This window comes from Nocardiopsis endophytica (genome assembly GCF_027706725.1).
GTDB classification, from domain to species: domain Bacteria; phylum Actinomycetota; class Actinomycetes; order Streptosporangiales; family Streptosporangiaceae; genus Nocardiopsis_A; species Nocardiopsis_A endophytica.
Window position 1 is genome coordinate 1 of sequence record NZ_JAQFWQ010000055.1, and the last position, 45011, is coordinate 45011.

The 45011-nt window shown below is 73.9% G+C and carries 41 protein-coding genes; 14 read left to right on the plus strand and 27 right to left on the minus strand.

All coding sequences use genetic code 11. The annotated features are described in order from the left end of the window. Window positions 1–338 precede the first annotated feature (338 nt). Window positions 339–1073, plus strand: coding sequence for an AAA family ATPase (locus tag O4J56_RS18430; RefSeq protein ID WP_270687232.1), 735 nt, complete (start codon window positions 339–341; stop codon window positions 1071–1073). A 295-nt stretch (window positions 1074–1368) separates the two neighbouring features. Here the strand turns inward: O4J56_RS18430 and O4J56_RS18435 are convergent, their stop codons facing one another. Beyond that, on the minus strand, window positions 1369–2367 hold the full coding sequence (locus tag O4J56_RS18435) for a LacI family DNA-binding transcriptional regulator (RefSeq protein ID WP_270687233.1): 999 nt from the start codon (window positions 2365–2367) through the stop codon (window positions 1369–1371). Between the two features lie 282 nt (window positions 2368–2649). Here O4J56_RS18435 and O4J56_RS18440 point away from each other — a divergent pair, with 282 nt between their 5' ends. Together O4J56_RS18440 and O4J56_RS18445 are read left to right on the plus strand one after the other, a co-directional pair. Then, window positions 2650–4032 (plus strand): NupC/NupG family nucleoside CNT transporter, encoded by a 1383-nt coding sequence (locus tag O4J56_RS18440; protein WP_270687235.1) that lies wholly within the window; start codon window positions 2650–2652, stop codon window positions 4030–4032. Between the two features lie 97 nt (window positions 4033–4129). Next, a complete protein-coding gene (locus O4J56_RS18445; protein WP_270687236.1) occupies window positions 4130–5257 on the plus strand; it encodes an adenosine deaminase in 1128 nt (375 codons plus the stop codon). 112 nt (window positions 5258–5369) lie between these two features. Here O4J56_RS18445 and O4J56_RS18450 read toward each other — a convergent pair whose 3' ends face one another. Further along, complete coding sequence (locus tag O4J56_RS18450) at window positions 5370–6155, minus strand: ABC transporter permease (protein ID WP_270687238.1); 786 nt, start codon at window positions 6153–6155, stop codon at window positions 5370–5372. A gap of 88 nt (window positions 6156–6243) precedes the next feature. After that, on the minus strand, window positions 6244–6990 hold the full coding sequence (locus O4J56_RS18455; RefSeq protein ID WP_270687239.1) for an ABC transporter ATP-binding protein: 747 nt from the start codon (window positions 6988–6990) through the stop codon (window positions 6244–6246). Between the two features lie 111 nt (window positions 6991–7101). Between O4J56_RS18455 and O4J56_RS18460 the strand changes: the two genes are divergently transcribed. Together O4J56_RS18460 and O4J56_RS18465 are read left to right on the plus strand one after the other, a co-directional pair. Continuing rightward, on the plus strand, window positions 7102–8229 hold the full coding sequence (locus tag O4J56_RS18460; protein ID WP_270687241.1) for a sensor histidine kinase: 1128 nt from the start codon (window positions 7102–7104) through the stop codon (window positions 8227–8229). Continuing rightward, on the plus strand, window positions 8226–8870 hold the full coding sequence (locus O4J56_RS18465) for a response regulator (protein ID WP_270687296.1): 645 nt from the start codon (window positions 8226–8228) through the stop codon (window positions 8868–8870). Before O4J56_RS18460 ends, O4J56_RS18465 begins: the two co-directional genes overlap by 4 nt. Window positions 8871–9085: 215 nt before the next feature. On the opposite strand, the gene O4J56_RS18470 is transcribed toward O4J56_RS18465, so the two are convergent. From O4J56_RS18470 to O4J56_RS18480, 3 genes are all read right to left on the minus strand, one after another. Then, entirely contained in the window at window positions 9086–9541 is a 456-nt protein-coding gene (locus O4J56_RS18470) for a pyridoxamine 5'-phosphate oxidase family protein (protein ID WP_270687243.1), read from the minus strand. Between the two features lie 201 nt (window positions 9542–9742). Next, window positions 9743–10153 carry a VOC family protein gene (locus O4J56_RS18475; protein ID WP_270687244.1) on the minus strand — a complete coding sequence of 137 codons (411 nt, stop codon included), beginning with the start codon at window positions 10151–10153 and terminating at the stop codon, window positions 9743–9745. Between the two features lie 128 nt (window positions 10154–10281). Continuing rightward, complete coding sequence (locus O4J56_RS18480) at window positions 10282–10908, minus strand: VOC family protein (protein WP_270687246.1); 627 nt, start codon at window positions 10906–10908, stop codon at window positions 10282–10284. Between the two features lie 300 nt (window positions 10909–11208). Between O4J56_RS18480 and O4J56_RS18485 the strand changes: the two genes are divergently transcribed. Further along, window positions 11209–11616 (plus strand): hypothetical protein, encoded by a 408-nt coding sequence (locus O4J56_RS18485; protein WP_270687248.1) that lies wholly within the window; start codon window positions 11209–11211, stop codon window positions 11614–11616. 29 nt (window positions 11617–11645) lie between these two features. On the opposite strand, the gene O4J56_RS18490 is transcribed toward O4J56_RS18485, so the two are convergent. The 11 genes from O4J56_RS18490 to O4J56_RS18540 form a co-directional block, all read right to left on the minus strand. Then, on the minus strand, window positions 11646–12521 hold the full coding sequence (locus O4J56_RS18490; protein WP_270687297.1) for an amidohydrolase family protein: 876 nt from the start codon (window positions 12519–12521) through the stop codon (window positions 11646–11648). A 76-nt stretch (window positions 12522–12597) separates the two neighbouring features. Beyond that, window positions 12598–13581, minus strand: coding sequence for a 3-hydroxyacyl-CoA dehydrogenase NAD-binding domain-containing protein (locus tag O4J56_RS18495; RefSeq protein WP_270687250.1), 984 nt, complete (start codon window positions 13579–13581; stop codon window positions 12598–12600). After that, window positions 13578–15620, minus strand: coding sequence for an acetoacetate--CoA ligase (locus O4J56_RS18500; RefSeq protein ID WP_270687252.1), 2043 nt, complete (start codon window positions 15618–15620; stop codon window positions 13578–13580). Before O4J56_RS18500 ends, O4J56_RS18495 begins: the two co-directional genes overlap by 4 nt. After that, window positions 15617–18055 (minus strand): crotonase/enoyl-CoA hydratase family protein, encoded by a 2439-nt coding sequence (locus tag O4J56_RS18505; RefSeq protein ID WP_270687254.1) that lies wholly within the window; start codon window positions 18053–18055, stop codon window positions 15617–15619. Before O4J56_RS18505 ends, O4J56_RS18500 begins: the two co-directional genes overlap by 4 nt. Window positions 18056–18175: 120 nt before the next feature. Then, a complete protein-coding gene (locus O4J56_RS18510) occupies window positions 18176–19807 on the minus strand; it encodes an ABC transporter substrate-binding protein (RefSeq protein WP_270687256.1) in 1632 nt (543 codons plus the stop codon). Then, window positions 19804–21495 carry a CocE/NonD family hydrolase gene (locus O4J56_RS18515; RefSeq protein WP_270687258.1) on the minus strand — a complete coding sequence of 564 codons (1692 nt, stop codon included), beginning with the start codon at window positions 21493–21495 and terminating at the stop codon, window positions 19804–19806. The genes O4J56_RS18510 and O4J56_RS18515 overlap by 4 nt, the downstream gene beginning before the upstream one ends. Before the next feature lie 136 nt (window positions 21496–21631). Then, window positions 21632–22102 carry a DUF3237 domain-containing protein gene (locus O4J56_RS18520; protein ID WP_270687260.1) on the minus strand — a complete coding sequence of 157 codons (471 nt, stop codon included), beginning with the start codon at window positions 22100–22102 and terminating at the stop codon, window positions 21632–21634. Further along, window positions 22099–23049, minus strand: coding sequence for an ABC transporter ATP-binding protein (locus tag O4J56_RS18525; RefSeq protein WP_270687262.1), 951 nt, complete (start codon window positions 23047–23049; stop codon window positions 22099–22101). The genes O4J56_RS18520 and O4J56_RS18525 overlap by 4 nt, the downstream gene beginning before the upstream one ends. Next, window positions 23042–24091: an ABC transporter ATP-binding protein gene (locus O4J56_RS18530; RefSeq protein WP_270687263.1), complete on the minus strand. Its 1050-nt coding sequence runs from the start codon at window positions 24089–24091 to the stop codon at window positions 23042–23044. Before O4J56_RS18530 ends, O4J56_RS18525 begins: the two co-directional genes overlap by 8 nt. Next, window positions 24091–24957 (minus strand): ABC transporter permease, encoded by an 867-nt coding sequence (locus O4J56_RS18535; RefSeq protein WP_270687265.1) that lies wholly within the window; start codon window positions 24955–24957, stop codon window positions 24091–24093. Before O4J56_RS18535 ends, O4J56_RS18530 begins: the two co-directional genes overlap by 1 nt. Window positions 24958–24961: 4 nt before the next feature. Next, the gene (locus tag O4J56_RS18540; protein ID WP_270687266.1) at window positions 24962–25906 is read right to left on the minus strand and encodes an ABC transporter permease; all 945 of its coding nucleotides are present in this window, start codon (window positions 25904–25906) and stop codon (window positions 24962–24964) included. 129 nt (window positions 25907–26035) lie between these two features. On the opposite strand from O4J56_RS18540, the gene O4J56_RS18545 reads away from it, so the two are divergent. The 3 genes from O4J56_RS18545 (at window position 26036) to O4J56_RS18555 (ending at window position 28825) form a co-directional block, all read left to right on the plus strand. Next, complete coding sequence (locus O4J56_RS18545) at window positions 26036–26521, plus strand: MarR family winged helix-turn-helix transcriptional regulator (protein ID WP_270687267.1); 486 nt, start codon at window positions 26036–26038, stop codon at window positions 26519–26521. 247 nt (window positions 26522–26768) lie between these two features. Then, window positions 26769–27629, plus strand: a complete 861-nt coding sequence (locus O4J56_RS18550) for a hypothetical protein (protein ID WP_270687269.1) — start codon at window positions 26769–26771, stop codon at window positions 27627–27629. A 290-nt stretch (window positions 27630–27919) separates the two neighbouring features. Then, window positions 27920–28825 (plus strand): SGNH/GDSL hydrolase family protein, encoded by a 906-nt coding sequence (locus O4J56_RS18555; protein ID WP_270687270.1) that lies wholly within the window; start codon window positions 27920–27922, stop codon window positions 28823–28825. A 13-nt stretch (window positions 28826–28838) separates the two neighbouring features. Here O4J56_RS18555 and O4J56_RS18560 read toward each other — a convergent pair whose 3' ends face one another. From O4J56_RS18560 to O4J56_RS18585, 6 genes are all read right to left on the minus strand, one after another. Further along, window positions 28839–29432: a hypothetical protein gene (locus O4J56_RS18560; protein ID WP_270687272.1), complete on the minus strand. Its 594-nt coding sequence runs from the start codon at window positions 29430–29432 to the stop codon at window positions 28839–28841. A gap of 134 nt (window positions 29433–29566) precedes the next feature. Next, window positions 29567–30673 carry a FecCD family ABC transporter permease gene (locus tag O4J56_RS18565; RefSeq protein ID WP_270687274.1) on the minus strand — a complete coding sequence of 369 codons (1107 nt, stop codon included), beginning with the start codon at window positions 30671–30673 and terminating at the stop codon, window positions 29567–29569. Next, window positions 30670–31665 (minus strand): FecCD family ABC transporter permease, encoded by a 996-nt coding sequence (locus O4J56_RS18570; protein ID WP_270687276.1) that lies wholly within the window; start codon window positions 31663–31665, stop codon window positions 30670–30672. The genes O4J56_RS18565 and O4J56_RS18570 overlap by 4 nt, the downstream gene beginning before the upstream one ends. A 118-nt stretch (window positions 31666–31783) precedes the next feature. After that, entirely contained in the window at window positions 31784–32749 is a 966-nt protein-coding gene (locus O4J56_RS18575) for an ABC transporter substrate-binding protein (RefSeq protein ID WP_270687277.1), read from the minus strand. A 180-nt stretch (window positions 32750–32929) separates the two neighbouring features. Further along, the gene (locus O4J56_RS18580; RefSeq protein ID WP_270687279.1) at window positions 32930–33889 is read right to left on the minus strand and encodes a siderophore-interacting protein; all 960 of its coding nucleotides are present in this window, start codon (window positions 33887–33889) and stop codon (window positions 32930–32932) included. An 805-nt stretch (window positions 33890–34694) separates the two neighbouring features. Further along, window positions 34695–35153, minus strand: a complete 459-nt coding sequence (locus O4J56_RS18585) for a MarR family winged helix-turn-helix transcriptional regulator (protein WP_270687281.1) — start codon at window positions 35151–35153, stop codon at window positions 34695–34697. A gap of 259 nt (window positions 35154–35412) precedes the next feature. On the opposite strand from O4J56_RS18585, the gene O4J56_RS18590 reads away from it, so the two are divergent. Beyond that, window positions 35413–36498 (plus strand): NAD(P)/FAD-dependent oxidoreductase, encoded by a 1086-nt coding sequence (locus O4J56_RS18590; RefSeq protein ID WP_270687283.1) that lies wholly within the window; start codon window positions 35413–35415, stop codon window positions 36496–36498. Between the two features lie 68 nt (window positions 36499–36566). Here the strand turns inward: O4J56_RS18590 and O4J56_RS18595 are convergent, their stop codons facing one another. Continuing rightward, a complete protein-coding gene (locus O4J56_RS18595; RefSeq protein WP_270687284.1) occupies window positions 36567–37286 on the minus strand; it encodes an adenosylcobinamide amidohydrolase in 720 nt (239 codons plus the stop codon). Window positions 37287–37295: 9 nt separating this feature from the next. Beyond that, window positions 37296–37838, minus strand: a complete 543-nt coding sequence (locus O4J56_RS18600) for a hypothetical protein (RefSeq protein WP_270687285.1) — start codon at window positions 37836–37838, stop codon at window positions 37296–37298. A gap of 167 nt (window positions 37839–38005) precedes the next feature. Between O4J56_RS18600 and O4J56_RS18605 the strand changes: the two genes are divergently transcribed. Next, entirely contained in the window at window positions 38006–39484 is a 1479-nt protein-coding gene (locus O4J56_RS18605; RefSeq protein WP_408639139.1) for a cellulase family glycosylhydrolase, read from the plus strand. A 264-nt stretch (window positions 39485–39748) separates the two neighbouring features. Here O4J56_RS18605 and O4J56_RS18610 read toward each other — a convergent pair whose 3' ends face one another. Beyond that, complete coding sequence (locus O4J56_RS18610) at window positions 39749–40960, minus strand: MFS transporter (RefSeq protein ID WP_270687289.1); 1212 nt, start codon at window positions 40958–40960, stop codon at window positions 39749–39751. Window positions 40961–41040: 80 nt separating this feature from the next. Between O4J56_RS18610 and O4J56_RS18615 the strand changes: the two genes are divergently transcribed. The 3 genes from O4J56_RS18615 (at window position 41041) to O4J56_RS18625 (ending at window position 43537) form a co-directional block, all read left to right on the plus strand. Beyond that, on the plus strand, window positions 41041–41445 hold the full coding sequence (locus O4J56_RS18615; protein WP_270687290.1) for a MerR family transcriptional regulator: 405 nt from the start codon (window positions 41041–41043) through the stop codon (window positions 41443–41445). A gap of 78 nt (window positions 41446–41523) precedes the next feature. Further along, window positions 41524–42126, plus strand: coding sequence for a TetR/AcrR family transcriptional regulator (locus tag O4J56_RS18620; protein ID WP_270687292.1), 603 nt, complete (start codon window positions 41524–41526; stop codon window positions 42124–42126). 118 nt (window positions 42127–42244) lie between these two features. Next, on the plus strand, window positions 42245–43537 hold the full coding sequence (locus tag O4J56_RS18625; RefSeq protein WP_333563810.1) for an MFS transporter: 1293 nt from the start codon (window positions 42245–42247) through the stop codon (window positions 43535–43537). Window positions 43538–43615: 78 nt separating this feature from the next. Here O4J56_RS18625 and O4J56_RS18630 read toward each other — a convergent pair whose 3' ends face one another. Further along, window positions 43616–44443, minus strand: a complete 828-nt coding sequence (locus O4J56_RS18630) for a DUF4253 domain-containing protein (RefSeq protein WP_270687294.1) — start codon at window positions 44441–44443, stop codon at window positions 43616–43618. Between the last annotated feature and the right edge of the window lie 568 nt (window positions 44444–45011).

A 45011-nucleotide genomic window follows, 5' to 3' on the forward strand; every position in this document is an offset into this window, starting at 1 on the left:
CCCCCCCGCCGGAGGCGCCCCACCCGGGCGGGGCGGCCGCCAAGGAGCCTTCCTCGCAGCGCCCGGCCCCGCCGAGACCTCCCCGCCCCGGAATGCCGCGTGCTAGCGGACACCGCGTCCCCCCGGACCACACCGGCCTATCCGAACGCCCGCTTCCGCCCCGGCATCTGGCCGACCGCCCCGCCCGACAAGCCCCGGCCCCGCCGCCGGCGCCCTCGCCCCGGCCCTCTGCCCAGACCCCGCCCCAGCCGCTGTGGACCCCGCCGGGCACCCCGTCGCTGCGCCCACAGGCCCCTGCCGGGCCCGCGCGCCCCGAGCCCCAGCAGGACGCCCGGAGCGTGTGGCGCGAGGCCATCGCCGAGCACAACCAGTCCCTCTCGCGCACCATCGCGGTGATCAGCCTCAAGGGGGGCGTGGGCAAGACCACCACCGCCGTCGGCCTGGGCACCGCCCTGGCCGTGCGCCACACCGAGCACGTCATCGCCGTGGACGCCAACCACTTCGGCACCCTGGCCTCGCGCATGCCCCAGCAGGCCGAACTGGACGCCGCCGACCTGGCCGCCGCCGGCGGCCGCGTCCAGGGCTGGGCGGGCCTGCGCCGCTTCCTGGCCTCCAACCCCCAGCGCCTGCACGCCCTGGCCGGGGGCGGCGGCGCCGAGGCCTACGAAGCCGCCGCCGCAATGGTGGCCGACCACACCGACACGGTGGTCACCGATTGCCGGACCGACCTGGACGACACCGTCACCAAGGCGGTGCTGGAGCGAGCCACGCAGTGCCTGATCGTGCTGGAGCCCAGCGCCGACGGGCTGGCCGCCGCCCAGGCCACCCTGAGCCACCTGGCCGGTGCGCACCCGGCCCTGGCGCACACCTGCGTGTTCGTCATCTGCCAGCGCAGCCGCCGCGCCCCGCAGCTGCGCCAGGCCGAAAAGGCCTTTGCCGCTCAGGCCCACCCCGTGGTGGCCATCCCCTACGACCGGCACCTAGACCAGGGCGGGGTGATCGTGCGCGACAAGCTTAGGCGCGCCACCCGCGACGCCTACGACCGCCTGGCCAACATCATCACCAGCCTTTAGCGCCTTCTGAGCAAAGGCGGAGAGACGCCGCGCTACCAGCCATCAAGTTCCTTTTCGTCTGTCCCATTACCTTCTAGAACAGTCCCGCAATGGGACCCCGGCCTCCGTGCCCGGCTTGGCTTCTTGCCCCCTGTCGCCCATGATCCGGGGGTGGTGCCACCGGGCGCCGTACGACCGCTGATGGAAGCACGGGCCGCCGCTGAGCAGGCCCCACAAATGTGGATGCTGGCACACGGCGCCCTGGCGAGGCCGGGAGGACACCGATCAGGACAGGAGCGCCCGTGGCCGACACCCCCTATGCCCTAGTCGACCCTCGCACCACTAGCTCTGGGGCGATGGCGACGCGGCGGTGGGGTTCCTCGCCGCCTCCTAGGCGGGTGGCCAGGGTGCGCACGGCCTCGGCGGCCAGCTGTTCCAGTGGCTGGCGCACCGTCGTCAGCGGCGGCTCGGCCAGTTCCGCGAACGGGATGTCGTCGAAGCCGGTCACCATCACCCGGCCCGGCACGTCCACGCCGTTGCGGGCCAGTTCCCGCAGCACCCCCAGGGCTATCGTGTCGTTCCCGCAGACGATCCCCTCCGGCAGCTCGCGGCGGTTCTCCAGCAGGCGCCGTGCCGCCCGGTGCCCCCACTCCAGGCTGAAGTCGCCCAGGAGCACCCGGTCGGTTCCGCCCGGGCACAGCGGCGCCGCGCCCCGGTACCCGTCGAGCCGCGCCTGCGCCGAGGAGTCGGTCGGCTCCGACCCGACGTAGGCCAGCGTCCGCGCCCCCGCGCCCACCAGGTGTTCGACGGCCGACAGGATGCCCGCCTCGCTGTCCACGCCGACCCAGCTCCCGCCTCCCCCGTCCAGGCACAGGTCGAGCTGGACCGTGGGCACCCGCTGCCCCGCCGCCTCGATCGCCGCGCGGCTCCGCTCGCTGTGGCAGGGCACCGCGATCAGCGCGTCGACCCTCCGGTCCAGCAGCGACTTGAGCTGCCCCGCCTCCACCTCCGGGTCGTACCGCGAGGTGGACAGCAGCAGCCCCCGCCCGCCGCGCGCCGCCTCGCGCTCCACCGCCTCGACCAGGGTCGCGAAGAACGGGTTGGAGATGCGCGGCACGACGATGCCCACGCTGTTGGTGGTGCGGCTGCGCAGCGCGGCGGCCACCGCGTTGGGCTCGTACTCCAGCTCCCGGGCGGCGCGCAGCACGCGCTCCCTGTTGGCCGGGCGCACCCCGCGGCCGCCGGACAGCGCGCGCGACGCGGTGGCGACGGACACCCCGGCACGCTCGGCGACCTCCTTGATGGTGACGGACATCACTTCACTCCTCGGAACCGAGCGGGGACGGGGGGTCGAGAAATCGTTTTCTCATGAGCCGGAACCCCTGACAGGACACGCCTCCCGGCTTGCGATCAAGGACTCACCAGCTCATTTACGATGTTCTGTGACAACTCTGAAGGGTTGACAAAAGATGTAACACACTTGCAGTGTGCGACATCACGGTAATCGTTTACATCCCCGGCGGGCTCCCCCGCCGCGACGGCCCGGCGGACCCCCGCGGCCCGGCCCGGTCGCAGATCCACCAAGAAGGGAGGGGGCATGGACGTGCTCAACGTGCTGTGGGGCATCGGCGGGATGCTGGTGATCCTCGCGATCGCGTTCGCCTTCTCGACCAACCGCCGTGCGATCCGTCCGCGCACCGTGCTCGGCGCGCTCGCGGTCCAGGTCGTCTTCGGCGTGCTCGTGCTCTACACGCCCTGGGGCAAGTCGGCGCTGCAGGCCATCGCGCTCGGCTTCCAGTCCCTCATCGACGCCTCCGGCGAGGGCATCGACTTCCTGTTCGGGGCGATCCTGCCGGAGGAGGGCACGGTCTTCGCCTTCCAGGTGCTGCCGGTCGTCATCTTCGTGTCCTCCCTGACGGCGGTGCTCTACTACCTGAACATCCTGCAGTGGGTCGTCCGCATCATCGGCGGCGGCCTGCAGAAGGTGCTCGGCACCGGCAAGGCCGAGTCGATGAACGCCACCGCCAACATCTTCCTCGGCCTGACCGAGGCGCCCCTGGTGATCCGGCCGTACCTGACCCGGCTCACCCGCTCGGAGCTGTTCGCCGTCATGGTGGGCGGCCTGGCCACGGTCGCCGGCAGCGTGCTCGTCGGCTACTACCTGCTCGGCGCGAGCATGGAGTACCTGATCGCCGCCGCCTTCATGGCCGCCCCGGCCGGCCTGATGATGGCCAAGATCATCATCCCGGAGACCGAGAAGGAGGTCTCCGACCTCGCGGTCGAGGGCAAGCTGCCGGTCGCCGAGGTCCCCGGTGACGGCGGTGTCGCCGCCGGCGGCGAGAGCGCCGGCTCGGCCGACGAGGCCGTCGCCGAGGGCCACGCGCACGGCACCGGCACCTCCACCGGCGCGGGCGACGCCGAGCCGGGCGCCACCGGCGCGCTGGAGAGCGAGGAGGACTCCAAGCCGCACAACCTCATCGACGCCGCCGCCCGCGGCGCCACCGAGGGCCTGAAGCTCGCGCTGAACATCGGCGCCATGCTGCTCGCCTTCATCTCCCTGGTGGCCCTGCTCAACATGGGCCTGGGCGCCCTGGGCGGGCTGTTCGGCATGGACGACCTGAGCTTCCAGAAGATCCTCGGCTGGGTCTTCTCCCCGCTGATGTTCGTCATCGGCGTCCCGTGGAGCGAGGCGGTCACCGCCGGCGGCTTCCTCGGCCAGAAGCTCATCCTCAACGAGTTCGTGGCCTTCCTGGACTTCACGCCGCAGATGGCCGAGCTGTCCGACAAGACGGTCGCCATCGTCACCTTCACCATCACCGGCTTCGCCAACGTCGGCTCGCTGGCCGTGCTGCTGGGCGGCCTGGGCAACCTGGCCCCCAACCAGCGCAAGCGCATCGCCAAGCTGGGCGTGCGCGCCATCATCGCGGGCACGCTGGCCAACCTGATGAGCGCCGCCATCGCGGGCATCCTCATCGGCTAGCCGCCGCACCGTGCGGCCCGTCCCCTCGCCGGGGCGGGCCGCACACGTATACGACAGACCCGAACCACGCAACGACCCCGACCCCGGAGGAGTCCCGATGCCCGGTCAGACCGAACGGCCCACCCCCGCCCAGATCCGCCGGGCGCCCAAGGTGCTGCTGCACGACCACCTCGACGGCGGGCTGCGCCCGGCCACGGTGGCCGAGCTGGCGGCGGAGTCCGGCTACGACCGGCTGCCCACGACCGACACGGCCGAGCTGGGCCGCTGGTTCCGCGACGCGGCCGACTCCGGCTCGCTGGAGCGCTACCTGGAGACGTTCTCGCACACGGTCGGCGTGATGCAGACCCGCGAGGCCCTGGTGCGGGTCGCCGCCGAGGCCGCCGAGGACCTGGCCGCCGACGGCGTCGTCTACGCCGAGGTGCGCTACGCCCCCGAGCTGTTCCAGGAGCGCGGGCTCGGCCTGGACGAGATCGTCGAGGCGGTCCAGGAGGGCTTCACCGAGGGGGAGCGCCGCGCCGCCGCGGCGGGGGACCGCATCATCGTGCGCACGCTGCTGTGCGCGATGCGGCAGAACGCCCGCGCCACCGAGATCGCCGAGCTGGCGGTGCGCCACCGCGACGCCGGTGTGGCCGGGTTCGACATCGCCGGGCCCGAGGCCGGGTTCCCGCCCACCCGCAACCTGGACGCCTTCGAGTACCTGCGCCGCCAGAACGCCCACTTCACGATCCACGCGGGCGAGGCCTTCGGCCTCCCGTCGATCTGGGAGGCCATCCAGCACTGCGGCGCCGAGCGGCTCGGGCACGGGGTGCGCATCGTCGACGACATCAAGGTGCACGACGACGGGTCGGCCGAGCTGGGCCGCCTGGCGCAGTACGTGCGGGACCGGCGGATGCCGCTGGAGATGTGCCCGAGCTCGAACGTTCAGACCGGGGCGGCCGAGTCGATCGCCGCGCACCCGATCAGCCTGCTGCGGCGGCTGCGCTTCCGGGTGACGGTCAACACCGACAACCGGCTGATGAGCGGCACGTCGATGTCGGAGGAGTTCGAGAAGCTGTCCGAGGCGTTCGGGTACACCCTGGACGACATGCAGTGGTTCACGCTGAACGCGATGAAGTCGGCGTTCCTGCCGTTCGACGAGCGCATCGTGCTGATCGACGACGTCATCAAGCCGGGGTACGCCGCCCTGCGCTCCGAGCACCTGTTCCGCACCCCCGGCCGCGTCTGAGGCGGCGCCGTCCGGGTCCCGCGCCGACGGGAACCGGTGCCGAGAGCACCGATAGGGGCCGCGCATGGCGCGGCCCCTTCGCCGTGTCCGCCGTATCCCTTCCGGCGGCGGATCACTCCCAGCGGAAGAACACGGCCGCGACGACGGCGGCGGCCACGGCCGTGGCCGCCAGGACCGCCGCGTGGGGACCCGCGACGCCCTCCCCGGCCCAGGCGGAGGAGAGCGCGTCGACCGCCGCGCCGAACGGGAGCCACTCGCCCACGCGCGCGACCCCCTCCGGCAGCGACTCCTTGCCGCCGAACATCCCGCCGAGCGCCCCGAGCCCCAGGTAGGCGACGAGGCCCATCGCGACGGCGGAGTTGGGGGTGGGGGCCACCGCCGCCACCACCATGCCCAGGGCGAACATCACGGCGACGGTCAGCACCAGCGCGCCGAGCGCCGCGGGCACGTCGATCGGGGGCCTTGCTCCGAAGAAGGCGACGGCCACGCCGAACGCGACCGCGATGCCCAGCAGCGACTGGGCCACCCCCACCGCGACCTGGGCGACCAGGACCATCACCGGTGAGGCCGGGGTGGCGCCGAGCCTGCGCAGCACCCCGGTCCTGCGGTAGGCGGACAGGAAGCTCGGCGTGTTCACGATGCCGATCAGTCCGATGACCATCGTGAAGACGAGCGGGATGACGTAGATGTCCAGGGCCGTCCGGCCGCCGGTGACCACCGCCTCCGAGGCGGAGGAGGCGCTCATGACGAGGATGAGGAGCGGCAGGCCGAAGGGGACGATGAGGCCCGCGGTGTCCCGGATGACCATCTTGGCCTCGCACACCGCGAGGAGCAGCCAGGACCGGACTCCGGGGCGGGCGGGGGAACGTACGGGCGTCGCCGCCGTATGCGCGGTCACTGCGCCCTCCTTTCCTCGTTCGCTTCCTCGTTCGCTTCTTCCGGTGCTCCGGGAAGGGGTGCGGGGGCGGGAACGGTCCGCGGGGGCATCAGGCGGCCTCCTCGTCCTCGTCGTCGGGTTCGCCGAGCCGTTCGCCGGTGAGCACGAGGAAGGCCTCGTCGAGGTCGGCGGCCCCGGCTCGGCGAACCAGCTCCGCCGGGGTGCCCAGGGCGGCCACGCGTCCGGCGCGCACCAGGGCGACCCGGTCGCACAACCGCTCGACCTCGTCCATGGCGTGGCTGACCAGCACCACGGTCTCCTCGGTCAGCTGCTCGACCGTGGCCCACATGCGCCGACGCGCCCGCGGATCGAGGCCGGTGGTCAGCTCATCGAGGATCACCACCCGCGGCCGTCCGGCGAGCGCGAGCGCGATCGAGAGCCGCTGCGCCTGCCCGCCGGAGAGCCGGGAGAAGCGGGTGTCCCGCTGCTTGGCCAGCTCCACCAGCTCCAGCAGTTCATCGCGCGGGCGCGGAGAAGGGTAGAAGCTCCGGTAGAGGTCGACGAGTTCGGCGACGGTGAGGGCGTCGTGGAGCTGGGACTCCTGGAGCTGGACCCCGAGGATCCGGCGCACGGCCGCCCGGTCCCGCCACGGGTCGAGCCCCATCACGGTGACGCGGCCGCCGTCCGGCGCGCGGAGTCCGGCGATGAGCTCCACGGTGGTCGTCTTTCCGGCGCCGTTGGTGCCCAGGATGCCCAGCACCTCGCCCTGTTCGACGCGCAGGCTCAGGTCGTCGACGGCGACGGTGTCACCGTAGCGTTTGCGGAGGTTCTCCGCGCGGATGGCAGGTCGGTTCATGGCCCCGACGCTAGATTCGGCCCGGTGGCGGCCGCCTGTGCCGGATGTCAGGGATGGCGGCCATGACTTTCGGCACCCGTGGGCCCCACCCGCCACCCGTACGGTTGTGCCATGCGCCGTGTCCCCCTGGAGGCCTGGTCGGGCTTCGCGATGCTCGCCGTGTGCGTGGCCATCGGCGTCTTCGTGGTGATCGGCTCGGCCGGGCTCCGCGTCCCGACGGCCGCGTGGGTCCTGCTCTTCACCATGACCATCGCGGCGGTGCTCACCACGGCCCTGGTCGAGGACTCCCGGCCCGCCCTGCAGCGCTACACCTACGCCGCCGCCGTCGTGCTCGGCTGGTGCGTCCTGCTGACCGCGCCGGAGGCGGAGTCGCTGGCCATCGTCCTGGTCGTGATCGCGGCCTTCGGGTCCGGTGTCCTGCCGCTCCGGGCGGTCCTCGGCGTCGCCGCCCTGAACACCGCCGTGATCGGCATCGCCTGGAGCGACCGGGGCGGCGACCCGTCGTCCTGGGCGTTCGCCGTCGGGATGTACCTGCTGATCCACGTCTCCGCGGTGCTGAGTGTGACCGCGATCCTCCGGGAACAGCGCATGCGCCGCGAGCTGACCGAGGCGCACGTGGAGCTCCAGGCGGCGGGGGTGCTGCTGGAGGAGTCCGCGCGCACCGCCGAGCGCCTGCGCATCTCCCGCGACCTGCACGACCTGATCGGGCACCAGCTCACCGTGCTCACCCTGGAGCTGGAGGCGGCCCGCCACCGGGAGGGGGAGCGGGCGCGGGAGCACGTCGAACAGGCCGGCCGGGTGGCCCGGGACCTGCTGGCCGACGTGCGGTCCACGGTGGACGCCCTGCGCTCGGACCCGCGCGAGGGGCTGGCCGCGTCCTTGAAACGGATCGGCGCCGACGCGCCCGGGCTCGACGTGGCGGTGGAGGTCGCCGACGGTGTCCGGCCCGACGAGGAGCAGGCGGAGGCGCTGGTGCGGGCGGTGAAGGAGATCGTGACGAACACGCTGCGCCACGCGGACGCCCGCGAACTGTGGATCGATGTGGGCCTGGACGGCGGCACGATCCGGCTGACGGCGGCCGACGACGGCCGCGGGGCCGCCGCGCCGGTGCCCGGCAACGGGCTGACCGGGATGCGCGAGCGGTTCGAGGCGCTCGGGGGCGGTGCCGCCTTCGACGGTGGCGGCGGGAGCGACGGGAACGGCGGGTTCCGGGTGTCGGCGTGGACACCGGTGCGATGACGCGGGTGGTGGTGGTCGACGACCAGACGCTGGTGCGGCACGGCATCCGCGGGCTGCTGGACCTGGCGGGGATCGACGTGGTGGGGGAGGCCGGCGACGGGGCCGCCGCACTGGAGGTGATCGCCGGGGCCGAGCCCGACGTGGTCCTCCTCGACCTGCGGATGCCGCGCCACGACGGGATCTGGGTTCTGAAGCGGCTGCGCGAGGCGGAGTCCCGGGTCCCGGTGCTGGTGCTGACCACGTTCAACGACGACGAGCTGGTGCTGGAGGCGCTCCGGGCGGGTGCGCGCGGGTACCTCCTCAAGGACGTGACGCTGGAGCAGCTCACCCGGGCCGTGCACACCCTCGCGGACGGGGGGACGCTCGTCGCGCCGTCCATCACCGACCGGCTGCTCCGCGCCGTCCAGGAGGGGCCGCCTCCCGCCGCGGAGGGCCCCGTCAGGATCGAGGACCTGACGGGGCGCGAGGTGGAGGTGCTGCGGCTGGTCGCGGAGGGGTACAGCAACCGGGAGATCGCCGGGGTCCTGCACCTGGCCGAGGGGACGGTGAAGAACCACGTCTCCGCGATCCTGCTGAAGCTCGGCGCCCGCGACCGCACGAACGCGGTCCTGCGCGCCCTGCACGAGGGGGTGCTGCCGTAAAGGAGTTGTCCACACCCTGTGGATGAGTCGCGCACTCCCGAGAAGTGCGGGACGGCGGGTGCCCCCTCTCGCGATGATCTCGACAAGAGTGCTGCCAAATCCGCTGGAATGGCAGCACTCTTGTCGAGATCATCGCCGAGGAAGCGTCCCGCGCCCGATACGCCTGGCGTGGCCCGGCGAGCGGGGCACCGGCCGGGCCGTCGACGCTCCGCCGGTCAGCCGAGCCAGGCGCCGTCGCGCATCAGGTGGCGGCCCTCCATCTCGTCGACCTCGCGCCAGGCCTGGATGCGCTCGGGGCGGATGCGGAAGTACTGGTACGGCTCCGCGCTCTCGCGCGGGTCGAAGCCCGTCGCCTCCGCGAACGCGTCGCCCGTCCCCTCCGGGAGTTCGGCGAGGTCCACCGGCTCGGCGTGGCCGTCGATGAGGACCACGTCCCGGGTCGGGCCCAGCGCGAGCCGGACCCGGCCGTCGGCGAGCAGGTTGCGGCCCGTCACCGAGGCGGCGGCCGTCGAGACCAGGAGCGTGCTCCCGTCCCACATGTAGGAGAGCGGGACGAGGTAGGCGCCCTTCGAGGCGCCCGCGCTCGCGACCCACAGGTCGACCTCGCGCTCCAGCACGGCCCGGGTGTCCCGGATCCGCTCCTCAAGCGTGCGCGGCGGGGCGGCGGTCATGCGCGTCTCCTGTCGGTTCCTGAGGACCCGGAGCGGGTGGGTCGCATCGGTCGTCGGAGGGGTCAGGGTACGGACGGCTCACCGCAACGGCCGGAGCCGGGGCCGGTGTCCCGGTGCCCGGCCGGAGCGCGCGCTCCCGGACGCCGCGCTCGCGCGACCGGTGGTCGGCGGCGAGCGCGGCTCCCCATGCGGGGTGGCACATCAGTCGGCCTGCCGGATGCGGACCAGGTTGCCCGCCGGGTCGCGGAAGGCGCAGTCGCGGATGCCGTAGGGCTGGTCGGTCGGCTCCTGGACGACCTCGGCGCCCCGGGCCTCCACCTTCTCGAAGACGGCGTCCACGTCGCGGGAGGCCAGCAGGATCCACCCGTAGGTGCCCTTGGCCATCATCTCGTGGATCATGCGGCGCTCGTCCTCGGTGAGGCCCGGGTCGACCGTCGGCGGCGCCAGCAGGATGTTGGTGCCCGGCTGCTCGGCCGGGCCGACGGTGATCCAGCGCATGTTCCCCTGGCCGACGTCGGTGCGGACCTCGAAGCCGAGGACGTCGCGGTAGAAGGCCAGCGACTCCTCCGGGTCGGTGTGCGGGAGCGGCGTGGTGTGAATCGTGATGTCCATGCAGATCACCCTAGGTACGGCCGGTCGTCGGCGCTTCTCGATTCCTGACCGGGTCGGGCGCGTGTCGCGGGACCCGGGGTGCGGCGTGCTGGGCGCGCCGGCGGCGGCCGTCGTGGCGCCGGCGGTGGTCACTCGGCGGCGGCCGATGCCGTCGCCTCCCATGCGAACCCGTCCGGGTCTGTGAACGCGCCCAGGTCCCCGCTGATCGACAGGCGGTGGGACCCCGTCCCTTCCGGAGCCACGCCCGCGTTCTTGGCCAGGGCGCGCCGCTTGTTCAGCCCGAACTTGATCGGGCTCTGCCCGGTGTCGAACTCGACGTACGCGCCGCCGAAGCTCTTCGCGACGGCGAGCCCGTGCTCGACGTAGAACCGCTTGCTCGCGGGCACGTCGTCCGGCCCCAGCAGCAGGACGATGTCGTCGAACCGCCGGGCCGCCGGGGCCTTGTCCTTCTTGGAGGACGTCGCGATCGTCCAGACGGCCCCGTCCGGCGCCCGGAGGGCGCCGCCGTAGCCCCAGAGCGACTTCGCCGCGGGCTTGATCTCCTCCGCGCCGGCGTCGAGCGCCGCGGCGACGAGGAGGTCCACGTCGCCCGGCTGCGCCGCCGTCAGCGAGAGCGTGTCCCCGCGGACGCCTTCGGTGGGCTCCTGCGACTCCCGGACGCGGACCTGTCCGTCGAGCCCGAAGGCCGTGGAGTAGAACTCTTCGGCGGCCGCGGGGTCCGCCGCACCAAGGGTGATGAAGTCGATGTTCGCCATGCCCACAACGCTAGGCGCGCACCCATGACCTGCGCTTCTCGATTCCTGACCGACTCGCGGGGGGGTGGTGGGGGACGGCGCCCGGGGGACGGCCGCCCGGGGCGCGGCGGCGGACGCCGCACGCGCCGCGGAGGGTGGAAACGCACCCTCCGGGCATCACGAGAAACGGCCGCGGAAATTCACCATCGCCGCGTGAAACACCGTGCACGCTGCACGTTTAGAGCGACGTCGAAGTAGTTGTCCGCCGACACCCCCTTCGCTAGCATCACCGCTGCCCGCTCTGAAAAAGGAGAATGAAAAATGTCCTTCAAGGGGAAATTCGCGTCCGTTTTCATTGGAACGGCCGCGGCCCTCACCCTGCTCACCCCGGCGACGAGCGCCGCCGCCGACGAGGCATCGGCCGCGAGCGGTGACGTGTCGGCCAATGCCGTCTGCAGGGGCGGGTACACGAAGCGGATTCTGGGCGAGGGCTATCTGAAGTACAGCGTCTGCACGAAGACCAACTCATCTGGAACCAAGTTCCAGATGGTCGAGGGCAGACTCGTCGACACCAAGAACAACAACATCTACCTGCGGGCGACCGTGGATTACACCCAGTCCACTGCGGGATACTTCTACTACGTCGGCTCCAAGAGCGGAACCAAAATCTTCAAGAGCCCCTGGCGCGCGGGAAATGTCGTGGTCAGCCTGAGCTCGCACAAGGACTAGAGATGTGACCTCGGGCCCCGACAGGAACATCACTCCCCGCCGTCGAGGCCCAGAAGGCGCGCCGCGTTGTCCTTCATGATCAGGCGGCGCGCCTCGTCCCCGATTTCGAGTTCGGCGAAGGAGTCCCGCCACCGGTCGGGGGTGATGAGCGGGAAGTCCGACCCGAACAGCACCTTGCGCTTCAGGTAGCGCCCCGCCGCGCGCACCAGTGCCGGCGGGAAGTACTTGGGCAGCCACCCCGACAGGTCGATGGACACGTTGGCCTTGTGCGTCGCGATCGCGATCGCCTCGTCCGCCCACGGCACAGACGGGTGGGCCATGATGATCCTCAATTCCGGGAAGGCCGCCGCGACGTCGTCGATGAGCATCGGATCCGACAGCCGCAGGCGGATCCCGCGCCCGCCCGGCAGCCCCGCGCCGATGCCCGTCTGGCCGGTGTGGAACAGCACCACCGCGCCCAGCTCCTGCAAAGCCTCGTACAGCGGGAAGTGCGCGGGGTCGTCCGGGGCGAACCCCTGCAGGCTGGGGTGCAGCTTGATGCCGAGCACCCCGTACTCCTCGACGAGGCGCCGCGCGCGGTCCACGGCCGCCGCCCCCTGCAACGGGTCCACCGACCCGAACGGCAGCAGCACGTCGTTGTTGCGGGCGGCCGCCTCGGCGATCTCCTCGCTCGACAGCGCCGGGTGGCCGGTGGCGGTGGCCGCGTCGACGGTGAACACCACCGCCGCCATCGACCGGGCCCGGTAGTGCTCGGCGATCTGGTCGACGGTGGGCGTGCGCAGGTCGGTCGACTTGAAGTAGGCGGCCGAGGCGTCCATCAGCTCGGGGTCGAGCGAGTGGTGTCCGCAGGTGTCGGCCTCCACATGGGTGTGGACGTCGATGGCCTCGACGGCGTCCAGGTCGATGGCGGGCTCATAGCGTGTGGGCACGGTGGTCCTCCAAGAGATGGTGGGGGCGGAGACGGCGGTTCGGAAGCGGGGGTCAGGGCAGCGATCGGCCCGCGTCGCGCTTGTCCCGCAGCAGGCGCACCAACAGGGCGTCACGCGCGGCGGACAGCTCGTCGGACCCGCGCTCCCCGACCTCCTCGTTCACCCCGTCCACTAGCAGCGACACCAGCTCCGGGGTCAGGCGGGCGTCCCGGAGGTCGTCCATCCACTCCTGGGCGGGCGGCCCCAGGTGCTCCAGGGTGTGCGCCATCCCACCGGGGCCGCCGCCCAGGTGCTGGCCGAGCAGCGGCCCGACCACCGCCCACCTCAGCCCCGGGCCGTACGCCACGGCGGCGTCGACGTCGGCGACCGTGGCCACCCCCCGCTCGACGAGCGAGTACGCCTCCCGCCACAGCGCCGCCTGCAACCGGTTGGCCAGGTGCCCGGGAACCTCCCGCCGCACCCGCACCGGCCGCTTCCCCAGCGACCGGTAGAAGTCGCACGCCTGCTCGGCGGTGTCCTCGGTGGTGTGCGCGTTCCCCACCACCTCGACCAGCGGGACGACCGTCACCGGGTGGAACGGGTGCCCGACGACGACCCGCCCCGGCGCGCGCGTGCACGCGGCGGCCAGAGCGCTCGGCATGGTCCCCGAGGTGCTGGACGCGATCACCACCTCAGGGGGAAGGCGCTCGTCGAGCCACGCGGCCAGCCGCGACTTGAAGCCGGGATCCTCGGGCCCGCTCTCCTGGACCCACACGGCCCCGTCCAGCGCCGCTTCGAGGCCCGCGCCGGTGTCGGTGACGAGGTCCAGGCGCGACTCCCAGCCGCGCAGGTCGCCGCCGAGGCCTTCGACCGCCTGCCGGCCCTGCTCGACCTGCCGCGCGACCTCGTCCGCGCCGACCGCCGGATCGGCCAGGACGACGCGGTGCCCGTGCGCGAGGAGCTGCACCGCCCACCCCTTGCCGATGACCCCGCCGCCGACCAGGAGGACGTGTCCGTTTCGTCCCTGCGCGTTCCCAATGTTTCCCGTGAAACTCACCTGACCGGCCTCCCTTCGCGCCCCGCGCCCTCCTGCCCGGCGTCCCGCGCCATCTCCTCGAAGGGGTCCAGCGCCGACTCGTCCGCCGCCACGCCCGGCGGCGCGGCCTCGGCCCGCGGACGGCCCTGGAGCAGCCGCTTCACCGGGACCTCCAGCTTCTTGCCGGTCCGGTTGCGCGGCACGGCCGGGACCTCCACCACCTCGTCGGGCACGTGGCGCGGGGACAGCGCCGCGCGGACCGCCGTGGTGATCCGCGCGCGCCCTTCCTCGTCCAGCGGCGTGCGCGTGACGACGAACAGGATCAGCCGCCCCATGCCGCTTCCATCGCCCCCGGGGCCGTCCTCCAGGTGCACGACGAGGCTGTCCTCGACCCCGTCCAGCTCCTCCACCACGCCGTAGAACTCGGCCGTCCCCAGCCGGACCCCGCCGCGGTTGAGGGTGGCGTCCGAGCGCCCGGCCACCGTGCACCCGCCGTCGTCGTCGAAGCGGACCCAGTCGCCGTGCCGCCACACGCCGGGGTAGTGCGCGAAGTAGGCGTCCCGGTAGCGGGTGCCGTCGTCGCCCCAGAACCCGACCGGCATCGACGGCATGGGGCGGGTGACCACCAGCTCCCCGAGCTCCCCGGTGACCGGGCGCCCCCGCTCGTCCCAGGCCTCGGCGCGCACGCCCAGGCACGGCCCGGAGATCACCCCCTCCAGCACCGGCTGGGCGGGCCCACCCTGCACCAGCCCGGAGCACACGTCGGTGCCGCCGCTGCCCACGTTGAGCAGCGCGTCCGGGAAGCGGTCGAGCACCCACCGGTACCCCTCGGGCGGCAGCGGGGAGCCCGCCGCCGCGATCTGCCGGACCGACGACAGGTCGTGCGCGGCGGCCGGGTCCAGCCCGTCGGCGCGGCACCGCATCAGGTAGCCGGGGGCGGCCCCGACCACCGTGGCCCGGGTCCGCGCGGCCAGCCGCCACTGCAGCTCGGGGTCGGGGCGCAGCGGGTCGCCGTCGATCAGGACCGCGCCGGCGCGCACCAGCAGCGCCGACACCAGGGCGTTCCACATCATCCAGGCGGTGGTGGTGTACCAGAGCAGCCGGTCGCCCGGGCCCAGGTCCCAGCTCAGCGCGTGGTTCTTCAGGTGCTCGACGAGGATGCCGCCGTGCCCGTGCACGATCGGCTTGGGCGCCCCGGTGGTGCCGGACGAGAACAGGACGAAGAGCGGGTGGTCGAAGGGCACGTCCGCGTATTCGGGGGCCGCCGGGTCCGCGGAGGCGGTGAGTTCCGACCAGTCCGTCCAGCCCGGGTCCGCCGCGCCCTGCCGCGCCTCAGGGGGCCGGTCGAACTCCCCGTAGGGCACGTGCACGGCGGCGCGGAGGCCGGGCAGCCCGGCCGCGATCGCCGCCAGCTCCTCGGAGCGGTCGACCCGCTTGGCCCCGTACCTGTACCCGGTCACGCCGAGGAGCACGGTCGGCTCCAGCTGCCCGAAGCGGTCGAGGACCCCGCGCACGCCGAACTCCGGTGCGCAGGAGGCCCACACCGCCCCCAGGGACGCCGTCGCCAGGAACGCGACGACCGCCTCGGGTATGGAGGGCAGGTAGCCGACGACGCGGTCGCCCTCGCGGACGCCGAGGCGCCGCAGCCCCGCGCGCGCTTGCGCGACCCGCTCCCGCAGCTCGCCGAAGCCGATGCGGATCTCCTCCCGCGTCTGCGAGTAGGCGAACAGCGCGGTGTCCCCGTCCCGCTGCCGCACGGGGTCGGCGTCCTCCAGCAGGTGGCGGGCGTAGTTGATGCGCGCCCCCGGGAACCAGCGGGCGCCGGGCATGGCCTCCTCGGCCAGTGCGGGCCCCGGGTCGGCCGTGCTGCGCACGCCGAAGTGGTCCCAGACCTCCGCCCAGAAGTCCGACGGCCGCTCCACGGACCAGCGCCACAGGTCCGGGTAGGCGTCGACGCGCCACCCGTGGACGTCCTCCACGCGGCGTGCGAACGCCCCGATCCGGGTCGTGGCCTTCCAGTCCTCGCGCGGGGCCCGCAGCATGCGTCCGGTCGCGGTCACGCGTCCCCTCCCTTGCCCTCGTCGCTCCCGTCGGCGTCCCTGTGGGCGTTCCGTTGGACCTTCGCCGCCCGCTTGCGCAGGAAGTCCTCCATCCGCCGCTGCGCCTCGGCGCTGCTCGACGCGGCCGACGCCATCAGCGCCTCGGTCAGGTAGCCCACCTCCGGGGCGGCCTCGGCGATCCTCGGCAGCGCCTCGACGACCGCGAAGTTGGTGAGCGGGGCGTTGGCGGCGGCGGCCCCGGCCAGGGCGACGGCGCGCTCCAGCGCCCCGCCCTCCGGTTCGAGGTACTGGGTCAGCCCGGCCGACGCGCCCTCTTCGGCGTCCAGCACCCGGCCGGTCAGCATCAGGTCGGCCATCCGGTGCGCGCCGATCAGCCGGGGCAGCCGCACCGAGCCCCCACCGCCGACGAACAGGCCCCGCTGTCCCTCGGGCAGCGCGTAGAAGGCGGTGCGGTCGGCCACCCTGATGTGCGCGGCGGCGGCCAGCTCCAGCCCGCCGCCGATCACCGCGCCCTTGAGTGCGGCCACCACCGGCAGGCCGCCGCGCTCCACGGCCGCGAAGGCCCTGTGCCACATGCGCGAGTGCCGCAGGCCGCTCTCGACGTCGCTGCCGCCCAGCTCGGACAGGTCCAGCCCGGCGCAGAAGTGGTCGCCCTCGGCGTCCAGCACCGCAGCGCGCGCCCAGTCGGGCGGCTCGGAGAAGAACCGGCCGATCCCGGTGACGGTGGCGTCGTCCAGCGCGTTGCGCTTGCCCGGGCGGCACAGGCGCAGCACGGCGACCGGGCCGCGGCGCTCGACCTCCAGCGAGCCGGGCAGCGCGGGCGCGGGAGCGGCGGGGGCCGGACCCCCGGACGCCCCACCGCCGTGGGCGCGCAGCCGGTGCCGCAGGACCTTCCCGGAGGCGGTGCGCGGGAGCTCGTCGACGAACACGACCTCCTTGGGCAGCTTGTACCGGGCCAGCCGGGCCTCCAGGTGCTCCCGGATCGGCGCGGGGTCGGCCGCGGCCCCCGGGGCGGCCTCGACGAAGGCGACCCCGGCCTCGCCCCAGCGCTCGTCCGGGCGGCCGACCACCGCCGCCGCGGCCACCTCGGGCAGCTCGTTCAGCACCGCCTCGACCTCGGCGGGGTAGACGTTCTCCCCGCCGGAGATGTACACGTCCTTGACCCGGTCGACCACGTGCAGCAGGCCGTCCCCGGCCCGCACCACGTCGCCCGTGCGGAACCAGTCGCCGGGCCCGCCCGGGGCACCGCCGTCGGTGAGGAAGCCGGCCTCCTCCACAGGCCGACCCCAGTAGCCGGAGAACACGTTCGGCCCGCGGACCAGCAGCTCTCCGGTACCGGAGCCGGCCGGGGCGGGGACCCCGTCCGGCCCGAGGAGGGCGGTGTCGGTGAAGAAGTGGGGGGCGCCCGCGGTCGGGGCGCCGTCGGGGAGCGCGGCCTCCATGGACACCCCGGGGGCCGCCTCGGTCATCCCGTAGCCCTGAAGGACGGGCACGCCGCGCCGCCGCCATTCCGCGGCGACGTGGGCGGGCATCGGGGAGCCGCCGTAGAGGACCAGCCGCAGCGAGGACAGGTCGGCTTCGGACCAGCGGGGGTCCTCGGCCATCATCTGCATCATCGTGGGCACGCAGGAGAAGCACGTGGCCCGGAGCTCCTCGATGAGGGACAGGACGGCCGCGGCGCCGAACCGCGGCACGACTTCGACCGTTCCGCCCTTGAGGAGCAGCGGGAGGGAGATCTGGCCCAGTCCCACGGCATGGAACAGGGGCGCGATGCACAGCCCGAGGTCGGTGCTCGTGAAGTCCAGGTGGACGAGCTGGTTGACGGTGTTCCAGGTCAGGTTTGCGTGGGTGAGCACCGCTGCCTTGGGGCGCCCCGTGGTGCCCGACGTGTAGAGGAACAGCGCGGGGTCGTCCATGGACACCGCATCGTGCGGAACCGCGTCGGACACGGCCCCGGACGCGTCCTGCGAAGGCGTTCTCGCGGCCAGTTCGTCGTACGACAGGTGGTGGCGCACGTCCCGGCGCGGGGAGTCGAGCGCGCGCAGGCGCTCGTCCGGTTCCTCCCCGCCGGGGCCGACGACCAGGACCGAGGCCCCGCTATCGGCGAGCATGTAGTCCAGCTCCGCCGCGGCCAGCCGGTGGTTGAGCGGCACGAAGACCGCTCCCGCGCGCTGGGCGGCGAACATCGTCTCGAAGGTGGCCGTGTCGTTCAGCCCCAGGTAGGCGACGCGGTCGCCGTGCCGCACCCCGAGTCCGGCCAGCGCCGCCGCGAGGCGGTCGGTGCGGTCGGCAAGTTCCCGGTAGGTGAGCGCCCGGCCGCCCTGGCGGAGGGCGACGGAACCGGGCGAGATACGGGCACGGCGCCGGGGCCAGGACCCGATCCCCGCGCCGGGGGTGAGGGGTGGGTGCGTGAGAGGGGGGTCGTTCTCTTCCACAGCAGGAGAATATCAAGCTACCTGATACAAAGGAAGGAGCTGAATGATAAAGAAGCAGCGCTTCCCCGTGAAAGAGAAACAGGGAACCTGCCACGCCTCCCCTTCACCCCCGGGGCAGGCTCATTCCCCGGTCCCGCCGAGCCGGGCGGCCCACGGCGCCGCCAGCCACGCCGACGACACGGGTGGTCCCGTCAGGCCGTCGCGCAGGAACAGGCGAGAGTAGGTCTCGCCCAGCGTCACCTGGAGCCGGGCGTCGTGGTAGAGCCTCTGCGCCTCCACGAAGCCCTCCGCCGCCTCCTCGGGGTCCGTCGTCGCCATCGCGCCCCGCAGGGCCCCGGCGACCTCGGGATCGTCGTGGCCCGACCAGTTGAAGTCGCCGCCCTCCAGGGCGAACATCGGCGCGTAGTACAGCGCGCCGGGCGCCTCCAGGTACCCCGTCGTCGCCACCAGGTCGGTCCCCTCGCGCGCCGCGGGGTCGTAGAAGAACGCCGCGAACTCGGTCGGCTGGAAGCGCTCGATGGAGATGTCCAGCCCGATGTCGGCGCCGGCGGCCTGCACGATCTGGGCGCCCAGCAGGCTCTCCTGGTCCCCCGACGCGATCGCCAGGACCAGCTCGGCGCCCCCGGCCCCGGCCTCCTCGACCAGGGCACGGGCCTGTTCCAGGTCGGGGCCGCCGATCTCGGGAAGCGCGTCATAGCCCTGCCGGTAGATGTCGGCGGCCGGGTCGCCCTCCCACGCCAGGGGCGGCGTGAACGTCTTCATCGGACGCCCCATCCCGCGCAGCACCTGCTCCACGTACAGGTCCTTATCGATCGCCAGGTCCAGGGCCCGGCGCACGCGCGGGTCGGCGGCCGGCCCCTCGTCGGTGGTCGGACCGAAGCTCGCCGACATGGTGCTCGGCCCGGCGTACAGCGTCCCCGCGTCCGAGGAGCGCAGCGTCCGCGAGCCCTCCACCGGCGGCTGGTAGGCGCCGTCCATCTCACCGCTGATCAGCGCGGCGGTGACGGTGGAGGAGTCGTTGACGAAGCGGAACTCCAGCTCGTCCACGAGCGGGGCGCCGTCCCGGTAGGCGTCGTTGGCGGTGATGGTCAGGCCCTCACCGTGCCGCCACTCGCCGAACGCGAAGGGGCCCGTGCACATCAGCCCGCCGTCGGCCCGGCCGAACGCCTCCCCGGCCTCCTCGGCGTACTCCTTCTGGACGACCGCGCCGGCCGCCCCGGCCAGAAGGTTGCGGAACTGGATGTCCGGCCCCTCCATCTCCAGCACCACCCGGAGCGGCCCGTCGGTGCGCACCTCCTCCACCCCGGCGAAGGCGAACGCCGTCACCGCCTGCACCTGCGGGTCCATCTGCCGCTCCAGGCCGTAGGCGACGTCCTCGGCGGTCACCGGGGTGCCGTCCCAGAAGGTCACGCCCTCCTCGATCCCGATGGCGAACGTGTCCTCGTCCTCCCACTCGGCGTACGCGGCGACCCCGGGACCGATGGAGTAGTCGGGGTGCAGCCGCAGCAGCGATTCGCACAGGTTGACGGCCACCGCGGACTCGGAGGGGGAGCCGGCCCGCACCGGGTCCAGCGTCCTCGGCTCCCCCTGCGGGAGCCCCCATACGACGCGGTCGACCGGCTCCGTTCCGGGTTCGGTGGCCTCCACCAGCTCCACCTCGCCGAGGCCGGCCTCCTCCCCCGGTCCGCACCCCGTGGCGGCGAGGACCACCACCAGCGGAAACAGGGCGGGGGCGAAGCGCCGGCCACTCACCGCCGGCCGCCTTCGCCGTGCGCCTCCGGCAGCCGGTTCAGGTGCACGCGCGCCCCGTCGGCGCCGCCGAGCCGCAGGGTCTGGTGGTTCTTCTCCGCCGTCGCTGCCGTCCAGGGGTCCAGTCCGTTCCCGGGCTGGGGCATGAACTCGGGGAAGTCGCTGGAGGCCACGTGCACGCGGAAGCGGTGCCCGGCGCGCAGCCGGTAGCCGATCTGGCCCATGCCGATGTCGACGCGGCGGCCGCCCGCGGTGTCGGGGAGGTGCACCTGGCCGCGCGCCACCAGGTGGGCGGCGCCGTCCGGGGCGATGTCGAGCAGCCGCACGAACACGTCCATCTTCGGGCCGCTGCTGCCGACCTCGCCGGTGAAGCGCACCGGCCCCGCGTGGTCGGTGTCCTCCCCGGCCCGTGGGCCGTCGAAGACCAGCACGTCGGGGCGGTCGGCCCAGGCGCGCTCGTCGGGGTATTCGCGCAGGACCGCGAACGGGTCCGTGACCGGCGAGGGCACGAGGTCGTCCGGGTCGTGGGTCCACTCCACGACGGCGGGGGCCGCCTCCTCAGCGTCCGGCCCCTCCCCGGGCACCAGCCGCCCTTCGGGGGACAGGGCGAGGACGAGCGGCGAGAGGCCCTCGGGCGGCCAGCTCGCGCTCGTCCGGAAGCCCTCGGTGTGCGCGAGGTTCCACCGGACCCTGGGGATGTCCTCGGGCGATCCCTGCCCCTTGACGAAGACGTCGAAGAACTCCAGGGCGGGTTCGAGGTACCCGGGAAGGGACGCGCGGACCTCCTCGGGCGTGTGCTCCGTCCGGCGCCCGGCCTCGGACAGGCCGACGCTGTCGTGGTCGATGGAGTCGATGAACAGGTACTGGTTGTGCGCCCACCCCGGGCGCTCGGCCAGCGCGTACACGTCCTGCCAGTGCCACGGCGCGCAGTTGTCCCACCAGCCCATCTGGTGCAGGACCGGGAGGGGGCGGGCGTCGTAGGGGTGGCCCCAGGGGAAGCGCCGCAGGAACACCGGGTTGTCCGGGTGCCACAGGTCGAACGACATCGACCGGGTGCCCATCTGCGCGAAGAACCGCTCCACGTTGTCGATGTAGGGCCGGTGCGACCAGTCCGGCTCCCACAGGTGGACGTCGTTGTCGTGGAAGAACGTCACCGGGTACATGCGGTGGATGCTCATCTCCACCTCCATCGCGCCGTCCTCACCGGCCGGCTCGGGCAGCGAGCCCAGGCGGGTGCCGGTCACCCGGGGCGCGATCGCCTTGAGCGCGGGATGGCCGGTCGAGGCGGCGGCCCACTGGGTGTAGCCGTAGTAGGAGTCGCCCCACATGGCCACGTCGCCGTCGCACCACGGCTGCTTGGCGACCCAGTCGATGGTGTCGTAGCCGTCCACCGCCTCGTTGACGAAGAGCAGCGTCTCTCCCTCGGAGCGGAACTTGCCGCGCACGTCCTGGGCGACCACGTGGTAGCCGCGCCCGACCATGTAGGCGGCGATGTCCGGGATGGAGACGAAGGGCCCGTCCTTGTCGTAGGGGAGGCGGATGAGGATGACCGGCCCGGGGGAGCCGTCGCCCGTCAGGTAGACGTCGGTGGCCAGGCGCACGCGGTCGCGCATCGGGACCATGTACTGCGTGGCGCCTTCGGGGACGGGGGCCGGTCCGTTGTGCAGGATCTGGATGGGCTCGGTGTCCATGTGTCGTCCTCTCTCTGAGCGGATCTGCGGATGTGCGGCTCTGCGGATGTGTGGATCTGTCGACTCGTCGATGTCGCCGGGCGCCGTCGGCCGACGCGCCCTCGGGGCACGGCGGCCGTGCCCCTCGGAGCACCGCTCAGCGCACCGCGAAGAAGCGGATGCAGATCCGCCCGGTCTCCGCCTCGTCCCGGGCCTCACCGACGAAGACGGTCCGGGTCAGCCAGGCGTGCTCCGCGGCGTCGGTGCGGAACTCGGGGCTGGTGCGGAAGTAGTACTCGCCGGGGTCCACGGGCTCGCGGGCCTCGGCGCGGCGCGCCACCGCGGGGTCGGCGACGAAGTGGCCCCGGTTGGTGATGTCGATCAGCGCGCCGTCGTCGGCGCGGATGAGGTAACGGGCGTTCACGTCGGTCACGCGCTCGTCCCGTTCGACGGCCCAGTCGCCGCCGCCGGGCACGACCGTCCCGTTGAGCAGTGGGCCTTCGACCACGCCTCCGGTGATGGGGACGAACGACAGGGGCCCACGGGAGCCGTCGCCGATCGCCTCCGGGGCGGCGCATTCGACCTTCGCCTCGAATGCGAACTCCAGGGCGGGGGGTCGGGGGGTCATGGCGCCGTCCTTCCGGGGTCGGGGATTCCTGTGGGATGCGGGACGTGTGGGCCGCCGCCGGGTCCGCCGGCCGACGGGTCGGTCGAGGGGGCGGCCGACGGGTCGGCGCGCCCGATCGAGCGGCGCGGGGTCCAGCCGGGCCGGGGCAGGGATTCGATCAGCCGCCGCGTGCACGCGGCGCGCGGCGCGGCCAGCACGTCGTCGGTGGGCCCCTGCTCGGCCACCCGGCCGCCGTCCATCACCAGCACCCGGTCGCACAGGTGCCGCGCGGCGGCCAGGTCGTGGGTGACGAAGAGCAGGGCCAGGCCGGTGTCCGCACGGATGTCGGCGAGCAGGTTGAGCACCTGGGCCTGGATGGAGACGTCCAGCGCGGCGACCGCCTCGTCCAGCACCAGGAGCCGGGGGTCGGCCGCGAGGGCGCGGGCGATGGCCACCCTCTGCCGCTGCCCGCCGGACAGGGCGCCGGGCCGGAGGCCGCCGTGCGCGGGGGCCAGGCCGACCCGGTCGAGGAGCGCATCGGCACGGCGGCGCGCGGCCGGGCGGCCGGACCGGCCGGCTCCGTGGAGCGCCAGCGCCTCCTCCAGGCAGCCGCGCACGCTCTGGCGGCGGTCGAGCGAGGAGTAGGGGTCCTGGAAGACCATCTGCACCACGCTGCCCCGGCGGCGGCGCTCCCGCGCGGTGGGGCGGCGGTGCGACCAGTCCTCTCCCTCGACCCGGACGGTCCCGGATGTGGGCGCCTCCAGGCCGACGACCATGCGCGCGGTGGTCGTCTTGCCCGATCCCGACCCGCCGACGACGGCCAGCGCGCCGCCGCGCTCCAGGCGGAAGGAGACACCGTCCACGGCGACGGCCTCCTCGCGCCCGCGGGCGGCCCGGTTCCGGACCCGGAACACCTTGCGCAGTTCGGACGCCTCCAGCAGCGGGGCGCCGGTCCCCGTTTCAGCCACGGCGGTCCTCCTCTCCGATCTCTCCGGGGGCACCGCCGCCGGCGTCCTCGCCGACGTCCTCGCCGAAGTCCGTGCCGGGCGCGCCCTCATCGGCGAAGTGGCAGGCCACCCGTCCGGCGCCGAGCGGGCGCAGCGGCGGTGCCGCGGCGCACACCTCGGCCGCGCGGGGGCAGCGGTCGCGGAAGGCGCACCCGTCGGGCGCCTCGTAGGCGGGCAGGGGCCGACCGGGCACCGCCTCCAGGCGGCCGCGCGGACCCCGGATGCGGGGGCGGGCGCGCAGCAGTCCGGCGGTGTAGGGGTGCAGCGGGCGGCGCTCCAGCTCCCGCGCGGGGAGCTCCTCCACCACGCGGCCCGCGTACATCACCCCCACGCGGTCGCACACGGCCGCGGCCAGGTCCAGGTCGTGCGTGATGAACAGCAGCGCGGCGCCGCGCTCGCGCCGCAGGTCGCCCAGGATCGCCATCACCTCCTCCTGGGTGGTGGCGTCCAGGGCCGTGGTGGGCTCGTCGGCCAGGATCAGCCGGGGCCGGGCCGCAAGCACGGAGGCGATCATCACCCGCTGCAGCAGGCCCCCGGACAGCTCGTGCGGCCACTGGCGCATCCGGCGGGGCGCGGCGTCCACGCCGACCTCCTCCAGGAGGCCGACCGCCTCGGACTCGGCGCGGCGCCGGGAGGCGCCGCCCACCGTGCGCAGCCCCTCGGTCAGGAAGTCGCCGACGCTGCGCACCGGGTTGATGTGCGCGCGGGGGTCCTGGAAGACCATGCCCACCCCGCCGGACCGGTAGCGGCGCAGTCCGGCGGGGGTGAAGGCGCCTACGTCCGCGCCGTCGAACAGGATCCGGCCGCGCGTGCGCAGGGCGCGCGGGAGCAGCCGCAGCACCGCACGGGCGGTGAGCGACTTGCCCGACCCGGACTCCCCGACCAGGCCGAACGCCTCGCCCGGGGCGACGTCCAGGCCCACGCCCCGGACCAGCGGGCGGCCAGGCGCCTCCACGTGCAGGTCCTCCACGCGCAGCAGGGCGGGTTCCCTCGGTCCGCTCATCAGGCCTCCACCAGTCCGAACCGGTCGGCGAGGCGCTCGCCGAGGACGTTCACCGAGACCACCACCGCGACCACCGCCGCGGCGGGGAACAGGGCCTGCCCGGGGTGGCCGCCGAGCACCGCGGACCGGCCGTCGGCGATCATCAGCCCCCATTCGGCGGCCGGGGGCTGCAGCCCGAGCCCGAGGAAGTTGACCGCGGCCAGGTCGAGCAGCGCGTAGCCGAACCCGACGGTGGACTGCACCAGGATCAGCGGGGCCAGGTTCGGCAGGAGGTGGCGCAGGCAGATGGTGGGCCCGGAGGCGCCCTGCAGGCGCAGCGCCTCCACGTACGGCAGGTGCGCCTCGCGGATCGCGGCGGCGCGCACCACCCGGGCCAGGACGGGGACGTAGGCGATGGACAGCACCACCACGGGCGCGGCGAAGCCGGTGCCGAGCACGGCGGCGGCGATCACCGCGAGCACCAGGCCGGGGAAGGCGAGCACCACCTCCAGGGCGCGGGAGAGCACCGCGTCGGTGCGGCCGCCGAACCAGGCGGCGGCTACCCCCAGCGCGGTGCCGAGCACCCCGGAGACGAGCACGACCAGCGCCGGACCGGCCAGCGTGGGCCGGGCGCCGTGGATGATCCGGGACAGGACGTCGCGGCCCAGGTCGTCGGTGCCGAGCCAGTGGGCGGCCGACGGGGGGCCGAAGACCTCCAGCTGGTCGACGCCGGCGGGGTCGTAGGGGGCGATGAGCGGGGCCGCGACGGCGGCGGCGACGGCCAGGGCCGCCACGCACCCGGCCGCGGCGAGCAGCGGGTCGCGGGCGGCGGCACGGCGGAGCGCGCCGCGGACGGCCGGGACGCGCTCGGCGTGGATCGCGGACACGGTCTCACCTCACCTGGGGGACGCGGGGGTCGAGGAGGGCGGACGCGGCGTCGACCAGCGTGTTGACTGCGGTGAACGCCGTGACGATGAGCATGGACAGGGCCATCACCACCGCCATGTCCTGGCGGGCGGCGCTCTGCACGAGCAGCGAGCCCAGGCCGTTGACCCCGAAGGCCTCCTCGACGATGGCGGTTCCGGCGAAGAGCCCGGCCAGGGTCAGGCCGGAGACGGTCATCACCGGCGCGGCCGCGTTGCGCAGCACGTGCCGCCGGACCACGGCGGCGCGCGGCAGGCCGCGCGCCTCGGCGGTGCCGACGTGGTCGGAGTGCAGCTCGCCGCGGACGGCGGTGCGGGTCACCCGGGCGACATAGGCGGTGAAGGACAGGGCGAGCGCGACGGCGGGCAGGGTCAGGTGCTCCAGCCGCCCGGCGAACCCGCTGCCCGCGCCGTACACCGGCAGCCAGCCCAGCCGTGTGGCGAAGAGCCAGATCAGCAGGGTGGCGACGACGAAGGGCGGCGCGGCCTGGGCGGCGGAGGTGGCCACGGTCAGCGTCCGGCCCACGGCCGGGCCGCCCAGCGCGGCCAGGGTGCCCAGGCCCAGGCCGGCGGCGATGATCAGCGCGCCGGCGTAGGCGACCAGGAAGGCGGTGGTGGCGGCGCGCTCGGCGATGAGCCCGCCGACGCCGGTGCGGTAGACGGCCGAGGTCCCCGGGTCGCCGGTGAGCAGTCCGGCCAGCCAGTGGCCGTACTGGAGGAGGAAGGGGTCGTCGAGGCGGTACTCGGCGCGGATGGCGGCCAGCACCTCGGGGTTGGGCCGCTGCCCTCCGGCGAGCAGCGCGGCGGGGTCACCGGGGGCCGCGTACAGCCCACCGAATATCAGGAAGCTTGCCGCAAAGAGGGTGAGGACCAGTCCGAGCGCACGACGGAGGGCGAACGAGATGACATTCATGTGCCCACCTCCCACCCGCACAGAGCGATCCACCCGCTGGAGAGTGGTCTACGTCTCATGCGGCATGAGTGTAAGCAGAAATCAGTTTTCCTGACAAGGCTTGGAGCGTGATTCTGCTAGACTGCCCCCGTGCCACCTACGGAATCCGCAGCAGTGCCCCCCGCACCGGCCGACCCGGCGGCGGCGCCTCCCTCCTTCACCTACGTCGCCGGCCGTGTGGACCAGGGGATCCGCCGGGAGCTCAACCGGCGGCTGCGCCCGCACGGTCTGAGCGTCCCGGAGCTGACGGTGCTGTCGGTCCTGGCCCGCCGCACGGGCCTGTCCAACGCCCAGCTCGCACGGCGGTCGATGGTGACGCCGCAGTCGATGAACCAGGTGCTGGCCTCCCTGGAGCAGCGCAGCCTGGTGGAGCGCACCTCCGACCCCGACCACGGCCGCGTCCGCCGCACGGTGCTCACCCCCGAGGGCGCCGCGGTGCTCGGCCGGGCCCAGGAGGCGGTGGACGAGCTGGAGGACGAGATCCTCGGAGACCTGTCCCCGGCCCAGCGGGCGCTGGTGCTGGAGAGCCTGGTCCACTGCATGGAGAGGCTGTCCGAGCTCTCCCGCGACCGCTGAGGCGCGGCGCCTCCCCTCCGCCATCCGGCGGTTCGTTCCCCGTGAGCGGGAACCGGACGGGGGTGTCGACCGGTCGATTCACCGACGGATCGATTCGCCACCGTGCGCATCGATCGACCAGAGTGGGACCGCTATGGTGCATTCCCGCGTCGGGTGAGGAGAGGAAACGGTGTCGATGCAGCAGTCTCCGCCGCCCCCGGGACCACCGGGGCCGCCTTTCACTGCTCCGTCTCCCCCGCCTGAGGCGGTGCAGCCGCCCCCGGCCTCGCGGCCGAGCGGCGCGGGCCGGTGGGTCGCCCTGGGGGCGGGCCTGTTCATGCTGGCGCTGGTGGTCGTCACGGGCGTCGTCGTGGTGACGGCGGTCGCCAAGGGGGGCGAGGCGGCCGCCAGTGGCGGGGACGCCGCGGAGGCCGGGAACGAGGCGGGCGCCGGCGCCGGGACGGAGGGCGGGAGCGACGGCGGGCAGGACGGTTCCGCGGGCGGCGCCGCTGACGGCGCCACCGACGGGGACGACGGCTTGGCCTCAGAGCCCGGCGGGCAGTCCGCTTCCGACCCGCACGAAGGCGTCGCCGCCTACACCGGCCCCGACACCCCGACCCAGGTGGCGGTCGGCCCCGGACCCCACCGGCTGCCCGCCGACGCCTGCGCCGCCGTCGGCCCGCAAACGCTCGAAGGCCTGGGGATGGGCGAGGAGCCCACCCGCTCGGAATCCTCCGAGGGGACCGCGCCGAGCAGGAGCTGCATGTGGCAGCAGCTCGCCGACGACGGCTCGTTCCACGTGGTCCGGGTCCGGTACGAGTCCGCGGACACCCCCGAGCTCGCCGCCGCCGTCTACGACGCGGCGGCCGAGGAGCAGACGGGCATCCTCGGCGAGGTGGTGCGGCAGGAGGAGCCCGGCATCGGCGACGAGAGCACGGTGGTCCTCGTCGACAACGGCAAGGGCGCCTACCAGGGGCTGGTCTTCGTCCGCCTGGGGAACACGGTGGTCACCGTCGAACGGGAGATCCAGCCGCAGGCGGGCGGCACGGGCGCGCCCACCCTGGCCTGGGGGCCGACCTCACAACTCATGCCCGAGCTGGGCCGCCAGGCCCTGAACAACCTGGCCTGACCCGTCGGCGCGGCCCTCCTCTCCGGGCCTGCCGCGTCCTGTCCGGCGCCCCTCTCCCGCCGCCGCGCCCCGGCGGCGGGAGGGGGAGGGCGCCGGCCCGGAAATGGGCCCACACGGGCATTGACGCGCCCACGGCGCCGCGGTGAGGATTACTCACCGGTAAGGGTTTTTCGCGGACGTCCCGCTCCGTCCGCTGCGCGCAGCCTCCCCCGTGTCCCCCGACTCCCCCCGCACCCCGCGGCCGGGCTCCCCTGTGCCCGGCCGCCCCGGACACCACGCGAGGTCGCGCCATGTCCCCATCCCCCCGTGCCCGACGACTGTCCCTGGCCGCCGTCCCCTTCGCCGCCGCGGCCCTGGCCGCCCCGCTCCTGGCGACGGCACCGGCCTCGGCGGCCCCCGTTCCCGCCGAGGACGCCGTGGCGAAGTACGCCGCCCTGGGCGACTCCTTCACCTCCGGCGTCGGCATCCCCGACCAGGTCGACGCCGAGTGCGGCCGCTCCGACCGCAACTACCCCACCCTGGTCTCCGCCGACCTCGCCCCCGGCTCCTTCACCGACCTGAGCTGCGGCGGCGCCACCACCGAGCACATGACCGAGCCGCAGGGCTCCAACCCGCCGCAGTTCGACGCCCTGGAGCAGGACACCGACCTGGTCACCCTGCAGGTGGGCGGCAACGACATGGGCTTCGCCGACATCGTCACCCGGTGCGCGGTCCTGGGGGCGTTCGACCCGAACGGGCAGCCCTGCAAGGCCAGCTTCACCTCGGGCGACAGCGACGAGCTGCAGGAGCGGATCGAGGAGACCGCGCCGAAGATCGACGGGGTGCTGGAGGGGATCGCCGAGCGGTCGCCGGACGCGCGCGTGCTGCTCCTCGGCTACCCGGTGATCATGCCCGACGACGGGTCCAACTGCCACGGCACCGTGCCCATCGCCGCCGGGGACGCGCCCTGGCTGCGCGACTCCCAGAAGAGCCTGAACGACATGCTCGCCGAGCGCGCCCAGGCGCACGGCGCGGAGTACGTGGACACCTACACCGGCTCCGTGGGCCACGACCTGTGCCAGCCGGAGGACGTGCGGTGGATGGAGCCGCTGAACGCGGTCGACGCCGCCCCCGTCCACCCGAACGCCGCGGGCCACGAGGCCATGGCGGGCGCGGTGCTCGGCACGGCCTCCGCGGCCCCCGCCGGGCGGCTCTGAGCCGCACCCGAGATCAGCCGGGGAGGCTGTCCGGACCGTCCACGGGCCGCCGCCCCGGCTGGTTCCTCCGGTCCTCCTCCTCGGGCGCCCCTTCCACCATGACCATGCAGAAGGCGCTGGTCCCTTCGGGCACCCGCTCGTTCATGGCCCTCTTCTGCTCCTCCTTGGTGGCAGAGGGCTGCCAGGGGTTGCCGTCCTCGTCGATCCGGGTGGTCCCGTGCAGGTCGCGCGGCCCGGCCAGGGCCATCACCGTGGTGACCAGGAGCCCGACGATGCCGAAGAAGACGAGGAGGGCACCGGGGAACGTGCCCGCGGCCCCGGTGAGGATCAGCAGCGCCTCGGCCGCGGCGACACCGGCCGCGATCAGGCCCCACTTCTTCGCCGATGCCCGGCGCAGGGCCCGCGTCCCCTCCTGGTCGAGGATCCGGTGGCGCTGGGTGCGGCCGCAGTGCCCGCAGCTCACCTCGACGTCGGCATGGCCGCTCGCCGGGCGCGGCACGAGGTACAGCGTCTCCCGGTTCGTGTGGCGGACGAGGTTGATCCCGGCCTTCTCGGTCGAGAGGTTGTGGACGACCTTGAACAGGACGCGGTCGGTGACGGGCGCCATCGAGGGGATCCTCCATCGGAGCGATGTCGGGAACGACCGGAACGTCCCCCGTCCCGGGGCGCTCAAACGGGTCCCCGTTCGGTCCCCTGCCAGGGGCCCGAAGAGGCTTCCGGAAGGCGCGGCGGCCGCGCCCGTCACCGTCCCCTGCGGGCCTCGTGGATCAGCAGCCACACCAGGTAGGCGCCGCCGAAGACCACGGTGACCACGCCCACCGGGATCGTCAGCGGGACCACGTGCTGGGCGATCAGGTCCGAGGCCAGCAGCAGCCCGGCGCCGAAGACGGCCGTCGCCACCAGGGGGATGCCCGGCGCCCCGGCGATCCTCCGGGCGATCTGCGGGGCGGCCAGGGACACGAACGCGATCGGCCCGGCCACCGCCGTCACCACGCTCACCAGGGCGACCGCCACCGCGATCGCCGCGGTGCGGGCCCGTCCGACGCGCACGCCGGTCGCCTGGGCCATGTCGTCGCCCAGGTCCATCTGGCGCAGCGCGGGGGCGGCCGGCGGCAGCACCGCCATCAGCACGGCGACCGCGGCCATGGCCGGATAGGCGGTCTCGGCGGTGACGTTGTTCAGCGTCCCCGCGCCCCACGCGGAGGCGAACAGGGCGGTCTCGACGTCCGCCCGCAGGATCAGCCAGGTGTTCACCGACGCCAGCATGGCCGAGACCCCGATGCCCACCACGATGAAGCGGAAGCCCTTGATCCCGCCCCGGTAGGCCAGGAGGTAGATGGCGACCGCGGCGGCCAGGCCGCCGATGAGCGACCCCGCCGTGATGAGGCTCCAGCCCCCGCCCAGGAGCATCAGCGCCACCAGCATCCCGGTGAACGACCCGTTCGCCAGGCCCACGATGTCCGGGCTGGCCAGCGGGTTGCGCGTGAGCGTCTGGAACACGCCGCCCGCCACGGCGAGCGCGGCGCCGAACACCGCGGCCGCCAGCGCGCGCGGGAGGCGCCACTCGACGACCACGATGCGCTCGAAGCCGTCGGTGCGGCCGGTGAGCACCGCGATCACCTGGGAGGGGCTGAGCGGGTAGTCGCCCAGGGCCAGGGCGAGCAGTCCGAGGACGGCGACCGCTCCGGCGGCGGTCAGCACCACGGCGGCGGTGCGCAGCCGCACCACGGCATTGGCCCCTTCAGGGCCCACGACGACGCGCCTGCGCCCGCCGTCGACGGCGGGCCGGTGCACGAGCCTGCGGTCCGGCGACGCCGCCCGCTCCGGGGATGTCCGCGATGTGCTCACAGGCCGCTCGCCTTCGGTCGGCGCACCAGGGCGATGAGGACCGGCGCGCCCACGAAGGCGGTCACCACGCCGACCGGCATCTCGCTCGGCAGCACGGCGACCCGGCCGAGCACGTCGGACAGCAGCACCAGCACCGGCGAGGCGATCAGCGTGCCGAGCAGGATGCGGCGCTGGTCGGGGCCGACCGTCCAGCGCACCACGTGCGGGATCATCAGCCCCACGAACGCGATGGGCCCGGCGACGGCGGTGGCGCCGCCGGCGAGCAGGGTCACGGCGGCCAGGACGGCGGTGCGCACCCGGCCGACGTTCACCCCCTGCGCCCGGGCCACGTCGCTGCCCAGGGCGATGGCGTTCAGCCCCGGGGCGACGGCGGCGGCGAGCACGAGCCCGACCGCGAGCAGGGGGAGCACCGGAACGAGGACGTCGGAGCCGCGCTCCAGCAGGCTCCCCGCGTTCCAGCCGCGCATCCGGTCGAAGGCGTCGGGGCGGGTGAGCATCAGTCCGGTGGTCAGCCCGGAGAAGACCGCGCCGAGCGCGACCCCGGTCACCGTCAGCCGGACCGGCCCGGCGGCCGGTCCCCCGGCGGCGCCGACGGCGTAGACCACGACGGTGAGCACCAGGGCGCCCGCGCAGGCCAGCCAGACGTAGCCGCCGGGGGTGGTCACCCCGAAGAAGGCGATGCCGATCGCGACGGCGAACGCGGCGCCCGAGTTCACCCCGAGGATGCCGGGGTCGGCGAGCGGGTTGCGGGTGAAGGCCTGGATGAGGGCGCCCGCCGTGCCGAGCGCCGCGCCGACGGCCAGCCCGGCCGCGGTGCGCGGAACCCGCTGCTCCCACACCACGAAGCGGGCCTCGGAGCCCCCGCCGCCCAGCAGCGCGTCCAGCACCGCCGACGGGGGCTGCGGGTTGGCGCCGACCAGCAGGGACAGAAGGACGGCGGCGGCCAATGCCAGAAGGCCGCCGACCACCCACACCGGGGCCCGTGCGCGCATGGGCCGGGCAGGGGAGGGCGCCGCCTTCTCCCCTGCGACCGCTCGTCCTGCCACCCGCGCCCCCGTTCCCGTCCGGTCCCGCCGCGGCGCGCCGGGGGACCGGCGCGCCGCGTGGAGCCTACTCCGAAGCCTTGAAGGCCTCGGACTCGTCCAGGATGCGGTCGAGGTCGTCGAGGACCGTCATGCCGCCCTTGGGGCCGACACCGGCGATCCAGAACGAGTCCTCCACCGTGTGCAGCTCGGGGAACTCGTCCTCGTTGTCGCTGATCGACGGCGGCACGGCGTCGTCGGCGTCCGGGTCGGCGGCGGTGACCAGGACCAGGTCGGCCTTGGCGTCGAGCACCTTCTCGGGGGAGATGTCGACGGAGATGTCCTCCCAGTCGTGCTCGGGGATGGTGAACCCGGCGCACTCCAGGGTGCTCCCGGCGAAGGAGGTGGGGCCGTACAGCGAGAGGACGTCGTCGCGCGGGCGGATGAGCTCGGCGGTCGACCCCTCGGTGCCGTACTTCTCGGCGATCTCGTCGCAGCGCGCCTGGTAGTCGCCGAGCAGCTCCTCGGCCTCGTCCTCCTTGCCGAGGGCGCTGGCGACCAGCTCGACGTTGTCCTGCCACGGGTCGGCCTGGGACTCCATGAAGACCGTGGGCGCGACGTCGGACAGCTTGTCGTAGAGGGCGGAGTGGCGCGACTCGGTCCCGATGATGAGGTCGGGCTCCAGGGCGGCGATCTCCTCGACGTTGGGCTCGGGCACGGTGCCCACGCCCTGCACGTCGGAGGCCTCCTCGCCGAGGTACTCGGGGACCCCGGCGGCCTCGTCGAAGAGGGCGGCGCCGACCGGGACCGTGCCCAGGGCGACCGAGGTGTCGAGCTGGACCGGTTCGAGCACGACGACCTTCTGCGGGTCGGCGGGGACCTCGGTGGTGCCGCGGGCGTGCTCGACGGTGCGGGTCTCGCCGGAGGCGTCCCCGGATCCGCCGGAGCCGCCGGAGTCGGCGCCGCCTCCGCACGCGGACACGGCGAGCACGGCGGCGGCCGGGAGGGCGATGGGGAGCAGGCGCGCGGAGCGGCCGCGGGTGGTCTGGGGCATGGGGGATCCAATCCGCCGGTACGGGAGTGGCCGAGTCCGGCCAATTTAGCGGACCCTAACTTAGCAAAGGCTCACCTCAACCTGTCCAGCCCCCTCCCAGGTCGGATGCGGTGACGAAGGGAACACGCGACGGAACCGCGGTGCGCGGGGCGCCGCCCGCTCCGGTCCTCCGGACGCCGCTTAGGCCCCCGATCCGGAGCCCACTGGTCTAGGCGCCCCCGAATCGACGGCACCCGGCCCGGCGGCCGCGGCCGGGGCGCGCCGCTCGCCGGTACGGCCCCTGGCATTCCAGTAGCCCTGGGCGTGGATGCGGTCGGGGGCGATGCCGGCACCGCGCAGGAGGTCCCGGATCCGTGCGACGCGGGTGCTCTCGGCGGCGGTCCAGGCGTAGAAGCCGGAGCCGAGGGCCGCCGTGCCGGGGGCGTGCTCGCGGGCCCACGCGGCGACCGCGTCGGCGAGCGGGCCGCCGTGGCCGGAGTCGGGCGTGCGGAGCACGACGGTCGCCCCGTGCCGCTCCCCGGCCACTCCGGCCACCGCGTCCACCCCGGCCACCGAGACATCCGCGGGATCCGCCGCCTCGACGACGACGTCGGCGCGGACGGACGGACCGAGGGAGGCGAGAACGGCGCGGATCGCGGGGAAGGCGGCCTCGTCACCGGCGATGAGCACGCGCTTCGCGGGACCCGGCCGCCACTGGATGCCGTGGTCGGGGCGGCCCCGGCGGACGTCCGGCCCGGAGAGCAGCACCCGCTCCCCGCCGAGCGCGGAGGCCGCGAGGGCGCTGGCGGGTCCGGGGGCGGAGTGGAGGTAGAAGTCGATGTCCACCTCCCGGTCGTCCGGGCGGACACCGGCGACGGTGTAACTGCGCAGGAGGGGCCGCTCCCCGACGGGGAGCGAGCGCCAGCGGGACCGCCACTCGGCTTCGGTGAGCAGGCCGTCGCCGTCGGCCGTTGCGTCGAGCACGTCCGGCACCGGCCCCTCGGGAACGAGGATCTTGATCCGCTGGTCGAGCCCGTAGGGCCCGAAGAGGCCGAGGCGCGGGCCGGTGAGCGTGAGCCGCACGAACCCGGGCGAGAGCCGCCGGACGGCGCACACCCGCGTGTCGAAGAGGACATTGGGCGAGGCGGTGAACGACGGCATCGGCGGGCGGCTCCCAACCCCTCGGTGCGACAGTGACGACCGCTCAATGATGCACGAGGGGGCGGAAGCGGCTCAGCGCGACTGGGGGGTTCCCGCGGTGCGGGTGGGCGGCCCATACGGCAGCGCTGCCGGGCGGCGGGCGTGTGCGTGGTCACCGTTGATGGCGGCGACGAGGAGAGGTCGGCGGCCCACACCGCAGCGCTGCCGACCGTGGGGCGTGTGCATGGTCGACGTGGAGGGCAGCGACGGCAGAAGCGGGGCGGTTCCCGGGCCCTGCCTGCCGTCCGGTGGGCCCCTCGCGGTTCGGGTGGGCAGCGCGGTGGGCAGGCTGCGCGGTCACCCGCGCTAGTGGCGGCCGCCGCCCCGCTGCGCCCTTCCTGCCGATGATCTCGACAGGAGTGCTGTCAAAACCGCCGGAATGACAGCACTTCTGTCGAGATCATCACCAGGGGGGCGGGCGAGGGGGCGCGGGGGAATCCTGCGTCGTGAAACCGACGCCTGATCAGCCCAAAAGCGTCGATTTCACGACGCAGGATGCCCGGCCCCCTCTCCCGCTGCCCGCTATGCCCGGTATGCGCCGCCTGGGAGGCCCCCTCCGCGATGATCTCGGCGGGAGTGCTGTCAAGACCGCCGGTATGGCAGCACCTTCGTCGAGATCATCGCCATGGGGGTGCGTGGGCGGGTGCGGGGGTTGATCGGGTGGTGGGATCGACGCCTGAACCGCCTGAAAGCGATTTCACGACGCCCGGCTCCGCCTGCGGGTCGGGCGGCTGCTCGTGGTCCGGGCGGGCACCCCGCCGCCGGTTCACTCCGCGGTGCCGGTGAAGACCTCGGGTACGTGGTTCTCCGTGACCACCTGTTCGAGCAGTGCCGTCAGACCCGTGCGGGCCTCCTCGTCCAGGCCGTCGGTCAGGGCTGCGATCCGGCGGCACGCATCGGCGTAGAACTCGGCCGCGACCTCGGCGCCCTCCTCGGTCAAGGCGATCACCACGGCCCGGCCGTCGTCGGGGGCCGTCTCGCGCCGCACCAGCCCGCGCCGCGCGGTGCGGTCGACCAGTCCGGTCAGGCTCGACTTCGCCAGCCGGAGCATTCCGCCGAGTTCGCCCATCCCGTGCGGTTGCGCCATCAGGACGCACAGCAGGTTCCCCTGCTGCGGCGTGATGCCGTAGTCCCCGCTGGCCTCGGCGTACACGGCGTCCACGAGGAACGAGGTCCGCACCAGCGCAGTGGCGACGTCCATCGGCCCGTCCGTCTGCTTGCCCATCTCCTCATAATACATTCGCAGAACGAACTAAAGGCGGGGTGCGGGGTGTCCGGTCGCGCCCCGCCGCATGTGAACACGCCCGTCGGGCGGCCGCTCCCACCTCTACCGCCGCCGGGGCTCCGTGCCGCTCCGGCCCCGTCCGGTCGGCCGACCTCTCGTCGGGGGTTGCGGTTCGTAGTGCGAACTACTACCGTCATGGTTCGTGGCACGAACTAAAGATGTTCGTGGCGCGAACTCAATCCACGAGGAGCGTTGCATCATGAGTCGAACAGTCGCGATCGTCGGCGGAGGCTACGGCGGCGCAGCGGTCGCCAAGGCGCTGGAGTCCGAGGCGGACGTCGTCCTCATCGACCCGCGGGACGCGTTCGTCAACGCGGCCGGGTCATTGCGGGCGCTGGCCCGCCCCGACTGGGCGCCCAACATGTTCTTCCCCTACGAGTCGCTGCTCACGAAGGGGAGGTGGATCCGCGACCGCGCGGTGTCGGTGGACCCCGGCGGCATCACCCTGGCGTCGGGCGGGCGCGTCGAGGCGGACTACACGGTCCTGGCCACCGGCTCCGGCCACTCCTATCCGGCCAAGCCCGTCTCCGGCGCCCTGGACGACCTGCACCGCACGCACAAGGAACTGCTGCGGGCCGAATCGGTGCTGATCCTCGGGGCCGGCCCGGTCGGCCTGGAACTGGCCGGGGAGATCCGGCAGGTCTGGACGGACAAGCGGATCACCGTCGTCGACCCGGCCCAGGAGCTGCTCCCCGGATTCCGGCCGGAGGTGGTCGAGGACCTGCGCGGCCAGCTCGACGCCCTTGGCATCGACGTGCGGCTGGGGACCCACCTGACGGAGCCGCCGAGCACGGAGGTGGGCCGGGCCGAGGCCTTCACCGCCACCACCTCCCACGGCGACCGGATCTCCGCCGACATCTGGTTCCGCGCCTACGGCACCCGCACCAACAGCGACTACCTCGCCGACGGGCGGCTGACCACCCTCACGCCGGAGGGCCGGGTCCCGGTGACCGAGACCCTCAACGTCCAGGGGTACGACCACGTCTACGCGATCGGCGACATCACCGACGTCGACGAGGCCAAGATGGCCGGCTACGCCATGCAGCACGCCGAGGTCGCCGCCGAGAACATCCTCGCCGGGATCAAGGGCGAGCGGCCCACCGCCACCTACCGGCCCCTGCCGTTCCCCATGATCCTGCTGCCGCTCGGCCCGGTCGGGGGCGTCGGGCAGCTGCCCTCCCCCGACGGCCCGTTCGCCGCCCCGGCCCAGATGGTCGCCGAGTACAAGGGCGCGGACCTGTTCACCGGGCGCTTCACCGAGCAGTTCGGGCCCACGGCCGCCTGAACGGCGGTGGCGGCCGTGGGCGGAACCCGGCTCGTGGGGAGGCCGCCGGGCCTTCCCACGGGCCCCGCTCACTCCCTGCGGGCCGCGTCGTCCAGGGCGCCCGTGCGGACCGCCTCGTGGACCGCGCGCGCCGCGCGGCCGCCCCAGCGGGAGCGGGGGCCGCCGAAGGGGTCCGGGGCCTGGCCCGGGACGTCGGTCGGGCACGCCACGCAGATCGCGTCCGAGGCGGTCCCGGTGCACGCGTACCCGGCCTCCATCACCGCCTGCACCTTTGCTTCGACCGCCGTGGCCAGCAGGTTCACCAGCCCGGAGTCGGACAGCGGCGCCGGGACCGCCACGACGATGTTGATCGTGCCCGGCCGCGGCCCCGCGAGGGGGACGTCCAGCCGCAGCTCGTCCAGGTCCGGGGAGTCCGCCGCCCAGGTCGGACGCCCGATGCCGACGGTGGCCAGCGCCTCGGCCCCGTCGTCGGCGGCGAACCGCGCCCGGGACACGTCGGCGGCGGTCATCAGCCCCACACCGCGTCCGCGCAGGCCCGCGCGGGTCGCGATGCGCCGCAGGTGCGCCGCCGGGTCCAGGCGCCGGTAGTCGCCACAGACCTGGGCGTTCACCACGAAGCTCCGCTCGCCCAGCCCGCCGCCGAGCACCGCGGAGGAGAGCATCCGCCAGCCGGGGCCCACATCCCACGCCAGCGCCCGCATCTCGCGCCCGTCCTCCAGGCGCGTGTGCAGGCGCGGTGCGATGAGCGCGCCGCCGGGTACCGCCGTTGTCCTGTCCCGCCTGTCCACGGCGCGACTTTAGCGGGCCGGGAGCGGCTCCGGGCGGTGGACCGCCGCCGTGGCGCCCGCGCACACCCAGCCCAGGGCCGCCCCCCACAGCAGGCCGGCCACCGCGCCGCCCGCCGCGTAGGCGCCCCAGCCCAGCGGCCCGAGCCCCATCAGGGCCGCGGGCGCCGCTCCCCGCACCGCCCCGGCGAGCGCCGTCCCGAGGGTGAAGGCGCCCCACGCGGACAGCGCGGTACGCGCCCGCCCGGCATGGGGACGGCGCCGGACCGCCCGGGCGGTGAGGGCTCCGGCGGCGACCGCCACCACGGCCACCGCCGCCAGGTCGGCGAGGAACAGGGGCCAGGGGCCGCCGCCGACCGGAACCGCGCGCAGGGGCGGCGGGCCGTAGGGCGCGCCCAGGGCGGAGGGGACGACGAGCCACGCCGCCCTCGCGTTGAACCAGGTGAGGAAGGCCGCGGAGCCGAACAGCAGGGAGGGGAGCAGGGCGGCGGCTGCGGCGGCGGCCGCCGCACGCCGTGCGGGGGAGCCGCCCGGGCTATTGCGAATTTCATTCACGTTTTGCAGGATAGTGACTCAGGTCTCACATCGACAGGGGTCCGACGGGGACTCCCCTCCTCCGCCGGAACCCTGGTGGGGCCGTCCCCCCTGGGCCCCGTCGGGGCCGCCCTGGAAGCGCATCGCCGGGTCGGCCCCGGCGGGGCCCATCCCCCGGAGAGGTGAGCGTGACGCCCATGACGCGAACCCGGCGCCCCGCCCTGCGGACCGCCGCCGTCGCCGCCGTGCTGGTCCTCGCCGCGGCCGGTGTGGCGGCCGCCACCAGGACCGAGCCCGGCCCCGTCCGCTACATCACCGACGAGCAGGGGCGCGCCCTCTTCCTCCACGGCTTCAACACCTCCGGCTCGGCCAAGGACGACCCCGACTCCCTCCCCTGGATCACCGAGGAGGACGTGCAGCACGAGTACGACGCCATGGGCACCAACTTCGTGCGCCTGCTCATCCAGTGGAGCGCCGTCGAACCGGAGCCCGGGGAGTACGACGCCGACTACCTGGACGCCGTGGCCGAACGCGTCGACTGGTACGGCGAACGCGGCTACCACGTCCTCCTCGACATGCACCAGGACCTGTACGGGGCGGCGATCTCCCCCGAGCGGCACTCCGGCAACGGGGCGCCGGACTGGGCCACCCACACCGACGGCCTGCCGGTCGCCGAGCAGGACATGTGGGAGCTGGTGTACCTGGAACCGGGCACCATGCGCGCCTTCGACCACTTCTGGAACACCACCGGCGACCACCCCGAGCTGATGGACCGCTACGCCGACGCCTGGGGCGCGGTCGCCGAGCGGTTCGCCGACGACCCCGCCGTCATCGGGTACGACCTGATGAACGAGCCCTTCGGCGGCAGCCTTCAGGGGGCGGCCTTTGAGAGCGGTCCGCTCGCCGAGCTGTACCGGCGCTCGACCGAGCGCATCCGCCGGACGGACGCCGACACCTGGATCTTCGTCGAGGGCCAGGCCGTGGGCGTGAACTGGGGGGCGCCGTCGGCGCTGCCCCGGCTGGACGACCCGCGCCCGGGCCGGCCGCGCATCGTGTACGCACCGCACGTCTACCCCCTCCCCATGGACCTCGGCCGGGCCTACACCGGCTCGGGGCGCGAGCAGGTGGACGCCGCCATCGCGCTCTGGGAGGAGAACGTCCGGGTGACCGCGGAGCGGCTGGGGGCGCCGGTCGTCCTCGGCGAGTTCGGCCTGGACATGTCCGGTGAGGGCGCGGGCGACTACGTGGAGCGGATGCTCGACGTCACCGACGGGATGGCGACCGGGCGGGCCTACTGGTCGAACGACCACGACGGGTGGGGGCCGTGGGCCGACGAGGAGCTGACGCCCGGCCCCCTCGCCGAGGTGATGGACCGCGCCTACCCGCGCGCGGTGGCGGGGCGGCCGGTGGACATCGCCTACGACCCCGAGGGGCCCGAGCTCACGGTGCGGTTCACGGCGGAGGAGGGCGTCACCGGCCCCACGGAGGTGTACCTGCCGGAAGACGGGTTCCCCGACGGGGGTGAAGCGGTGGTCACGGCGGAAGGCGGCGAGCAGGACGCCGTCGACGCGAACGGGGAGTGGGACGCCGAGCGGCGGATCCTGTCCGCCGGCCTCGCCTCGCCCGAGGCCGGGACGGAGTACACCCTGAGCGTCCGCCCGGCGTGAGAGGCGCGCCCGCGGCGCCCCTTCGCCACGGAGCGCGGGGCGAGAAGGAGACGGGCTGGGGGGAGTATGGATCGATTCCTCGTCCTGGGCCGTGGCCGGGGACGAATCCCTTCCCGCCCCCTTGACCGCGGAGCCCGACAGGGCTCGTCCGACCGGCCCATCCATCCGTGAGGAACATGAGAGCCCGCGCGGATGGGCGGGCGGACCGCAGGGGTCCGGCCCCGCCGCCGAACGCCGAGCACACCCGCCGATCCGTGCGACCTCTCAGTCCTCCGCGACGACAGAACTCCGGGCCGTCTCGGGCGTGGTGGGCCCGGCGGGGGCGTCCGTCCCGCGCCGCGTCCGGGGCAGGACCAGGTAGGTCAGCCCCAGGCCGACCAGGCTCAGCGCGGCCCCGGCCGCCCCCGTCCACCGCAGCGCGTCCGCGGCCACGATGAGCCCCCCGAGGGCGGAGCCGGCGGCGGCGCCCAGGTTGAACGCGCCGACGTTGACGGCGGCCGCGAGCGTCGGGGCCTCCCCGGCGTGGCGCATGATCAGCCCCTGCAGCGGCGCGATGGTGGCGGTGGTGAGCAGGCCGAGGAGGAGGACGGCGAGCACGGCGGAGGGCTGCCAGGCGACGGCGAACGGCAGGGCCGCCAGGACCCCGGTCAGGCCGCCGAACACGCCGCGCACGGTCGCGGACAGCGACCTGTCGGACAGCCGCCCCGCCGCCAGGTTGCCCAGGACGCTGCCGCCGCCGTACGCGAGCAGCAGGGCGGAGACGGCGGCCGGGGAGAACCCGGAGACGCGTGTGAGCAGCGGCGCGATGTAGGTGAACACCACGGTGACGCCGGAGAAGCCGACCGCGGTGGTGGCGATGGCCAGCAGCACCGGCGTGCGGGTGACCACCCTCAGCTCGTCGCGCGGGCGCGTGGACGGGGCCTCCTGCCGGGGCAGCGCCGCCGCCAGCAGCGCGACGGCGACCACGGAGAGCGCGGTGAGCGCCGCGAACGGGGCGCGCCACCCGGCGGCGTTCCCCAGCAGCGAGCCCAACGGCACCCCGAGCAGCATGGCCGCGGTCAGGCCGGAGGCCACGGCGGAGATCGCCGTGCCGCTCCGGTGCTCGGGCACCACGCGGACGGCCATCACCAGCGACAGCGCGAAGAAGGTGGCGTGGCTGAGCGAGGAGACCACGCGGCCGACGAGCAGCATCCCGAAGGTCGGGGCCAGCGCGCTGATGGCGCTTCCCGCGGCGAACAGCAGCATCAGGCCGATCGCCAGGCCCTTGCGGGGGAGGCGCGCGGTCGCGAGGGCGACCACCGGGCCGCCGATCACCACGCCGAGCGCGTAGGCGGTCACCGCCTGCCCGGCGGTGCCCTGCGTCACCCGAAGGTCCGCGCCGAGACCGGGCAGCACGCCCGCGACCAGGTATTCCGATGTTCCGATGACGAAGACGCCCGTGCACAAGGCGGCGAGCGCGGCAATGCTCTTACCCATGCCGGGGACGCTAGAGTTTCACATCGATGTGAGAGTCAAGCGGCGGTGCCGCCGCTCGAGGCGTCCGTGAGGAGCATCACGTGCGGATCGGTGAGCTGTCCCGCAGGACCGGCGTCCACGAACGGCTGCTGCGCTACTACGAGGAGCAGCACCTGCTCCACCCCGAGCGGCGCCCCAGCGGCTACCGGGAATACCGGGAGGCCGACGTGGACACCGTCCGCCGCATCCGCGGCCTGCTCGCCGCGGGCCTGGGCACCGCCACCATCGCCGCGGTCCTGCCGTGTCTGCGCGACGAGGGGGAGCGCCTGGTGCCGACCTGCCCGAACCTCCTCTCCGACCTGTCCCGGGAGCGGGAGCGGATCACCAGGGCCATCGCCGACCTGGAGTTCTCCCGGGCCGCGCTGGACGAGGTCATCGACGCCGCGCCCGCCGACATCGCCGAGCGCGCGGCCGCCGCGGGGGCGGGCACGGTGCCGGAGCGGTGACGGCCGGTCCGTCTCGCGCCGCGGGGCCGGACGTCGAGTTATGGACTACGTGATCCAAAAAGTGTTAGTGTTCCCGCCATGGGACGACCCCGGAAGTTCGACGAGGAGCGCGTCATCGAGGCGGCGAGCCGCGTCTTCTGGCGCAAGGGCTACGAGGCCGCGTCCACCGACGAGCTGTGCGCCGCCACCGGCCTGACGCGCAGCAGCCTGTTCAACGCCTTCACCTCCAAGGAGCACCTGTTCAAGCGGGCGCTCTCGCACTACCTGTCCAGCCGCACCGCCCGCCAGGCGGCCGCGCTCGACGCACCGGGAGCCTCCGGCGCCGAGCGGATCCGCCGTGTGTTCGCCCTGGTCATCGAGGACGAGGCGGCCAACCGCGGGGGGCCGGGCGAGGGCGGCCCCGGCTGCTTCTCGGTCAACACCATCACCTCGATGGCGCACCTGGACCCCGAGGTCGCGCGGCTCGTCGGCGCCGACACGGAGCGGCGGCTGTCGGCGCTGCGCCTGGCCCTGATGGACGGCCGGCTGGACGGGTCGGTCACCTCCGAGCGCGACCCCGCCGACCTGGCCTGGTACCTCAACGCGGTCATCTCCGGTATGCGCATCTCCGGGCAGGCCGGGGCCGACTCCCAGACCCTTGAGGCCGTCGCCGCCACCGGGATGGACGCGCTGACGGCCTGAGGCGCCGCCGTTCCACCGTCCCCCTGCTCGGCCGCCACTCGGCGTGCGCGCGCCGCACCCGGTCGAACCTGTGCCCGTTTTTTGGACTGTGTGATCCATAATGATGAAGGAGACCCCCATGGCCCGTACAGCGTCCGACACCGCGTCCGGCACTGCAGACACCGCGGACGACACCGCGAATGACGCGTCCGCATCGGCGGCCGAGGAGGCGGCCCCGGCGACGGGGACGATGAGACCCCCGGGGGCGGGCGGGCGCCGGCCCGACAAGGTACCGCCGACCGTCCACCTCATCGCCCTCGGCATCTTCACCATGGTCACCAGCGAATTCGCCGTCGGCGGCCTGATGCCGCAGATGGCCGAGGGGCTGGGCGCCGGCGTACCGCGGATCGGCTACCTCATTACCGCGTTCGCCCTGGCGATGGCCTTCGGGGGGCCGGTGGCCGCCACCGCGCTGCACCGCCTCCGGCCGACGACGGCCCTGCTCGTGCTCTTCGCCGTGTTCTTCACCGGGAACGCGCTCGCCGCGGCGGCTCCCGGCTACACCACGATGCTCATCGCACGGATCGTCACCGGCGCCGCGTCCGGCGCCTTCTTCGGTGTCGGTCTGAGCGTGGTCGCCGGGATCACCCGCCCCGAACTGCGCGGCCGGGCCACCGGCATCGCGATGCAGGGGCTGATGGTCGGCACGCTGCTCGGGCTGCCCCTCTCCACGTTCATCGGCGAACTGTGGGGGTGGCGGGCGGCCTTCGCCGCGATCGGCGTGCTCACCCTCCTCGCGGCGGGGGCGAGCGCCGCCGCACTCCCCCGCCTGGAGCGGGAGGAGGGGGCCGGGGGCCTCAGGCAGGAGGCCGCGGTGTTCCGCGACCCCTGGCTCCTGGGCGCCATGCTCTCCTCGACCCTGATCATCGGGGCGACGTTCGCCGCGTTCTCCTACTTCACGCCCATCCTCACCGAGCTCACCGGTTTCTCCCGGGGAACGGTGCCGCTGCTGCTCCTGGTGTACGGGGCGGCCACGGTGGTGGGCAACGCGGTCGTGGCGCGGTTCGCCTCCTCCCGGACCCTCACGGTCATCGGCGCCGGGCTCGCCCTGAACACCCTCTTCCTGGCGGTGTTCGCGCTGGCCGCCGAGCACGCCGTCCCCGCGGTCGCCGCGATGGTCGGGATCGGCCTCGTCGGGGTGACCATGAACCCGGCGATGATCACCCGTGTGCAGCGGGCGGGGAACGCCGGACCGCTGGTGAACACGGTGCACTCGTCGTTCATCACGCTGGGCGTGGTGGTCGGCTCCTGGGGCGGCGGGCTGGCGATCGACGCGTTCGGGCTGCGGGCACCGCTGTGGACCGGGGCCGCCCTGGCCCTCATCGGGCTGGTGACCCTGATCCCGAGCGCGCTGAAGGCCAGGAGGGGCTGACGGCGCCTCCCCTCCGGTCCCTCTCCTCCTGCATCGCGCACATCGCGTCCGTCCCCCTGGGCCCCGGGGGGACGGACGTCAGTCCCACCAGAGGAACCAGTCCCCCGTGGGGGCGACCCGCTCCGCGAGCGCCTCCACGGTGCCGATGCCCTGGAGGACGATGTCCGGGCAGTAGGCGTACATCTCCATTGCGGCGAGGGCGGCCCCTCCGGCGGTGGCCGGCGCCCGGTCGACCGCCAGCTCGATCACGTCGCCGGTCATGCCGACCAGCTCCGCCCCGTACTCCTCGTGGAAGTGCCGGAGCACGGCCATGTGCTCGTGGCCCTCGATGCCGTGGTTGCACGCCCCGTCCCAGCGGAGCAGTGCGGGCACCTCGTACCCGGCGGACGCCCGCACCAGCATCAGCAGGGTCGTGGGCGAAGCGACGGCCCAGGGGGTGGAGGGCTCCGGCTCGAAGAGCACGTCCCGGTCGGACCCGGGCGGGTCGGCGGCCTCGGCGCGGAGGGTGAGGCGCTGCGAGAGGTCGGCGGCGTCGTGCACGAGGCTGGGCACCGGTGCGTCGCCGGGCCCGAGATCGTGGAACGTGCGGACATAGAGGTCCTGGAGGAGGGAGACCGCGTTGTGCTTGTTCCCCAGGGCCAGGGCCGACGGGTCGACGGACCCGTCGAGCATCTCCCAGGGGATGAGGGTGGGCGAGGGGTCGCCGCTGAGGACGGGCCACCAGCCGCTGGAGTCGTGGAGTGCACGGAGGGAGGACCAGAGGGCGAGGACGTCCTTCTCGGGGACGCGGGCGACGTAGACGGGGGAGCCTGCGACGTCCATCGCGACCCGATCCATCTGCGGGAGCGAGCAGCCGCGCTGCGCGCACGCGGTGCGCAGTACGGGGATCGGCATTGGAAGGTGCATGTCGCGACCCTAGGGAAGCGCGAGGACAAGCAGGGCGGGATCCGGCGAAACCGTTGGTGCGCGGGGGCGGGCCGGTGCGGGGAGGGGGCGGTGGAAGGTGAGGGGCGGCGGGAAGCGGGGAGGCGCAGAGCACAGTGAGTGGGCCCGGATCCGGTTTGGCGCAGGGGATTCGAGCGGCTATAGTCGTCCAGGTCGCTCTGAGCGGGACCATGGGGTTCAGGCTCGGGCGGCGGTCTTTCTCGGTCGAAGCGAACACCGGTCGCAGCATCGGTGGGCGTGGCCGCCTCCTTCCGGAATCCGGAACACCTCTGGTCCGAGCACCGGCGAAACCATGGCATACTTGCCGAGGTCTTCACGCCGTTCACGGGCCCGGGGAAAACCGGAACCGAAAGGACGGAATCAGGAAGAAACCGGAACAACCCGCCGATTTGGCGGACCGGGGAACACCTGATAAAGTAAAGACACAACAAAGCGGAAAGCCGCCTCACACGGAAAAGCGACACGGTTCGAAGTAGCCGGGGCTTGTACGGGATGAGCGGTTGTTTCTTGAGAACTCAACAGCGCGTGT

Coding starts and splice junctions, on each gene's coding strand:
- O4J56_RS18435 (WP_270687233.1), bottom strand. CDS start 2,367: ATGTCCGTCACCATCAAGGAGGTCGCCGAGCGTGCCGGGGTGTCCGTC.
- O4J56_RS18440 (WP_270687235.1), top strand. CDS start 2,650: ATGGACGTGCTCAACGTGCTGTGGGGCATCGGCGGGATGCTGGTGATC.
- O4J56_RS18445 (WP_270687236.1), top strand. CDS start 4,130: ATGCCCGGTCAGACCGAACGGCCCACCCCCGCCCAGATCCGCCGGGCG.
- O4J56_RS18455 (WP_270687239.1), bottom strand. CDS start 6,990: ATGAACCGACCTGCCATCCGCGCGGAGAACCTCCGCAAACGCTACGGT.
- O4J56_RS18460 (WP_270687241.1), top strand. CDS start 7,102: ATGCGCCGTGTCCCCCTGGAGGCCTGGTCGGGCTTCGCGATGCTCGCC.
- O4J56_RS18465 (WP_270687296.1), top strand. CDS start 8,226: ATGACGCGGGTGGTGGTGGTCGACGACCAGACGCTGGTGCGGCACGGC.
- O4J56_RS18470 (WP_270687243.1), bottom strand. CDS start 9,541: ATGACCGCCGCCCCGCCGCGCACGCTTGAGGAGCGGATCCGGGACACC.
- O4J56_RS18475 (WP_270687244.1), bottom strand. CDS start 10,153: ATGGACATCACGATTCACACCACGCCGCTCCCGCACACCGACCCGGAG.
- O4J56_RS18480 (WP_270687246.1), bottom strand. CDS start 10,908: ATGGCGAACATCGACTTCATCACCCTTGGTGCGGCGGACCCCGCGGCC.
- O4J56_RS18485 (WP_270687248.1), top strand. CDS start 11,209: ATGTCCTTCAAGGGGAAATTCGCGTCCGTTTTCATTGGAACGGCCGCG.
- O4J56_RS18515 (WP_270687258.1), bottom strand. CDS start 21,495: ATGGACACCGAGCCCATCCAGATCCTGCACAACGGACCGGCCCCCGTC.
- O4J56_RS18520 (WP_270687260.1), bottom strand. CDS start 22,102: ATGACCCCCCGACCCCCCGCCCTGGAGTTCGCATTCGAGGCGAAGGTC.
- O4J56_RS18530 (WP_270687263.1), bottom strand. CDS start 24,091: ATGAGCGGACCGAGGGAACCCGCCCTGCTGCGCGTGGAGGACCTGCAC.
- O4J56_RS18540 (WP_270687266.1), bottom strand. CDS start 25,906: ATGAATGTCATCTCGTTCGCCCTCCGTCGTGCGCTCGGACTGGTCCTC.
- O4J56_RS18555 (WP_270687270.1), top strand. CDS start 27,920: ATGTCCCCATCCCCCCGTGCCCGACGACTGTCCCTGGCCGCCGTCCCC.
- O4J56_RS18560 (WP_270687272.1), bottom strand. CDS start 29,432: ATGGCGCCCGTCACCGACCGCGTCCTGTTCAAGGTCGTCCACAACCTC.
- O4J56_RS18570 (WP_270687276.1), bottom strand. CDS start 31,665: ATGCGCGCACGGGCCCCGGTGTGGGTGGTCGGCGGCCTTCTGGCATTG.
- O4J56_RS18575 (WP_270687277.1), bottom strand. CDS start 32,749: ATGCCCCAGACCACCCGCGGCCGCTCCGCGCGCCTGCTCCCCATCGCC.
- O4J56_RS18580 (WP_270687279.1), bottom strand. CDS start 33,889: ATGCCGTCGTTCACCGCCTCGCCCAATGTCCTCTTCGACACGCGGGTG.
- O4J56_RS18585 (WP_270687281.1), bottom strand. CDS start 35,153: ATGGGCAAGCAGACGGACGGGCCGATGGACGTCGCCACTGCGCTGGTG.
- O4J56_RS18590 (WP_270687283.1), top strand. CDS start 35,413: ATGAGTCGAACAGTCGCGATCGTCGGCGGAGGCTACGGCGGCGCAGCG.
- O4J56_RS18610 (WP_270687289.1), bottom strand. CDS start 40,960: ATGGGTAAGAGCATTGCCGCGCTCGCCGCCTTGTGCACGGGCGTCTTC.
- O4J56_RS18620 (WP_270687292.1), top strand. CDS start 41,524: ATGGGACGACCCCGGAAGTTCGACGAGGAGCGCGTCATCGAGGCGGCG.
- O4J56_RS18625 (WP_333563810.1), top strand. CDS start 42,245: ATGGCCCGTACAGCGTCCGACACCGCGTCCGGCACTGCAGACACCGCG.
- O4J56_RS18630 (WP_270687294.1), bottom strand. CDS start 44,443: ATGCACCTTCCAATGCCGATCCCCGTACTGCGCACCGCGTGCGCGCAG.